Here is a 54,570-nt window from a genome sequence, read left to right on the forward strand (position 1 = left end):
GGGCGATTCACGAAATGCTGTTCGGCTCGGCCATGGACGTGATCGACCGCTACCTGCCCGACAAACACAAGCACGCAGTCATGCGCGGGATGCTGGCATTTCTGGCCGTCAACTCGACCTACCGCGGCCCGTACACACCGGGCAGCGCAACCTGTTTGGCTTTTGCCCTGGCGGTGCCCGACGACAGCACCGCGATGATGACCAAGCTGAAGGGTGGCATCGGCGCGCTCACCGAACACCTGCGTGAGCTCTTCATTGCCCACGGCGGCCAGATCCGGTTCCGCACCAGGGCCGAGGAGATCCTCGTCGACCAAGGCAAAGTGACCGGCGTGCGGCTGCGGGACGGGTCGGCGATCTCGGCGCCGATCGTGGTGTCCAACCTGTCGCCCGACATCACGCTCACCGAACTGATCGCTCCCGAACACATTCCGGCACAGGTGGTCTCGCGCGTCTCCGGCCGCGACCACCGGGCGTCGTTCGTCCAGATCCACTTCGCCCTCGATGGGCTGCCCGAGTTCGCCCCGCCGTACGAGTTCCTCAACGAGGAGGGCATGCAGCAGTCGGTCGGAATCTTCGGGTCACCCGAATCCCAACAGCTGCACTGGGAGAACTGCCGGCGGGGCATCGTTCCGGACAACCCGTCGATGGGAATGCAGATCCCATCGGTGCACGACCCCGCCATGGCGCCGCCCGGCAAGCACGCAGCGAGCGCGTTCGCCTACGCCTTCCCGGTCGAGGTCAGCCGCGACCAGCACGGGCATCTCAAAAACGAGATGGCGCAACGGGTTATCGACAAGGTCACTCGACTGGCGCCGAACTTCAGGGACATCGTCATACGCCACATCACATTCGCGCCCTACCACATGAACACCATGTTCGGAGCGCCCTCGGGCGACTTCTGCCACGGGCTGCTGCACCCCGACCTGATGGGTCCCAACCGGCCCGGCCCAAAAGGCTTCCTCGATATGCCCATCGGGATCGGCGGCCTGTATCTCGCCGGCGCCGGATGCCATGGCGGACCGGGCATCACTTTCACTCCCGGCTACAACGCCGCCTATCAGGTGCTCGACGACGCGTCGTGAGCCGGGCGCATCAGCCGCCGAACATCCCGGTGAGCTGCGCTTGTGCGGTCGCGGCCCCGCCGATCGTCTGCGCCGCCTGAACACCGGCCAGACCGGAGGGCAGCTGATAGTCGTTGGGCAGCTGGTAGAGGGTGAACCGGTAATGGTGTATGCCGGTTCCCGCCGGGGGACAGGGACCCTTGTACGCGGGTTGGCCGGCCGTGTTGGGCAGTGCGGTCGCCCCGGCCGGAGTCTGACCATCGGCGGTGCTGCCGGAACCGGGGGAGATTCCGATGACGACCCAGTGGATGTAGAGGCCGTTGACGGCATCGGGGTCGTCGACAACCAGGGCGCCACCCAAGGGCGCCGACCACGCCAACGGCGGTGCGATGTTGGCGCCTTTGCAGGTGTACTGCACCGGAATCGGCTCACCGTCGGCGAAAGCCAGGCTGCTGATCGTCAACGGTCCGTCCGCGGGCGCTTTCGGCGCCGTGCGGCCAAGCGTGGTGATCTTCGGCGTCGATGGGGTCGTCGGGTGGCTATCACCTTGGCCGCCGCAGCCGGCCAGGCCAGGCGCGATCGCCAGCGCTCCGATGATCGCCGCGATTCGGTGAAGCTTGCCCGCCGGCGTCGATTCCATAACAACAGTTTGACTCGCCCGCCCGCGGTCGGGAAGGACCCGATTTTCACCCGGGCACGTTGAACTTACTTGCCCCGCTTCTCCACTTCGAGCACCCGTTTGCGCAGTCCCTCAGTGGCCGTGTCCATCAGGCTCTTGGCCCCCTTCTTGACCAGGAATCCGGGCACGGGGGCCACCAGGTCGACGGTGAGTTCGAAGCGGACCCGAGTGGAGTCGCCTTCGGGCGTCAGCGTGTACCGACCCTCCTGCGCGCGTTGCTGTTTGGCGCTGACCAGGGTCCAGCCCACGCCGTCGTCGTGGACGGTGTATGCCAGCTCCTGTTCGTCGCTGACGCCGACGAGTTTGACGACCTGTCTGGATCTGGTCGGGTGGTTCTGGTCGTCGCGCTCGAGCACTTCGACCTCCTTGTGCGCCGACGACCACTCGGTCAACGACTCGATGTCGAACAACACATCCAAGATTTCGTCGGGCGTCGCCTCGATGACGACTTCGCGGGAATCGGTGATAGCCATGTCAGGGAGATAGCCGGTGCGGTGCGGCGCGAAACCGGCGCGTCAGGGAGTCGGTCGAGCACCAAGCACAGCGAGCCGGGGGAGGACGACGTCGCGCCATCCCGGCCCCATGCGCTCGAACGCCTGCGCCATGCGGTTGTCGTCGAGGTCAAAGCCGCTGTGTTCCAAGAACACTCGCGTGCCATTCCCTTCGGCTTCCAGCCGCCAGGTCAGTGTCCAGGCGGCGGTGAACGTGTAGGCGAACAGGTGCGGCGGGTCGACCTCGAGCACTGTGCACGGCTGCTTGCCATAGCCCGGCATGGCGAGAGTGAACTGATGGCCCACCACCGCGGCCACCTGGCCCTCGGCCCACCACAGCTTCAGCAGCACGGGTTCGGTCAGGAATCGCCACACCGTAGCCGGTGGCGCCGCCACGAATTGGTCCACCCGGATCGTCGCGAACCGTGACGTTTCGGTCATTTCAGCTCCTCGGCGAGCTTGGCCAGTCGGGCACGCCAGAACTTCTCGAAGGGATGCAGCCAGTCGCCGAGCTCCGCCAACGGTTCCGCGGTCAAGCGGTAGATGCGATGACGTCCGCGCGGCTGGTCGGCAACCAGACCCGCCTCGCGCAGCACCTTGAGGTGCTCGGCGACCGCCGGCCGGCTGAGCTCGAACCGTTCGCTGAGTTCCCCTGCAGAATGCGGTTGGTCGAACAGGATCTGCAGCAGTTCGCGCCGCACGGGGTGGGCCAAGGCGAGAAAGACACGATCGACGTTAGCCACATCCAGCAGCATATGTCGGATATTCCCGACATGTCAACTATTTCCGACATAATGTCCGACCGAATGCGTACTGGGCCGAAGCCGGGGCGGCTACCTTGCTGGTGTGCATCTCGCCTGGGAACGGCTGACCGGCAGCGTGCATCGCTGCCGGCTCCCGTTCTGCGACGTAACCATCGGGCTGGTGCGGGGCCGCACCGGCGCGCTGCTCGTCGACTCCGGGACCACGCTCATCGAGGCCGCCGCGATCGACGCCGACGTCAGGCTGCTCGCCGGGCACCCGGTGAGCCATATCGTCTTGACGCACAAGCACTTCGACCACGTGCTGGGTTCGTCACTGTTCGTCGGGGCGCACGTGCACTGCGCGCCCGAGGTGGCCGAACACCTGTGCTCGGCTACCGATCAACTACGCGAAGACGCGTTACGTCATGGCGCCGACCCTACCGAGGTGGACGCGGCGATCGCCGCCCTGCGGCCCCCGCACAGCGGCGCTTACGACGCCGTCGTCGACCTCGGGGACCGGGCGGTGACCATCGCCTACCCAGGCCGTGGCCATACCGCGTCCGACCTGGTGGTGGTCGCCGCCGGGGCGGACGAGGGCGAGCGGGTCGTGGTGTTCACCGGTGACTTGGTGGAGGAGTCCGCCGATCCCGCGATCGACGGCGACTCCGATGTCGCGGCCTGGCCCGCGACCCTGGACCGGCTGTTAGCGGTCGGCGGCCCCGACGCGATCTACGTCCCCGGCCATGGCAACGTCGTCGATGCGGGGTTCGTCCGTCGCCAGCGGGACTGGCTGGCCCGCCGTGCAGCCGCCCCGTGATCGATACCGTATCGAAAAGTATTGTCCCCCAAGGCGTTGACGCCGCATGACGGCGCCGCCCCCCGGCAGACGAGCATCGTGAGCAACGAACGCTCCGCACCGATCATCGACCCGCCGCCGAAAAGCACTCGCAAGTACCGGGTGCGCCAACAGTTTTGGCTCGACTCCTTCGACCCCTGATTGAACTGCCGTTCCCAGGGATAGACTCACGTTCAGTGGAATCGTGTGCGAAGAGGAGCGTAAGACATGGCGATCATTGACAAGGACACGCAAGTCCGGCCATCGTTTGACGACGAGGTCGCTGCCACGCAGCAATACTTCGACGACCCGCGCTTTTCCCGCATCACGCGCCTCTTCACGGCCCGCCAGGTAGCAGAACAGCGCGGCACCATCCCCACCGACTACGCAGTCGCGCGCAACGCGGCGGCCGCGTTCTACGAGCGGCTGCGCGAGCTTTTCGCCGAGAAGAAGAGCATCACCACGTTCGGCCCGTACTCGCCCGGCCAGGCCGTCGCGATGAAGCGCATGGGTATCGAGGGGATCTACCTGGGAGGTTGGGCGACGTCGGCCAAGGGCTCCACCACCGAGGACCCCGGACCCGACCTCGCCAGCTACCCGCTGAGTCAGGTGCCCGACGACGCCGCGGTGCTGGTGCGCGCGCTGTTGACCGCCGACCGCAACCAGCAGTACCAGCGCTTGAACATGAGCGAGCAACAGCGGGCGACCGCTACGGCGTACGACTACCGGCCGTTCATCATCGCCGACGCAGACACCGGCCACGGTGGCGACCCGCACGTGCGCAACCTGATCCGCCGCTTCGTCGAGGTCGGCGTGCCGGGGTACCACATCGAGGACCAGCGCCCAGGCACCAAGAAGTGTGGCCACCAGGGCGGCAAGGTGCTCGTCCCGTCGGACGAGCAGATCAAACGGCTCAACGCCGCGCGTTTCCAGCTCGACATCATGAAGGTGCCGGGCATCATCGTCGCCCGCACCGACGCCGAGGCGGCCAACCTGCTCGACAGCCGGGCGGATGAGCGCGACCAGCCGTTCCTGCTCGGCGCCACCAACCTCAACATCCCCTCGTACAAGTCGTGTTTCCTGGCGATGGTGCGCCGCTTCTACGAGCTGGGTGCCAAAGACCTCAACGGTCACCTTCTCTATGCGCTGCCCGAAGGGGAGTACGCCGAGGCCGGCGCCTGGCTTGAGCGGCAGGGCATCCAGGGCGTGATCTCCGACGCGGTCAATACCTGGCGCGAGAACGGACAACAGTCGATCGGCGACCTGTTCGACCAGGTCGAGTCGCGGTTCGTCGCGGCCTGGGAGGCCGACGCCGGGTTGATGACCTACGGCGAGGCCGTGGCCGAGGTGCTCGAATTCGACGCAAGCGAGGGCGAGCCGGCCGACATGAACGGCGAGGAGTGGCGCGCCTTCGCGGCCCGTGCGTCCCTGTACTCCGCCAAGGCCAAGGCGAAGGAATTGGGCGTCGACCCGGGTTGGGACTGCGAACTGTCGAAGACCCCGGAGGGCTACTACCAAATCCGCGGCGGCATCCCGTACGCGATCGCCAAATCACTGGCGGCCGCGCCGTTCGCCGACATCCTCTGGATGGAGACCAAGACCGCCGACCTGGCCGACGCCAAGCAGTTCGCCGACGCCATCCACGCCGAGTTCCCCGAGCAGATGCTGGCCTACAACCTGTCGCCGTCGTTCAACTGGGACACCACCGGCATGACCGACGAGCAGATGAAACAGTTCCCCGAGGAACTGGGCAAGATGGGCTTCGTCTTCAACTTCATCACCTATGGCGGACACCAGATCGACGGCGTCGCGGCCGAGGAGTTCGCCACCTCGCTGCAACAGGACGGCATGCTGGCGCTGGCCCGCCTGCAGCGCAAGATGCGCCTGGTCGAATCGCCTTATCGCACACCACAAACCCTGGTCGGCGGACCGCGCAGCGATGCTGCGCTGACCGCCTCCTCCGGTCGCACCGCGACCACCAAGGCGATGGGCGAGGGCTCGACCCAGCACCAGCACCTGGTGCAGACCGAGGTGCCGAAGAAGCTGCTCGAGGAGTGGCTGGCGATGTGGAGCGAGAACTACAACCTCGACGAGAAACTGCGCGTGCAACTGCGACCCCGCCGGGCCGGCTCGGACGTGCTCGAACTCGGCATCTACGGAAACGACGACGAGCAACTGGCGAACGTCGTCGTCGACCCGATCAAGGACCGGCACGGCCGCAGCATCCTTCAGGTGCGCGACCAGAACACCTTCGCCGAGAAGCTACGGCAGAAGCGGCTGATGACGCTGATCCACCTCTGGCTGGTGAACCGCTTCAAAGCCGACGCGGTGATTTATGTGACGCCGACCGAGGACAACCAATATCAGACCGCGAAGATGAAATCGCACGGCATCTTCAGCGAGGTTTATCAAGAGGTCGGCGAGATCATCGTCGCGGAGGTGAACCGGCCCCGCATCGCCGAACTGCTGCAGCCCGACCGTGTCGCGCTGCGCAAGCTGATCACCAAAGAAGATTAGCCAGCGGCTCGGCCGCGGTCGTCCCGCCGAGCTATGCGGCGGCCGCTGATCGGCCCTCTCGATCCGGTGCCGCCATGCGTCGGCACGTCGCCATGCTCCCGGTACGGCCACGCCCTCACGCCGGTATTCGACCCTGCTTCGATTCGCCACCGTACGTGATGCCGAAAATTTGCCGGGCGCACAGTTGCACAAGTGTAGGATTTAGCTTGTAACAAACGTGCGCTTAGATTTAACAAATGCCCCGAAACGAGAGGAGCGCCTGATGAGGACCGCAATCAGGAAAGCGATGGCCGTGTTCGGTGGGGCGGTAGCGGTGGTTTTGACCGTTGAATTCGGTGGCACCGGCGTTAGCCCAATGGGCGGCGCATCGACGCCGGCGACGCATCCGTCACTCGGCGTCGCGACGGCGCAGGCCGGCACACCCGCGCCCGGCGTGCACCTTGCCACGCTCACCGGCTGCATTCCGGGAGCGAATTGTTAGGCCAACCACCGTTCGCAATGGCCCATCGCACCCGCGCGATGGGCCATCTTTGTCTGGCGCATCTCGGCGCCGAAATCTGTTTGCACAATCGCGCCGCGGGGTAAGAAAAAGTGGGCGGCGCGAAGTGGCGCATGTGGAGATTGGGGGATCTGATGAGATCTGGACCGAGGACGACGGTCGCACTGTTCGGCGGTGCGGCGATGCTTGTGCTGTCGGTCGCTTGCGGCGGCGGCAATAAAGGTGGCCCAAGCAGCACCACTACCACTCCGACGACCACCCCGTCGTCCAGCGTCGCGCCCTCCACTGCGCCCGGAGGCGGGGGCGGTGAACCCGGCGGTCCGAACGGCGGTGGCGGACCCAACGGCGGCGGCGGCGGGGTTCCCGGCGGCCCCACCGGCGGCGGTGGCCCCGGTGGTGGCGGGGGCGGGGTTCCCGGCGGCCCCACCGGCGGCGGCGGCCCCGGCGGGGGCGGCGGCACCATTCCCGGCGTCGGCGGCGGCGGCGGTGGACCGGGCGGCGGCGGCGGGTGCGTCGGCAACGTCTGTGGCGGTTACTGATCGCCCAATCGCGTTTTCCCAACGCTACGCAGATACGAAGACTTGTTCCCTAGCCGGTGGGGCCCGGATTACCTGGCCCCACCGGCTGAACCCTCGTCTGGGGCCTAGGGTCGAACCTGTTATCCGAGTTATGGTTCTCCGCAACTCGGATGCAAGGGGACTTCAATGTCGAAGCTCAGATTCGGATACTTCATCGCCCCGTTCCACCGCTCGGGCACCAACCCGACGCTGGCCTTGCAACGGGATCTGCACTTCGTCGAGCACCTCGACGCCCTCGGATTCGACGAAGTCTGGTTGGGCGAACACCACTCGGCCGGCAGCGAAATCATCAGTTCCCCAGAGATTTTCATAGCTGCCGCCGCCGAACGGGCGAAGCGTATCCGGTTCGGCACCGGGGTCATCTCGCTGTCATACCACAACCCGCTCTGGGTCGCCGACCGGCTGATGCTGCTGGATCACCTGACGCACGGCCGGATCATCGGCGGTGTGGGACCAGGCTCGCTGCCCAGCGACTCGTCCATGATCGGACTCACCCCGACCGACACCCGAGAGCTGCTGGAAATCAACCTCGACATCGTCGTGCGGTTGCTGGCGGGCGAGACGGTCAGCGCCAAAACCGCGACGCACCAGCTCTTCGATGCCAAGCTGCAGCTTGCCCCCTACACCGACGGCGGCATCCCGCTGTCCGTCGCCGCCGTCGCGTCACCGACGGGCGCGCGGCTGGCCGGCAAGCACGGCATCGGCCTGCTGTCCATCGGGGCGACCCTGATCGTCGAGGGTTTCGATGCGCTGGCCTACCACTGGGGGATCGTCGAGGAGCGCGCCGCGACCTTCGGCACGCAGGTCGACCGCAAGAACTGGAGCCTGGTCGGTTTGTTCCACCTCGCCGAGACCGAGAAGCAGGCCCGTGAAGAGGTCAAGTTCGGCATCGAGCCCTGGTTCCGGTACTTCCAGAAGGTTGCGGCGTTCCCGCAGATGACGATGCCGGGGGAGCAGCTCGACGAAATGATCGACGTCATCAACGAGAACGGGGCGGGCGTCATCGGCACGCCCGAGCGGGCGCGCGAACAGGTGCAGCGGTTGTGGGACCAGTCCGGCGGTTTCGGCTGCATGCTGCAGATGGGCCACGAGTGGGCCAACCCGGCCGCCACCCGGCGGTCCGCCGAATTGTTCGCCGCCGAAGTCATGCCACATTTCCAGGGGCAGGCGCAGCCCACGCTGGACGCCGCCGCGCGTGCCGGTCAGGCTCGGGAGACTTTGGCGCAGTCACAGTTGGACGCCGTGGCGCACATGACCGAGAAGTATGAAAGCGAGAAACGTCCTGCTGGCGGAGTCTGATCCGTGTTCAACAAGCGCAGCCTGCGAGCGCCGACGGGCGCGGCGAATCGCCTCCCGCAAGCAGTCGGCTGACGCCGATTCGACGGACCCAACCGCCCGAGTCGGCGTCTGAGTAGTTGATCGGGCCGTCGCTGCCTCTCCTCGGGGGGTGGCCCGATTATGCCCACCACCGTGCACCGGGCGCATTGGGGCTGTACCGATTTGATGCCGCCTGCCAACGGCTCATCGAGACAGCGGTGACGCGTTGGACGTGTGTTACAACTCGCCGATTCAGGGAACCCCTAGTCGAAGATGGAGCCCACTCGGGGCGCCGCTACGACAGGAGTTGCAGCAATGATCGGGTCAATAATCCTCGCCATCGTTGTGGGTGCGCTCATCGGCTTGATTGCGCGTCTCCTCATGCCAGGCAAACAGGACATCGGCATGATTATGACCATTGCGCTCGGCGCCCTTGGTGGCTTGATCGGCTCATGGGCAGCTAGTCAGTTCGGGTACCACAATGCAAATGGCGGAATCGCCTGGGTCCCATTTCTCATTGGAATCGGTGCGGCCATCGTCCTCATCGCGATCTGGGAAACCGTGCGGGGTCGCCGTACCCGCCGTGCCGGGTTGCTTCGCCGGTAACTGGCTCACGGCCAAGACAATCGGTGCCTGAGCATCGCTAGTCGGAGGCGGGCAAGCAGCGGAGGTTGCCCGCCGTATACCGAGCCCGATGCAACGCCGTGCTGGACTCCCGACGCCGATCAGTGCTGAGACGGTGAACGCCGCTTGACGCGGCGTTCACCCGGCGAGAATTTACCCCGAGCTGTCCGGTCTTCCTACCACCGCGGCACCGTGCGCATCGGTGTAGACCGATTCGATGCCCTTGTCGGCCGCCCCTGTGGTTCAGTCCGCGTTCTGAATAAAGATCCGGGTGCTCAAAGCGCTTAAAGACCACCCCAGCTGGGTAAACGCGTTGCAGCGGGGCGACCATCGCTCTGGAGGGACCGGCCTCATGTTAAGACAACACGCGATGCGCGACATCGATAAGGATCTGCAATCGGTCGCGGCTATCCGCTTGGCGGCTCTGCGCCGCGCGGCTCGAGCTCAAGAGCGGCAGCGGTGCCATCCGTTGCCATCCACGGACATTGCGGATGCTTCTCGGGCCGAACGGCCGCCGACGCCCCCGATGAGCTCCGGTTGGGAATTCTTACTTCAGGTACCAGCATGAATTGGCATCGCTGCCGTCGATAGACGTGATGGGCTTGGGATCACAAGTCGCCGCCGGAGTTTCACAATTTCCGGACGGAGTAACTGCAGCAGCTCCGGACTGGCCGCCGACGACAGGCGGCGACGCGGCCGTCGTCCGGCTTCATATCAAGGCGACAGCCGCGTCTCAGGGGTAGCTAAGGACGCGGCGCATACCTGGAGGATGACCACGCGCGCCCCGCACCCGACGATCGCCGGCGGATGCCGCCGCGATTTCTGCACCTGGGATCCGGAGCCGTGCGCCTTTCGGACATAGAATCTGCCCCCCAGGCGCCGCCGGGTCTCACCGGCGGCGGCTTCGCGGCCGATGACGATGACGATCAAGCCCCAAGAACAAAACGACGAGGCCGAGCAGCAGTTCAACCAGGACATGCAGCGGCAACAAACCTACGCGAACCAGTTCAACAACCCGTAAGTCGTGGATCGAAGCGCGGCGGCCACTGTGCGCAGCCGTCATGCGCCGTGCGGGAAAGCTACCGCCCGCCGTTGGATTCGCGCTCGGCGGCCTTCACGAGCCGGCCCGCGAAAAACCGGACCGCTCCACCCATGGCGGCGCGCATCAGCGGGCCCGTCCCGCGAACGCCTTCGGTGAACGAGCCCGTCCAGCGGATGTCAGTTCCGCCCGCCGCATTCGGCGTGAGGACCACCTCGCCGGAGTAATCCTTGGCCGGGCTGGGGGGACCCACCAACTTGTACGCGTGGCGACGGTCCTGCTCGTACTCGACCGTTTCCTCCTGCACGTAGACGGGCCACATGCCCACCTTGCGGATGGCCCCGATGCCGCCCGGCGCGGGATCGCCCTGGCGGGCCCAACTCGAGTGCACGACGATCGGCTTGGCCCACCGCGACCAATTGGCTCCGTCGGCCACCAGCCGAAACAGCGTCGCGGCGGGCGCACTGCTGGTGCGGGTGACTTCGAACGAATAGTTCCTGCCCGGCATGACAACTCCTGGTGGTAGCGAACGCACGGCCTGGACGCCGCTCGCCGGTAGGCTACCGCCCGCGCTGGGCGTCGGCCGGATCGGGTTGATCGTCGCCGTCCTGCCGGTGGTCAACCGTCTGCCGGAATCGGCGAATGCGCCCGCCGCTCTTGATGTTTGCCGATTCACCGCACGAGGACTGTCGCATCGGCTTGCCTAGACTGCAGTTATGGATCGCGCTTCCCGGCCGCACGGCACAGGTGGCCTACTTCGGATCGAGGACTGCCTGGACGCGGCGGGCGGTGTCGTGCTGCCGCCCGGGGTCAATCTGATATCTCTCATCGACCGCAACATCGCGAACGTCGGTGACACCGTGGCGTATCGCTATCTCGATTACAGCCGTTCGGCCGACGGGGATGCAGACGAGGTGACGTGGAGCCGGTTCGGTGTCCGGCTGGAAGCCATTGGCGCGCGCATCCAGCGAGCCGCCAGTCGCGGTGAGCGCGTTGCGGTCCTCGCGCCGCAGGGCATCAACTACGTCGCCGGCTTCTACGCGGCGGTCAAGGCTGGGACCATCGCAGTCCCGTTATTCGCACCGGAACTGCCCGGGCACGCCGAACGGCTTGATACCGCGTTGCGCGATTCCGAGCCCACCGTCGTACTCACGACGACGGCCGCACGAGAGGCGGTGGAGAAGTTTCTGGACGACCACCCACACCTGCGCCGGCCGCAAGTGATCGCGATCGATCTGATTCCCGACTCGGCGGGGGAGTCGTTCGTGCCCACCGAGATCGGCATGGACGACATCTCGCACCTGCAGTACACGTCGGGCTCGACCCGGCCGCCGGTCGGTGTCGAAATCACCCACCGCGCGGTGGGCACCAACCTGGTGCAGATGATTCTGTCGATCGACCTGCTGGACCGAAACACCCACGGCGTCAGCTGGTTACCGCTGTACCACGACATGGGTTTGTCGATGATCGGCTTCCCGGCCGTCTACGGCGGCCACTCCACGCTGATGTCGCCGACCGCGTTCGTCCGCCGGCCCCAGCGATGGATCCAGGCCCTGTCCGATGGGTCCCGGCAGGGCAACGTCGTCACCGCCGCGCCGAACTTCGCTTACGAGTGGGCCGCGCAGCGCGGCCTGCCCAGCCGCGGTGAAGACATCGATCTGCGCAACGTGGTGATGATCATCGGCTCCGAACCCGTCAGCATCGACGCGATCAGGACCTTCAACAAGGCGTTTGCACCGTACGGGTTGCCCCGGACCGCGTTCAAACCGTCCTACGGGATCGCCGAGGGAACCTTGTTCGTCGCGACCATCGGCCCTAGTGCCGAGGCGACGGCGGCGTACTTCGACCGGGAACGGCTGGGCGCTGGACACGCGGTGCGCGTCGACGCGGATTCTCCTAACGCCGTCGCACAGGTGTCGTGTGGCCAGGTCGCGCGCAGCGAATGGGCCGTCATTGTCGACCCCGCCAGCGGATCCGAGTTGCCGGACGGCGAGGTGGGCGAAATCTGGTTGCAGGGCAACAACGTCGGACGCGGCTACTGGAGGCTGCCGGACGAAACGCGGCGGGCGTTCGGCGCCGAGCTGCGATCACCGCTCGCCGACGCCAGCCACGCAGAGGGCGCCGATCTGGACCGCGCTTGGCTGCGCACCGGCGACTTGGGCGTGTATCTCGACGGCCAACTGTACGTGACCGGCCGGATCGCGGACGTGGTGACGATCGACAGCCGCACTTACTACCCGCAACACATCGAGTCCACCGTCGCTGAAGCGTCCGAAATCGTGCGGCGCGGATACGTGACGGCGTTTGCCGTGCCGGACGGCGACGCTCCGGATGCCGCCCGGCTCGTCGTCGTCGCCGAACGCGCCGCGGGCACCAGCCGTCAGGATCCACAGCCGGCCATCGAGTCAATCCGCGCAGCGGTCGCGCAGCGGCACGGTCTGAACGTCTTGGACGTGCTCCTCCTGCCGGCCGGCGCTATCCCACGGACCACCAGTGGCAAGCTGGCCCGCACGGCTTGCCGGGCGGACTACCTCGGCGGCACCCTGGGCGCCCGCTAACCGGCGGGCCGATACCCAAAAGACCCAGCGCGCGTGCCAGGCTGGCTAGTCTCCACTCGGAGGCGCGAGATGGTTCTCAAGTTAAGGGTTTCGCCGGATTTGATCGGCGGCGACGTGGAGGCCGGCTACGGCAAGGTGGCCGACGCTTTTCGTGCGACCTTTCGCGACGGCGCCGAAGTCGGTGCGGCCGTCGCCGTCTATCGCGACGGCGTCAAGGTAGTCGACCTGTGGGGCGGCTACCGCAACGGGCTGACCAAGGATCCGTGGCAGGCCGACACGATGGTGAATATGTTCTCCACGACCAAGGGCGTCGCCGCCCTGGTCGTGGCGGCGGCGGTATCGCGCGGGCTCATCTCCTACGACGCCAAGGTCGCCGAGTACTGGCCGGAATTCGCGCAAGCGGGCAAGGGCGAGGTCACCGTCCGCCAACTACTGGCGCATCAGGCCGGAGTCTGCGCGCTCAAACCGAAGCCAACGCTGGCCGACGTGGCCGATCCGCAGCGGCTGTCGCCGATCCTGGCGGCCCAGGTGCCGGCCTGGCGACCGGGCACCCGCCACGGATATCACGCGATCACGCTCGGCTGGTACGAGTCCGAGCTGATCCGCCGGACCGATCCAGCCGGGCGCACGCTGGGCCGGTTCATGGCCGACGAGATCGTCGCGCCGGCAGGACTCGACCTGCACATCGGCCTGCCGGAGTCGGTCGACCGCACCCGGGTCGCCCGTATTCACAATTGGGCGCGCGCGGAAACGATGCTTCATCTGGGCGTCATGCCGCCTGGATTCGTGGGCGCGTCGCTCAACCCGGTCGGCCTGACGGCACGCACCATCGCGCTGCCGCGTGGCGTCAACCCGTTCAACGGAGACTACAACCGCGACGACGTCCGGGCGGTCGAGATCCCGTCGGCCAACGGCATCGGCACCGCCAGGTCGGTCGCGCGCATGTACGGCAGCGCGGCCTGCGGCGGCGTCGAGGTTCCACTGAGCCCCTCCACCCTCGACGCCCTGACCGCACCGGCGACGCCACCGAGCCACGGCGTGCGCGACAAGGTGATGCACATTGACGTGGCATATTCACTCGGATTCTGTAAGCCCGTCCCGCAGTTCGTGTTCGGGTCGTCGGACAAAGCTTTTGGCACCCCGGGTTTCGGGGGATCGTTCGGATGCGCCGACCCGGACACCGGCATCGGGTTCACCTACGTCATGAACCGGCTCGGATTTCACCTCTGGAGCGATCCGCGCGAACTGGCGTTGCGGCAGGCATTGTTTCGCGATGTGCTCAAGGTGCGCCCGCAGAGTTGACCGCGCCCGCCGTTCCTGGTGGCATCCTGGCCATGTGGGTTTGCTATTCCGGTTGGCGGAGCTGTTGATCGTGATCCTGCCGCTGACGGGCGCGATCGTCGCCGCCGTGCGCGCGCTCGGCCGACGGCGCAGCGATGCCCAACCGCAGGACATCAACCGGACACGACTACCCGACCCGCCCGCCCCCGACGGGGCCGGCGTAAATCATGCGGCCCAGTGGCGCTCGATCCGCCGCGTCCTCGACGAGCATGGCCGCACGGATGCGCGCTGGCTCGAGTACGAACTCGACGTCGCCAAGCTGCTGGACTTCCCACTGATGACCGACATGCGCGACGCAAACACGATCGCGTTCCACAAAGCCAAGCTGCGGGCCGACTTCCTGCGCCCCATCAAGGCCGAGGATCTGCTCGACGACCGCGAAGGCGCCGCGCACTACATGGCCGCCGTCGAGGACTACGTCACGGCGTTCAACGCCGCCGAGGCCGAAGCGATCCGCAGACGCCGCAACGATTTCTCCCGGGCGGATCAGCAACGAATTGCGCGGGCGCAGAGCCTGTTACGAGTCGCGGCCGACCCCGCGGCGGCGGCGCATGAACGCCAGCACGCATACGATGTGGCGCGCAACGAGCTCGACGGCCTGCTGGTGCTGCCATCCGCGACACAGGCGAGCCTCGAGCGCGGGATCTCCGGCGAGCTGGAGCGATAGATGACTCAGCGCGTGACCTACGGGCAGGTGTATCCGCCGTCGATCACGACGTCCGAACCGGTCATATAGCTGGAAGCCTCGCTGGCCAGATAGACGTAGAGACCGGTGAGCTCTTCGGGGCGGCCGATGCGACCGAGGGGTATCTTCGGCTCCCATTGGCGGTGATACTCCGTCAACGGCTCGACGAGCTCGGTCAGGATGTAGCCGGGGCTGACGCTGTTGACCCGAATGTTGTGCGGCGCCAATTCGACTGCCATCGCCTTGGTCATGTGTATGACGGCCGCCTTGGAGGCGCAGTAGTGGCTGACCTGCTGTGGGACATTGATGATGCTGCCCGACATCGAGGCGGTGTTGATGATGACGCCGCCGCACCCCTGGGCCACCATCGCCCGCGCCGCGGCCTGCGCGGTCAGGAATACACCGGTCACGTTGGTGTCCTGGATGCGCTGGAATTCTTCGGGCGACATCTCCAGCATCGGGACGACCCCGATGATGCCGGCGTTGCAGACCGCGATGTCGATGCCACCCAGCTCCGCGATCACCCGGTCCACCATGCTGTTCACCTGTTCGGGCCGGGTCACATCGCATTGGATCGGCACCACCTTGCCGCCGCCGTCCGCCGCCAGCTCGCCGGCGACGCTTTCCAGTACCTCGACATTCCGGGCCGCGATGGCCACGTCGGCGCCGGCTTGTGCGTACGCCTGGGCCACTTTCCTGCCGATGCCGCTGGACGCCCCGGTGACCAACGCCCTCTTGCCGCGCAGGCCGAACAAGTCCATCACGTTCATCCGAGATCCCCATTCATCGGAGCGACCCAAAACCGAAACACGTTCTAGTGTGTCCGCTATGGGCAACTTCAGCAGGGCAGAAATCGATAACGCCGTCGATAACTACACCAAAGTCGTCGAAGGATGCAGCGCTTCGGGCGACTGGCGGCCGTTTGCGGACCTGTTCACCGAGGACGTCGTCTACACCGAGCATCACTACGGTGTCTTTCGCGGGCGCGAGGCGGTCCGCGACTGGATCGTTGCGGTGATGGCGCCCTTCCCGCACATGCGTTTTCCCAATGACTGGGTCGCTCATGACGACGACAACGACGCCGTCGTCGTCATGATCAAGAACCTGCTGGACCATCCGACCGATCCGAAAGGTGAACCGTTTTGGTTCCCGAACTGGACCCGGCTGGTCTACGCGGGCGACGGGCTGTTCTCCAGCGAGGAAGACATCTACAACCCCGACCGTGACGCTCCCGGTGTCGTTGCGGCGTGGATGCAGGCCGGCGGCCAGCTGGCCACGACAGAGATTCTGCAACCTGGAGCCTAGTGCCTGGGGATAGTGCTTGCGCGCGAAGCGCAATCACCGACGCTAGCGCTCTCCTGATGCACATAACTCCTGCCGGAAGCCATTCATGCGGTGGCTTCGCGCCCGTTCTGATCACCCAGCGACACGCGCCCGCGTCCGCCGCGATCGGACCTTGCTCAGCGCCTGCTCCCAGGCGAGCAAGGTCGTGGCTTTCACGTTGGCCGGTTTCACGCTGTCGCGGGAGAGCAGCGCCGTCGCGGCGGCCTTCGTGGTCGCCGACGCCTTTGACGTGTGACCCGAGTCGAACGGCGGCTGCGGGTCGTATTCGAGCGCGAGTTGAATCGCCTTCGCGCGGGATTCGCCGCCGATCCGTCCGGCCAGCCACAGCGCGAGGTCGAGCCCGGCGGACACCCCTGCACAGGTGACGATGTCGTCCTGATGCACGATCCGTTCGTCGGCCACGGGAACTGCGCCGAATGCCTTGAGCGCGGGAACGGTCAACCAATGCGACGTCGCGCGCCGGCCGTCGAGCAGGCCGGCGGCCGCCAGAATCACCGACCCCGAGCACACCGACGTCGTCCAGCTCGCGCTCTGGTGGGCCCGGCGCAACCAGTCGAGCAGCGCGTCGTCACGGGCGTGAACCGGCGTCGATGGACCCCCGGGAACGAGAATCACGTCGGGGGAGGGGGTTTCGGCCAGCGAGTGGGTGGCGCCGATGACCAGCACGCCGGAGTCGGCGGTGATCGGCCCGGCTTCGTGCCAGACGAACCGCACCTCGGCGCCCGGTAGGTTACGCAACACCTCATAGGGACCGATCATGTCCAGCGCGGTGAATCCTGGATACGCCACGATGGCGATTTGGGTCATTAGTGTCGTCCTTTCGGTGTCAGGCGAAGGCCTTGCGGTATTGGTCGGGCGAAATACCTACGCGGCGAAGGAAATTGCGTCGCATGGTTTCCGCCGTGCCGAAGCCACACCGGCCGGCGATCGCGACGACGGTGTCGTCGGTCTCCTGTAGCTGCCGGCGCGCGGCTTCGGTGCGGATGCGTTCGACGTATTGGCCGGGCGCCTCACCGATTTCGGCGGTGAACACCCGGGTGAAGTGGCGCGGGCTCATCGCGGCCCGGCGAGCCAGATCATCGATACTGTGCGGGCCGCCCGGCTCGGCCTCGATCGTCTCCTGTACCTCGCGGATCGAGTCCCTTCTGGCCCGCGGCATCCACACCGGCGCCGCGAACTGCGTCTGCCCGCCCGGTCGGCGTAGATACAGCACGAGCCAACGCGCGACCGTCTGCGCGAGCTCGGTGCCGTGGTCGTCCTCGATCAGCGCGAGCGTGAGGTCGATGCCCGCGGTGACGCCCGCGGCGGTCCACACGTTGTCCGAGCTCCGCACGAAGATCGGGTCGGCATCGACGTCGATGGCGGGGAATTCATTGGCCAACCGCTCGGCGAAGGCCCAATGAGTGGTCACCCGTTGCCCATCCAGCAGACCGGCCTCGGCCGCCAGAAACGCGCCGGTGCACACCGTCACGATGCGCCGGGCATGTGCGGCGACGGTCTTGATCCAGGCGACCAGCTCGGCGTCGGAACGGGCGGCTTCGACACCGGCGCCGCCGGGCAGCACGACCGTGTCGATCGGGCCGTCCGGGTCCGGTAACGGGGTTGCCACGAAGGCCAGCCCGGTGGCCGTCTGCACCGGCAACCCGGCGACCGAGGCCATCACGACGTCGTAGCCGCCGCCCATCAACAACGATGCGCCGGTGAACACGTCATACGGGCCCACCACATCGAGCGCCTGCACGCCGGGGAAACCGACGATCACCACCTTGCGAGGCATGGATCAAGTGTCGGACACGCCGGGGTGTGTCGTCTACGCCATGTATCCCACTAATCAGGACATGGGACCTGCCCCGAGGCGGCCGCGGCGGCCTTGGCAGACTGTTGCCCATGGCACAGATAACGTTGCGTGGAAACCCGATCAATACTGTCGGCGAGCTGCCTGCCGTCGGATCCAAAGCCCCGGCCTTCAGTCTCACCGGCGGCGATCTGGCCGCGGTCAGCAGCGAGCAATTCGGCGGTAAGCCCGTGGTGCTCAACATCTTTCCGTCCATCGACACGCCGGTGTGCGCGGCGAGCGTGCGGACCTTCAACGAGCGCGCCGCCGGCGGCGGGGCGACCGTGGTGAACGTTTCGAAGGACCTGCCGTTCGCGCAGGCGCGATTCTGTGGCGCCGAGGGCATCGAGAACGTCAAGAGCGCTTCGGCGTTCCGCGACAGCTTCGGTGAGGACTATGGGGTCACCATCACTGACGGCCCGATGGCCGGATTGCTCGCCCGGGCGATCGTGGTGGTCGGCGCCGACGGCAATGTCGCCTACACCGAACTGGTGCCCGAGATCGCGCAGGAGCCCAACTACGACGCGGCGCTGGCGGCGGCGGGCTGAACTCTGCCCGTCGGGCGGCTTGATGTATGTGTTTGCGGCGCACGAGTTTTGCCGCCCTTGAACTGTGGTTTCGACGCCATGCCGTGTTAGCCTTTTGATCCCCGTCTCGTTGGCCTGTAAGCCTGGCGGACAAAAGGAGCAACGGCGCGATGATGCGTACCACCGACTACGTGACAGTGGGCCTGATGCTCTTGGTAACCATCGCGCCGGCCGCCTGTAGCAGCAAGACGACTGTCAAGGCGGACGGTGCGGCGCAGTCGGTGGTCGACGTCGTCTCCAGGCAGACCGGCTTTCGACCCACCGATGTGCACTGCCCGTCCGGGGTGGAAGCCAAGGTCGGCGGACAGTTCGACTGTCATTTCACCGGCCCCGAAGGCAAGCAGTACACCGCCAACATGCGGATCACCAAGGTCGACGGCGACCGGGTGGACTTCGCCGTCAACACGCATCCGAGCTAGGGCTCGCCCACTCGCGATGACGTGGCCGCCAGCACCTCGCGGCAGCCTCTCCACATCTCCTTGATGATGTCGGCGGCCGGCGGCACGTCGTGAATGCGTCCGGCCACCTGACCGGTGTTGGCGACGCTGGCGTCGAGGTCGCCATCGAAGTAGAGCCGCTGCACGCGTTGTAGCGCCGCGGCGCCCTCTTCGGCAGACGTCGCGGTGTCGAGCCGCTCGGCGGCGGGGGTACGGATGACGCGCATCATTCGGGTGCCGTCCAGGGGGAGCATCACCGTGCCGGTCTCGTCGGCGTCGACGACCGCTTGCTTGAGGTTGCCGTGCACCGGCGAGTCGGCCGACGCGAGCAGCCGGGTGCCCATCTGCACCGCTTCGGCGCCGAGAACAAAAGCGGCCGCCATGGACCGCGCGTCGCAGATCCCTCCGGCGGCCACGATCGGGATGTCGACGTGAGCCGCCACCAACGGCAGCAGCACCATGGTCGATGCGCCGAACCGATTCTTGAATCCGCCTCCTTCGACGCCCTCGACCACCAGCCCGTCCACGCCGGCATCGACGGCCTTCTTGGCCGCGGCCAGGGTGCCGACCACGTGGAACACCGTGATGCCCGCGTCGTGGAGGCGTTCGGTGAACACCGACGGGCTTCCGGCCGAGGTGGTCACGAACCGAATGTCATTGGCGACAAGCAATTTCAGCATTGCCGGGTCACGGTTGAACAGCAACGCGATGTTCGCCCCGACCGCGCCGCCGGTCAGCTCGCGCACCCGCCGCAGGTCGGCTCGGCCCTGGTCCGAGGTGGTCTCGATGATTCCCAGCGCACCGGCATTCGACACCGCTGCGGCCAGCTGGGCGCCGGCGATGTACGTCATCGGCGCCTGGATGATCGGGATGTCGATGTGTGCAAGCGCGCAGACCCGGTTGGGTGCGGCACTCGAATCGTTGGTGGTCATCGGTGCCGCGGATCGATAAGGTCGCGGAAACTTTCCGACCGGTGGACGGATGCACCGAGACTTCGCACTCGCTCGCTCAACGTTCTGTCGGATGTCACGACGCGAATGTCGTGCGGCGCAGCGTCGGTCGCGACACGCCGGACGATCTCGTCGTCGGCCGAATTCGCGGCCGCCCTGGGTGCGTGCGCGACCTCGACCACCGATGATGTGATGGTCGTCGACGGCGGTCGTTCAAAAACCACAGTCACCGTTTCTCCCTGACCCGATGCCCATCGATCCAACCTTTCCACCAAGGTGACCATGGCACCGTTGCGGTCTTTCCACCAGCCGTCCGGACGACTTCCGATCACATTCATGCCGTCGACAATCCACCGCACAACCACACCGTAAACGACGTGGCGCGACGGGTGATTTCCATTCTTAAAGCCATCGGTGGTTGATACGGTCAGCCTCATGACCTCGATCGCCGACACGACAGACCGGGTTGTCGCGCTGGCCCGCGGTATGCGGGACCTGGTGCGCGCCGAAGCCGCCGAATCCGAGCGGATGCGCACCCTCACCCCGGCGATCGTCGATGCGATGTGGGCCGGCGGGCTGATGTCGGCGTTCAACCCGGTCGTGGCCGGCGGTGTCGAGCCGTCGTTCACCGAGATGATTGAAACCTGGATCGAAATGGCTTGGCAGGATGGGTCATTCGGCTGGGTGGGGATTGCAAATCTGCCATCGACCTTCGCCGCGGCAGCGTACTTGCCCGACGAAGGGTTCGCCGAAGTGTTTACCGCGCACGACAACCGGGTCACCATGGGTGGCCAGTTCTTTCCCAACGGACAAGGCGCCGCCGTCGACGGCGGCTACCTGGTGACCGGCGCGTGGAACTTCGGTTCGGGCATCGGTCACGCGGAATACGTCGCGGCCGGTTTTCTGCCGATGGACGACGGCGAGATGCGCTGGATCAGTGAGGGTTTCCCGGAGATGCGGGTCGCCGTGATTCCGCGGGCGGAGATCAGTTTCAACGACGGCTGGTTCGTGCAAGGGCTGAAGGGAACCGGTTCCTATGATTACAGCGCTCAGGAGGTGTTCGTTCCCGAGAGCCGCACGTTCGAACTGTTCGTGCGTCAACCCCACCGTGGGACATCGCCGGCCACCCGGATGGGACTGATGCCCGTGACCGCCGCTGGGCACGCGTCGTGGGCGCTGGGCGTGGCCAAGAGCATGCTCGACGATGTCCAAGAGCTCGCCGCGACGAAATTCCGGATGAGCGACATGGCGTCGCTGGCCAGCCGCCCCACCTTCCAGAAGGGCCTGGCCCATCACCGCGCGGCCTGGCGCGCGGCTCGCCTCTTGGTCCTCGACGCGTTCACCACCGCCGAGGCGGCGGTCGCGTCGGGGGAGGACCTGACACCGGCGCTGCGCGCCGACATGCGGGTGGCCGCCGTGTACGCCACCGACACGGCCCGTAGCTGCGCCGAATGGGCGCATTTGGCCGCCGGGACCAGCTCGATCCGCGAAGGCAGCCGGCTGGAGCGCGCCTTCCGTGACATCTACACCGGAACCCAGCACGCCTTCATCAGCGAGAAGGTCGCCATCGACGTCGCGCAGATCTGGCTCGGCATCATCGAAGACCAGCCTGGGTTGTAAGGCATCGAATCTAGGTACTGCGACAGGTCCTCGCTACCATTGCGCGCATGCGCGGCTCAAAAATCCTGATCACCGGTCCGACCGGTCAAATTGCCACCCCGATCGCCCGGGCGCTTGCCGCCGACAACGAGGTCTGGGGAATCGCCCGTTTCACCGACCCCACCGCGCGAGAAGGCCTCGAGAAGGCCGGGATTCGTTGTGAGAAGGTTAATCTCGCGGCCGGCGACTTCACCGCTCTGCCAACGGATTTCGACTATGTTCTCAACTTGGCGGTGGCCAAGAGCGGAAGTTGGGACAAGGACCTGGCGGCCAACGCGGAGTCTGTCGGCCTGCTGATGGCCCACTGCCGCAACGCGAAGGCCTTCCTGCATTGCTCGTCGGCCGCCGTGTACGACCCGCCGGACGACGACCCCCGCAGCGAGCGGTCCGCCCTCGGCGACAACCACAAGCCACTGTTTCCCACCTATTCCATCTCCAAAATCGCCGGGGAGGTGGTCGCCCGATCGGTGGCGCGCGTCGTCGGCGTGCCCACCACGATCGCCCGGCTCAACGTCCCCTACGGCGACAACGGCGGATGGCCGTTCTATCACATGGAGATGATGCTGGGCCGCATCCCGATTCCCGTCCCGCCCGGCGAACCCGCCCGCTACAACCCGATTCACGAGGACGACATCATCGCGACCATTCCCAAGCTGCTCGAGGTCGCGTCGATCCCGGCGACCACGGTCAACTGGTGCGGCGACCAGACGGTCAGCCTGCAGGAGTGGTGCGACTACCTCGGTTCACTCATCGGCAGGGAGCCGATCTTCGAGGCGAGCGAACAAGCGCTGCGCGGCAATCCCACCACGATCGACCGGATGCACGAACTCATCGGGGGCACCTCGGTCGACTGGCGCGACGGAATTCGCCGCATGGCGGCCAAATTTCACCCGGAGCTGGTCGGCGTCTAGGGGCGGTACCCGAGGTGACCAACACATCCGACTCGGCGGTGCAGCGCCTGCGCACGCTGGCCCTGTTGCGCCGGGTGCGGGACCGCATCGACCGGGACTACACCCAGCCGTTGGACATCGAAGCGCTCGCGCGCGGGGTGCACATGTCCGCCGGCCACCTCAGCCGCGAATTCCGGCGCGCCTACGGCGAATCGCCGTACTCCTATTTGATGACGCGACGCATCGAGCGCGCGATGGCCCTCCTGCGCCGCGGCGACCTGAGCGTCACCGAGGTGTGCTTCGCGGTCGGTTGCTCGTCGCTGGGCACCTTCAGCACCCGATTCACCGAATTGGTCGGTGTGCCGCCCAGCACGTACCGCCGCCGATCGGCTGACGCGCTGGCGGGCATGCCGCCATGCGTGGCCAAACAGGTGACGAGACCGATCAGGAATCGAGAAGCATCTGCCGTCGGACCGCACCTAGCCTGACCGCATGAACATCACCATTCACTCGAGCTTCCTTCCCCATGAGGATCCGGAATCGTCGCTCGCCTTCTATCGCGACGTCCTCGGGTTCGAAGTTCGCCTCGACGTCGGCAAGGGCACGATGCGCTGGATCACGGTCGGTCCGCCGAACCAGCCGGACACGTCCATCGTCTTGAACCCGCCGGCCGCCAACCCGGGCATCACCGACGACGAGCGCCGCACCATCGCCGAGATGATGGCCAAGGGCAGCTACGCCACGCTGCTGCTGGCCACCACGGACCTCGACGGCACCTTCGAACGGCTGCAGGCCAGCGATGTCGACGTCGTCCAAGAGCCCACCGACCAGCCATACGGGCTTCGTGACTGCGCCGTCCGCGATCCCGCGGGAAACCTCATTCGCATCCAAGAGCTGCGCTGAGCCGATCCGCGTGCGGGTGCTTGACCAGTCGTGTGCACAATGCTAAGCAAGTGCTCAGCACTGAGCGCACTAGGCGCCCGGGTGCCACGACTGGCAATACGAAAGGGATCAGATGACGGTGCAGGCGGTATTGGACGACATTCGCAAGCGCCCCGGAACGGGTGACGTCATCTCGGTCATCGATCCCGCGACCGAGGAGACGATCACCGAATTCACCGACTGCGGTCAAGAGGCGGTCAACGAGGCCGTCGCGCGGGCGAAGGAGACGTTCGAGTCGGGTGTCTGGTCAGAGCTTCCGGGCCGTGAGCGGGCCAAGATTTTGTGGCGGATCGGGGAGTTGATCGACGAACATGCCCAGGAGTTCGCCCAGCTCGACTCGCTCAACACCGGCATGCCGTTGCTGCAGGCGCAGTTGCAGATGTCGACCTGTGCGGAGTTCTTCCGCTACTACGCCGGTTGGTGTTCGAAGATCAACGGTGTCGCATACGACGTGAAAACCGACGGCATCGCCACCGACAACTACGTCAACATGCACGCCTACACGCTCAAAGAGCCATACAGCGTTGTGGGCCTGATCTTCCCGTGGAACGGTCCCATCTTCAACGCCAGCGCGAAGCTTGCCCCGGCCCTGGCCGCGGGCGGCAGCCTGCTCGTCAAGCCGGCCGAGGAGACGCCGCTCTCGGCGCTGCTGTTGGACAGGCTCGTCCACGAGGCCGGCGTGCCCGAGGGTGTCGTGAACCTGCTGACCGGTTACGGTCACACCGCGGGCGCCGCGATCACCGCACACCCCGATGTCCAGAAGGTTGCCTTCACCGGCTCGACCGAAGTCGGCAAGGAAATCGTGCGGGCCTCGGCGGACAACCTCAAGAAGGTCACGCTCGAACTCGGCGGCAAGTCGCCGGTGCTGATCTTCGACGACGCGAACCTGGACAGCGCCATCATGATGGCGTCGCTGGGCATCTTCGTGCACTCCGGCCAGGGCTGCGTGTGCGGGTCGCGCATCTTCGCCCAGCGCGGCGTCTACGACCGGGTCGTGGAAGGCATTGCGATGATGGCGAATTCGTTCAAGCTGGGCGCACCCAGCGAGGAGGGCTGCGTCAGCGGCCCGCTGATCAGCCAGAAACAGCTGACCCGGGTCATGGGCTTCATCGACGAGGGCAAGAAGGACGGTGTCGAGGTGGTCACCGGCGGCCACCGCCTGGACCGCAAGGGCTACTTCGTCCACCCGACGGTGCTCACCAACGTCGACACGAGCATGCGGCTCTACCAACAGGAGATCTTCGGTCCGGTGGTCACCATCCTGCCGTTCGACGACGAAGACGAGGCCGTGGCCCTGGCCAACGACACCACCTACGGCCTGGCGGCAACCGCCTGGACGGAGAACCTCGGCCGGGCCCACCGGATCATGAGGCGACTGCAGGCCGGCAGCGTCCAGGTCAACTGCCAGCTGGTCTTCGACCACGATGTGCCGTTCGGCGGGTACAAGCAGTCCGGCTGGGGTCACGAGTTCGGCAAAGAGGGCCTCGAGATCTACCTGAAGACGAAGTCGGTCTGGGCTCAGCTCTAGACCTGTTGTCTCACAACGGAAAGTCCCGGCCCCCACCAGGTCCGGGACTTCTCCGACGGCCGTCAGACGAGTCAAGATCCCTTGTTGTAGCGAGTAAGGAACCCGACGGAGGCCACCGCGGCGGCGGTGCCGATCACGCCCCAGAGCACCAACTGGAAAGCCATCGCGCCGAAAAACCAGCCGAAAGTCATTCCGATATAGAGCATCCAGATCAGCCGGTAAAAGCTCCAGATCGCCAGCAGGCCGGTGCTGATCCCGATGTACCGGCTCCGTTGGCGATCGACACGGTTGATCTGCTCTTGGATGCTGGTCGGCACGATGTTCATTTGCTGTCTTCCTTTCCTGGGGCGCCACCTCGGTGGCGGCGTCGTTGCGGTAAGTACAGACCCGCCCGGCGGCTACCGATCCCAACCGCACGCCGCTAACCGACCTGTCCATTCCGGGCCGCCGGGTCTCACTTGCGCTCTACTCTGCAAAAAGGGGGCCGTGCAGAAGGGCTGGCTCGATGAATGTGGTGCCCCGCATGGCGCTGGTCTGGATCGCCTTGCTGACTGCGCTGATTGCGACCTCGTCGGCCGGGCCCGCGGGCGCCGATCCGCCGTCCACCGAGGTGATTACCGTGATGGCCGTCGGGCCCGGCGGCGAAGCGATCAACGGCTACAAAGTGGCATCCGGGCCGGGCAACGTAGGCCAGGCCAGCGACTGCTCGGAGCCGTCGCCGTCGGCGGTTGCTGACAACGTCTACTACTGTTCGCCGAGCGCGGCCGGAGCCGGCACCTGTTGGCCCTCGACGCCGGGATCCCTTCTGTGCGTGGACAATCCGTGGGACCTGCAGATGCACCGGGTGATGTTCAATGGTCAGCTTCCGCCCGTGCACGCGACCGCCGATCCGGACCCGTTCGCGCTCGCCCTCGACGATGGGACGCACTGCCTGCTACGCAACGGCGGCGCGTGGGGTGGGCGTGCCGACGGGTACGTCGGCGTCTATGGATGCGGCGGCGCCGGGAGCAACCTTGCCGTGTTGTGGCTGCCCAGCCAGGGTGCGGGAACCTGCATCGACCGCTCATCGCCGGTGTGGACTGTCAAAGTCGGGCCTCTCGGCGCACCGGACGTCGTCGTTCCACCGCCTGCAACCCGCACGGTGACCGCCGCATGGCTCGCCGGAGGCAGGGCTGGCCAGTAGGGCGGCGGCGATACTGCTATAACGCAACGTATGTCTGGTCCAGGGCACACGATTACCCATGTTTCCGATACGGCCCGGTGGACGGCGTTACACCGGGCCACCGAATCGGCCCGCCCCGATGCGCTGTTCCGCGACCCGCTCGCCGAGCGCCTCGCCGGTGAACACGGGCGCGCGATCGTCGCCAACGTCCCATGGACGAATCGCAGTGGTTATTGGCTGGTCGCACGCACCAAGATCATCGACGATGCCATTGCCGACGCACTCGCGCACGGCTGCGACCGGGTGCTCAATCTGGCTGCCGGCCTGGATGCCCGGCCCTACCGCTTAGACCTCCCGTCCGAGCTCACCTGGATCGAGGCCGATCTACCCAAGCTGCTCGCGGAGAAGACGCAAGTACTTGCCGATCAAACCCCGCGCTGCCGGCTGACCCGCATAGCGGTTGACCTCGCCGACCCGGGCGCCCGAGAGGCCTTCTTCAACGAAGCGCTGGACGGCGCGACGAAGGCCTTCGTGCTGACCGAGGGCCTGTCTATGTACCTGGAGGCCTCCGACATCGCGGCGCTTTCGGGTGCGATCAAGCGGCCCGAGGTCGCCTGGTGGATGCTCGATTTCGCCTTTCCCGGCCTGAAAAAACGGATCAACAAGAACGTCGCCGGGCTTTACGAAAACGCCCCGTTCAAGTTCGCGCCCGAGAACGGCCTGGCCTTCTTTGAAGAACTCGGTTGGCGAGCGGCCGAAGCGGAATCGCTGCTGGTGGCCGCCAACCGGTTCCACCGCTTACCCGTATGGATGCGCCCGCTTGCCTGGCTGCGATCCGATTTGCGCCGTCCGGGTGGCAAACCCACGTCTGCCGTTGCCCTGCTTACCCAATAGACGCTCGGGCGCTCTCAGACACCTACCAGACCCGTATCCAGTCGATGAGCATGTCGGCGGGGTAACTTCCCGACCCGGGGTCGCCGCCGCCGGAACCGGCCACCGCCAGGTTGAATACCGGGTACACCGTGTAGCCCGGTCCGTTGAACGGCCAATCGGGCAACGAACTCGCCGGCACGTCGAAGTAGGGTGCCGCACCGTCGACATAGTCTTTCCAGAAGCGGATGCCGGCCTCATCCCACTGGCAACGCCAGGTGTGCCAGGCACTGTCCACCGCGATGTTGTGGGTCTTCCACTCGCCGCCGTTGGCTTTGGCGTGCACGGTGGTGGCCGCCGGCCAGCTGCCGTTGCCGTACCACTCCATGACGTCGATCTCGCCCTGATCGTCATTGCCCAGCCAGTAGGCCGGCCACGCGCCAGCGGTGAGGCAGTTCAGCTTGACCCGAGTTTCCCAGGTGTGGCCGACGCCGCCGCGCCACAAGCTCTGCACCTTGCCGCTGAAGTAGGTGGGGCCATCCTTGGCGGCCCGCAGGACGAGGTTGGAATTGCCATCGACGAACACATTGCGGCGATCGTCGCGGTACTGCCCGATGTGCTCGGGCAGTTCCCAATAGGTCGGATCCTTGATCGTCTCGCGGGCTTTTGCCACCGCCCATTTGGAAGCATCGGGGGCCGAGCCGGCCGGACCGTCAAACTCGTCGGAGAAGATGTAGGACCCGGACCGGCCGCCGGGCGCCGCGGGCGGCGGTATCCGCCCGGCAGGAACATCCTGTCGGGGCGGGTAGGCCCAGGCTTTCGGGGCCGGCAGCGCGGCTGCCAGCACGCCGATCCCGGTTGTCACAATCATGCGGCGGCGATCGATCTCCGGCATAAGCATGGGACCTTAGCAGCCCATCATGCATGTGGTTAAAACGGGAATTCTGTCGGTGGCCCTCGCTATGGTTCTGAGCGCGGTCGGGCCAGCACGGACGACAGCACGGCAGTGGCAACGGATTACGCCCGCAAATTCACGGCCAATTCTCATCTTGGCAGGTGGTTTGGTCTCAGGATTCGGCGGGCATTCTGGAATCACGATCCGATAACCACTGTTGTAGCTTTTGCGGGTGGCCTGAGAGGAGTTAACGATCGTGGCGAATAAATCAGAAGGCACGGTTATTTTCCTTCAGTCCCATCCGCTGTGGGCCGCAGCTCGGCGGCGTGACCGCGAACGCAATGAAGCAATCCGTCGCCACCCCTCTTTCCGCGCCCGCCAGCGCGCAGCCGCCTCAGGCAGCCCGGTCAGCCCGATGATCCGCGACTTCAAGCTGTACTCGGGCACCAACACTCCGGCCTGAATTGCCGGCCGAAATTCGTGTGATCCCAATCACATTTGGCGCCGCTTACAATGCACGCGCGAGCAATTAACTAATCGGCCGAATAAGCGCTCAAGTCGTTACATGTCTGCCCGGTGCTACCCACCTTGCGCTTAGCCGTTAGTTGGGAGACGCCGATGTCCAAGGACGTCCCGTCAGCTGCCCGAGCGGCAATCGTCGTCGGATTCGGCAGCGCAATGTTATTTGCCCGGGTCCGCGCGGTTATTTGTCCGGGTCTGCGCGCGCGGCGCGGACGGGCCATCGATGGGACAGCTCAACGCCGTCACGGAAGCGCTTAACGCACTAACGTCGGGTGAGTTCGGGCAGGTGGGTGGACAGGCGCGGCGACGCGATCTTACGGCGGTCTGTCAGCTCCGAGCGGCGGTGCGTTCGCTCATGTCAGTCACGCCCGGATGTTGCGGCGCCGATGTCGAGGACGCCGCCGCCGTCTGGGTCGTCAACCTCGACGACCGGATCGTCGACGTCGTCGAATTCCAGCCGCAATGCCCGCGACATGATCGCGTGCATCACATACATGGTGGTGGTGTAAGTGAATTCGAGGAGCTCGGTATCGGTGAAGACTTCCCGTAACTGAGTGAACAACCGCTCAGGTACCCGACCATGTTGGCCCGCAAGGCAATCCGCGTAGGCCAGCAACAGCCGCTCGGTGTGATCGAAACAGTCGGCAGTCTCCCAGGACGGTATTGCCGCGATTTTCTCCTCCGACAATCCCGCCGATCGGCATGCCTTGCAGTGTTGCGAGAAGACGAACTGGCTGCCGACCACCCAGCCCGCCCGGATCTGGCCCAACTCACGCTGATCGGCCCGGATGGAGACCTCTTCGCGGTAGAGGCGGAAGCCACGCACGGCATGGCGCAGGGCGGCGGGGGACTGCGCCATAACCGTCCACCAGTTGCCGGGAGTGCCACCGACAGTGCCCGGCTCGGCTACCGGGTCACGCTCGCCGAACATGAAGTCGTACATCTTCAGCGTGAATCCGTCGCTGACTTCACCCCGCGGGATCGGCTTCAGACGCGGCATTGCGTCTCCTCTCGGCTGACGGCACGGATCTGGCAATACTGCAGATTGATTTCGATCGTAGGTTCTGCCGCTGCGGCACCGTACCGGCCTGACCGCCTACCGCGCTGCCGACCATCGACTGGCGCGGCGAATCCACTAGCGCATGCGCTAGCCGTTGCAGCCCTACCTTTTGGCCGGAGGGAAGCGCCGCTTGCGCTGGCCCGGCAGCCAAGCAGCGTCGCCGTCGCCGACGTCGCTCAGAGCTTGCCGGCGACGAAGTCCGCGGCCTGGTTGGCCATGCCCGCGTCGATGTAGGCGCCCGCGAGATGTTGCGGCCAGTTTTCCTTCCAGGTGTTCGGGTCGGCCGGATTGCAGATGGGATCGGCGCCGTGGCACAAATCGATGGTCCGGTCGTTGTAGGTCGGGTTGAAGTTCGTGATCGGACCCGCCCATTGGCTTCCGTTGCCGAACAATGCGACGGCGGCGATGTGCTGATCAACGCCCGGCGGCAGCGGGCTGTCGAAACCGAACGCGCCGATGGGTGCAGCCAGCACGACGTCGGTGACCGCCGCTCCCAGCGAGTAGCCGCCCAGGACCAGCCGGGTGTCGGGGCAGTTGTTGGCCATGTCCTGGATGTGGTGGCTCATGTCGTTGGCACCCTGGGCGACCTCGGTGTCGGCCGGGTATTGCACGGCGTACGCGCCGACGGTCCTGTTCACCTTGTTTCGCACGTCGCTGATGAACGCATTTCCCAGCACACCCGGTCCGGGTGATTCGTTACGGCCGCGTGCGAACACGATCTGTACCGGCGGGCAGTTCGCGGCCGCCGCCGGCGGCGCGGTCCCCGGCGTCCCGGGCGGAAGCACCACGGCGGGCAGCATCAGGGCGGCCGCGGCCATGACCGGGGCAAGGCCAACATCAGCAAATTTTCGGATAAGCAGGGCGCGCACACCGATGATGGTAGAGCCAACCCGTTCCGAGCGCTGGGTAGCCGGTATACAGATCGCGATTGATCGCTCAGCGCGAACAACGACCACGGTGTCGGCGGTGCCGAGCGAGACGATAGGTTCAGCTGATGAGCCACGTCGACGCGAACGCGCCCGAGCGCTTGTTCGCGCTGGCCGAACAGGTACCAGGTTTCATGCCGGCCGATGAGGGGCGTGCGCTCTATGACGCCGCGCTGCGGTATCTCGGCGGTGGAATCGGCGTCGAGATCGGCACGTACTGCGGCAAATCCACCCTGTTGCTGGGCGCGGCCGCGCAACAAACCGGCAGCGTGCTCTACACGATCGACCACCATCACGGTTCCGAGGAGCACCAGGCCGGGTGGGAATATCACGACGCGTCGATGGTGGATGACGTCACGGGTTTGTTCGACACGCTGCCGACGTTTCGTCGTGCGCTCGATACCGCGCAATTGGACGACCACGTCGTCGCCATTGTCGGCAAGTCACCGTTGGTGGCGCGGGCGTGGCGCGCACCGCTGCAGTTCTTGTTCATCGATGGCGGTCACAGCGAAGCGGCCGCGAACCAGGACTTCGACGGCTGGGCCAGGTGGGTCGACACCGGCGGGGCGCTGGTCATCCACGACGTGTTTCCCGACCCGAAGGACGGCGGGCGGCCACCGTATTACATCTACTGTCGCGCACTCGATTCCGGACAGTTCCGGGAGGTATCAGCGACCGGATCGCTGAGGCTGCTCGAACGCGTCAGCGGCCAGCCGGGGGGACGGATCTAGCGCAAAAGCAGGTCACCGGCCCGGGCCGGTGGCGACGCATTCGCAATCGAAGTCGGTCTGCAGGCCCACGGGCAGCTCGTCGCCGCGGAAGATTCCTGCGCCAGCAGTGGTGTCCGACAGGGCGTCCGCCGCCAGGATCATCGCCGCGCCCGTCCAGGTGGTGCGCTCCTCGGGCCAGCGCTTGCCGTCGGCGAAAACCAGTCCCGTCCAATACGATCCGTCGTCTTCGCGGAGATGCTGCATCGCGGCGAATTGCCGGTGAGCATCTGATTGCTGCCCAATGGCATCCAGCGCCATCACCAGCTCGCAGGTTTCGGCGCCGGTCACCCACGGACGGTCGCCGACGCATCGGATGCCCAGACCGTCGACCACGAACGCATCCCAGCGCTGCCTGATGCGCGCGGCCGCAGCCGGACCGCGCAGGGCGCTACCGAGGATGGGGTAGTACCAGTCCATCGAGTAGCGGTCCTTTTCGGTGAACGCCTCGGGATGCGCGGAGATGGCGTGACCCAGGCGGCCCAGCGCCAATTCCCACTCCGGCTGTGGATCTCCGACCAGAGCGGCCAGGGCGAGCGCGCACCGGATGCTGTGAAGAATGCTCGAGCACCCGGTCAGCAACGCTTCCGGCAACACACCGGTTTCGCTTCGCGCCCAACCGATCTCGCCATAGCCGACCTGCATGTCGATGACGAAGTCGATCGCTTTGTGCACCACCGGCCACATCTCGGTCGCGAACGACTCATCACCGGTAACCAGCACGTGGTGCCACACGCCGGCGCCGATGTACGCACAGAAGTTGCTGTCGCTGTTGGCGTCTTCGATGACGCCCGCGCGAAACTGGATGGGCCAGGAGCCATCGGGGCGCTGCGTGTGGCGGCTCCACTCGAACGCCGCCCGCGCCGGCTCCAGCAGCCCCGCGGTGGTGAGGGCCATCGCGCACTCGATGTGGTCCCAGGGGTCGGTGTGCCCGCCCTCGAACCAGGGGATGGCACCCGATTGTTCCTGTGCGGCGGCGATGGAGAGCGCGGTCTGTCGGCATTGCTCGGGAGTCAGAACCCCCGGTACCGCGGGCGCGTTAGACCGATGCAACTGAATGCCCTTCAGTCGCTTGGCTTTTCGCCTCCTGGGTTTTGACGAAGTACATGGCTACGCTTTTACCCACCAGCGGATTGAGCAGCGACTCCGCCAGCTGGGTGATCTTTGGCCGCTGCATCAGGTCCCACACCAGCAGCTTGTGGTAGGTGGTCACGGCACGGTGGTCGGTGTTCTGCACGCCTACAGCGCATTTGAGCCACCAGAAGGGGGAGTGCAGGGCGTGGGCGTGATGGGTGTAGGTCAATTCCATTCCGTCGCTCAGGATCTTGCCGCGCAATTCACTGGCCCGGTAGATGCGTACGTGGCCGCCCTCGTTGCTGTGGTATTCGTCGGACAGTAACCAGCACACCTGCTCGGGCAGCCACCGCGGCACGCTGACGGCCAGCGTGCCACCTACTTTGAGCACTCTGGTGAGCTCGGCGATCGCCGCGTCGTCCTGGGGAATGTGCTCCAGGATCTCCGATGCGATGACGCAGTCGAATGTCTGGTCGGCGTAGGGCAAATTCAGCGCGTCACCGACGACCACTTTCGCCGACGCCTCAGCTGGCGCCTCGCCGGTTTCACCCATCGCGCGCAGGATGGTATCCACCGAACGCAATTCGGCCTCGTCGTGGTCGAAGGCGACGACGTCGGCGCCACGCCGATACGCTTCGAACGCATGCCGGCCGGCTCCGCATCCGACGTCGATGACCTTGGTCGACGGTCCGATCCCGAGCCGGTCGAAATCGACTGTCAGCATGGCACTCCGCTCTGCGCGTTGCGTGCGATCGCCCGCTCGTAGACCCGCACGGTCTGTGCGGCCACGGCTTCCCAGCTGAAGACGTTGACGGCACGGGTGCGGCCCGCCTTACCGAGGCTGCGGCGCTTTTCCGGGGAGTCCAGGAGTTCACCGAGCGAGCTGGTCAGCGCATCCACGTCGGCGGGCGGCACCAGCTCGGCGCAAGCACCGTCCGTCCCAAGGACTTCCGGCAGCGCGCCGACCCGGCTGGCGACGATTGGGGTGCCGCTGGCCATGGCTTCCACCGCGGGCAACGAAAACCCTTCGTAGAGCGAGGGAATGCAGGCGACCTCCGCGGACGCGAACAAGGCGGCCAGCTCGGCGTCGGACAGCCCGCTGGTGATGTGCACGATGTCGGAGATCCCGAGTTCGGCGATGAGTTTGTGGGTCGGGCCATTCGGCTCAACCTTGGCGACCAACCGCAACTCGAGGTCCCGGACGGCGCGCAGTCGGGCGACCGCTTGCAGCAGGGTACGGACGCCCTTCAGCGGGGTATCGGCGCTCGCGATCGCAATGATGCGGCCGGGCTTGCGGGCCCCGGATCCTGGTTTGAAAAGGTCGGTGTTGACCCCTAGCGGCACGACATGAAGTTGCTCCGGTGCAACCCCGAAGTCGGCGATGATGTCCGACGCTGACGACGACGAGACCGTCAACAGGTCGGGGATGTGGCGGGCGACCTCTTGCTGCATGTCCAAGAACCCATACCAGCGGCGCACCAACGGCTTTCGCCACCAGCGCGCCGCGGCCAGGTCCAGCACCCGATCGCGGGTGATCGGGTGGTGCACGGTGGCCACGACGGGAAGTCCCGCCTCGACGATGCTGAGCAGTCCGGTACCCAGGCTCTGGTTGTCATGAACGACGTCGAAATCCGTTGTCCGCTGGGTGAGTAACCGCGCCGCCCGCATCGTGAACGTCCGCGGTTCGGGAAAGCCCGCGGTCCACGTGGTGAGTAATTCCAAGAGGTCAAGGGAGTTTCGAATCTCGCTCGGCCGCGGTACCCGGAAAGGGTCCGGTTCCCGATAGAGGTCAAGGCTGGGCACCTCGGTGAGCCGGACCCGCGGATCGAGCAGGTCGGGATACGGCTGTCCGGAAAACACCTCAACGTCGTGACCGAGTTCCACCAGGCCGTGGCTGAGATGGCGTACGTAGACACCCTGTCCGCCGCAATGGGTCTTACTACGGTAGGACAGCAGGGCAATTCGCATACTCAACTCTTCTTTGCTGGAAAATGACCGCGGAATGGGGCCGAATCCATCGCGGTCAACGGACTCCCGAACTCCGTGACAGCAAATTGGACATGTGTCCAGACTATAGTTCGGTCACCTAATCGAACGCAACGAGCCGGAAATTCGCCGTCCGGCGCGCAGGCGCCCCCTGGGATGTCCGACACGCAAAGATCATGCCACTGGTCAGCCGCTATCTTCCCGACCGGTCGATTCCGAACCCGCGGCGCCCGGGTTGATCGGTGCTGACCGGCGCAGATCGGCCGAAAGTAGCCGCAGGCTTTTGTTACCATCGCGCGGTGCGGGAGTCGGCGGGACGGGGTGGACGCAGCGATCAGCGATCGCCTTCGCGGCGCGACATCCTCAAATGCGCCGGCACCTACGCCTTTGCGTCGGCCCTGCTGAGCCTGGGCGCGCTGGCCCCGGGTCCCGGCGCCCCTAAGGCGTCAGCCGCCGGCATGAAGTTGATCGATTTCGCCGAGCGCAGGATCGCCCCCGACGAGATCAAGTCGGCAGGCTATGACGGCGTGGTGAATTACGTATCGCTGTCGCGGCCGGGCGCCAACTTCGAGGCCAAACCGCTGACAAAGGACTACGCCGACGCGCTGCGCGCGGCGGGGCTGCATATCGTCAGCAACTTCCAGTACGGCAAGCCCGGCTGGCCGGATCCGTCGGATCTCACGCGCGGGTATGACGGCGGCGCGGCCGATGCTCATACCGCCATGCAGTTGCACTCCGCGGCGGGAGGCCCGAACTCGGCCCCCATCTTTTTCAGCGTCGACGACGACATCGACGCCAACACTTGGAATAGCCTTGCGGTGCAATGGTTTCGAGGGATCAACTCGGTGCTGGGCGTGGGCCGCACCGGCATCTACGGGCATGCTCAGGCGTGCGGGTGGGCGATCAGAGACGGCGTCATCGGGCCGTCCACCAGTGCCGGACACCAATGGGCATGGCAGACGAGGTCCTGGTCACACGGTGATCGCCAACCCGCGGCAGTGCTCTACCAAACGGTCGTCAACAGCCCGGGAAATCCGGGCCCGCTGCTGGGCGGCATCAATGTCGATGTCGACGATGTCCTCGCCGCCGATTTCGGCCAGTGGGATCTCGATCGCTGACCTGGACCTAAAGAACGGCACCCCGCGAGCGAATGGCTCGCGGGGTGCCGCTTCTAATCGATGACCCGACCTTACCTGAGGTCGAACCGGTCGTTGGTCATGACCTTGACCCACGCCGCGACGAAGTCCTCCACGAACTTGCCGTGCGCGTCGTCCTGGGCGTAGACCTCGGCCAATCCGCGCAGCACCGAGTTCGAGCCAAAGACAAGGTCATTCGGGGTCGCGGTCCACTTGAGCGCGCCGGAGGCCCGGTCGTGTCCTTCGTAGACATTCTCTGAGGTCTCCGACGCCTTCCACTCGGTGCCCATGTCGAGCAGGTTGACGAAGAAGTCATTCGTCAACGCGCCCGGCCGGTCGGTGAACACGCCGTGCTTGCTACCGCCGTGATTCGCGCCCAGCGCACGCAGACCACCGATGAGCACGGTGAGCTCCGGACCATAGACGCCCAGCAGAGCGGCCCGGTCCAGCAAGAGCTGCTCAAGCGGTGCCTTCTCGCCGGGCCGCGCATAGTTGCGGAACCCATCGGCCCGCGGTTCGAGCACCGCGGCGGCCTCCACGTCGGTGGCCTCCTGAGACGCGTCGGTACGCCCGGGGGCGAAGTGCACCGAGATCTCGTAACCGGCGTCCTTGGCCGCCTTCTCGACCGCCGCGGAACCGGCCAGCACGATCAGGTCCGCAATCGAGATCTTCTTGCCGTCGGAGGCCGAGGCGTTGAAGTCCTGCTGGAGCTGCTCCAGGACGGGCAGCACCTTGTCCAGTTCGGAAGGCTCGTTGACCTCCCAGCTCCTTTGCGGCTCGAGGCGCAGCCGGCCGCCGTTGGGACCTCCGCGCTTGTCGGTGTTGCGGTAGCTGATCGCGGCCGACCAGGCGGTCTTGACCAGCTGGGGGGTGGAGAGACCGGACGCAAGCACCTTGCTCTTGAGGGCCTCAACGTCCTTATCGTCGACCAGCTTGTGGTCGACGGCCGGAACCGGGTCCTGCCACAGCTGCGGCTCGGGGATCCAGGGCCCCAGGAAACGGGTAACCGGTCCCATGTCGCGGTGCAGCAGCTTGTACCACGCCTTGGCGAAGGCGTCGGCCAGCTCCTCGGGGTGGTCGAGCCAGCGCCGCGTGATGTCGCGATAGATCGGGCTTTCCCGCAACGAGATGTCGGTGACCAGCATCGTCGGGGCACGCCCCGGCCCACCGAACGGATCGGGAATGGTTCCCGCGCCGGCGCCATCCTTGGCGGTGAACTGCCAGGCCCCGGCGGGGCTCTTGGTCAGCTCCCACTCGTAGCCGTACAGCGTCTCCAGGAAGGAGTTGTCCCACTTGGTAGGCGTAGGCGTCCAGACGACCTCCAGGCCGCTGGTGATGGCGTCCTTGCCCGAGCCGCTCCCGAAGGAGCTCTTCCAGCCCAGCCCCTGCTGTTCGATCGGGGCGGCCTCCGGCTCGGGACCGACCAGATCGGCGTCACCGGCACCGTGGGTTTTGCCGAAGCTGTGGCCGCCGACAATCAGCGCGGCCGTCTCCTCGTCGTTCATCGCCATCCGGCCGAACGTCTCACGGATGTCGATTGCGGCCTCGACAGGGTCTGGCTTGCCTTCGGGGCCTTCGGGATTCACATAGATCAGGCCCATGGTGGTGGCGCCGTAGGGCTCCGCTAGATCGCGTTTGCCCGAGTAGCGCTTGTCGGTTCCCAACCATTCCTCTTCTTCACCGAACAGGATTTCCTCGGGCTCCCAGACGTCTTCGCGGCCGAAGGCGAAGCCAAACGTCTTGAATCCCATCGACTCCAAAGCCGTGTTTCCGGCGAAGAGCAGCAAGTCCGCCCAGGACACCTTGTTGCCGTACTTCTTCTTCAGCGGCCACAGCAGCCTGCGCGCCTTATCCAGGCTCGCGTTGTCCGGCCAGCTGTTGAGCGGGGCAAAGCGCTGCATGCCCTGACCGCCACCACCGCGGCCGTCATGGATGCGGTAGGTGCCGGCGGCGTGCCAGCTCATCCGGATGAACAGGCCTCCGTAGTGGCCGTAGTCGGCGGGCCACCAGTCCTGCGAGGTCGTCAGCAACGTGACCATGTCTGCCTTGAGCGCGTCGACATCGAGCTTGGCGAACTCTTCGGCGTAGTCGAAGTTGTCACCGAGCGGGTCGGACTGCGGGTGGTGCGGGTGCAGCTTCGATACGTCGATCTGGTTGGGCCACCAGTCCTGATTGGTTCGTGGAGCGCCGTTCTTCGGCGTGGGCGAATCAATCGCCGGATTTTCGCTCTCGCTGCCGCTGCTAGCCGACCCGGAGTCAGGTTGGGGTGGGCGGCTGGCGGATGTATCAGATGACACAGCATTCCTTTCGAGGGTGGGTGAATCGGGCTGCGATCACAGGCTGTGATCTAGGAACCTGTCGTCGAGCAATCGGCGCACAGGCCCCAGTAGATGACTTCGGCCTCGTCGAGAACAAAGCCATCAAGAACGTTGTCGTCGTCCGAGGGCGTCAGGCAGGGAGCGTCACCGACGGCGCAGTCGATGTCGGCGATGATCCCGCAGGAGCGGCAGACGACATGGTGGTGGTTGTCGCCGACGCGCGATTCATAGCGCGCGACCATGCCCAAGGGCTGGATGCGCCGGACCAGACCCACGGTGGTCAGCGCGTTGAGCACGTCGTATACGGCTTGTCGGGACACATCGGGCAAGCCCACCCGTACCGCAGAGAAGATGGTATCGGTGTCGGCATGCGGATTGGCGTCCACGACTTCGAGCACGGCAACCCGGGGCCGGGTCACCCGCAGGTCGGCCATCCGCAACCTGTCCGCGTAATCGGCCGTCGATGACACGCCACCAATATGACGCCTTTATCTGGAACGAGTCAAGACTTTAGTGTGAAGTGGGGCACAACTGTGGGTGACGAACGAGCTGAATCACGCAGACTTCAGGTGGGCTTCAGTGCGCTGCCTTTGCGCCACTCGTCCCAGCTGAGCGTCCAGTCGCCATTCTGCGCCAACGCCAGCGGCGGTCCGCCGCTGTTGCGGACCTCGACCACGTCGCCCGGTATCGAGAAATCGAAGAACCATTTCGCGTTGTCGGCATTGAGGTTCAAGCAGCCATGCGACGTATCGCGGCGACCCTGCGCCCATACCGTCGCGTCGAGTTCATGCAGGTATATGCCGTCGCTGCTGATCTTGGTAGCCCAATTGATGGTCTCGCGATATCCCAGCCGGGAGTTCTTGGGCAGCCCGAAGGTCGAGGAGTCCATGATGACGGGATTGCCCTTATCGAGGACGGTGTAGACCCCGGAGGGGGTCCATAGCGAGATGGTTTTCCCGCCGACGTCTTCGGTGCCGCCCATTCCCATGGACGTGGGCATCGTGCGTTGCAGGTTCCCGTTGCTGAAGACGCTGACCTGGTGAGTGGCGTCATCGGCGATCGATACGTGTGCATCGCCGAGACGGAAGGAAACCTTGGTGTCGTCTTGTCCGAAAAGGCCGTCGCCCAGGGCTATTCCGTAGATCTTCGCCTCGGCGGTGACGGTCGTGCCCGGCACGTAGTAGCGCTCGGGCCGCCAATGCGCGTTCTGATCATCGACCCAATACCAGGATCCTTCGACTTTCGGGTTGGTGGTCACCGACAGCTGCCGCTCGGCGGTGGCACGATCGGCGATCTTCTCGTCGAAGTGCGCCACGATCACCGTCCCGACACCGTAGGTGCCGCCGTCGCGCAACGCGGCTTCGGACGTGGTGGTGAACGACACCTTGGTCTGATTGGACGGTTTCAGCGTGGAGAACGACGAAACCTGCTTGGCCGCAACGCCACTGACGCCGCTGCTGGTGACCGTCAGCGTGTAGGTGCGCCCGTAGCCCAGCGGAACCGTGGGCTTCCACACGGCGTTGTCCGGGGTCATGACGCCCTCGACCGGTTTGCCGCTCTCGTTGACCATGTCGACGCCCGTCAGCGTCCCGTTCTCGGCTTTGACCGTGACGGGGGCGACGGGGTCGACGTCATGGGTGTCGGGACCGGGGGTGATCGTTATTTGGGCCGGCCCAGCGGATTTCGCGGGTGCACCAGGTTGACTACAGCCGCGGCCTGGGCAGTGCGAAATCGACGCAACGTATATCACGCCTACCACGGCCCCGATCACGCACACCGCGAGCAAGAGTCGGCGGGGGCGGCTAATCCGGCGGATCCGGCCGACGAGCTGATCGCTGTTCTTGGACATCATCAAGCTGCCGAATCCCTGCTTTCTGTTGCTCGCGGGCTACGAAGTTCTGCCCGGCGAAGTCGATGCTGTAGATGAGGTATCCCGCGACGTGCGGTTTTTAAACCGATGGGCGGTTCGGCTTCGCCACTCCAAGCCACCACCGGTGTCCGCGAGAGATCATGGCTACATGGCCGATGAGGAACTCGACAGCCTCTATGAGGTGCCGCCGAAGGAGTTCACCGCGGAACGCGCCAGATTGGCCGCCGCGGCCGAGCAGCGCGGCGATGACGCAGCCGCCAAACGGATTTCCGCCACCCACAAACCGACGACGGCGGCATGGATCATCAACCGGCTGGCACTCCGGCATGCCGACGCCCGGCCGCGGCTGGCAGACCTCGGTAAGCGATTGCGCGCCGCGCACGCGGCGATGGATGGCGGGCGCATCCGGGACCTGTCGGCCGAGCAACACAAACTCATCGACGAGCTCACCCGTAAGGCGCTACAGGCGGCCGAGCTGAGGCAACCGTCGGCGACCGTGCGCGAAGACATCACCAGCACGCTGCAAGCCGCCATCGCCGACCCACAGATCGGGGAACGCCTGGGCCGGTTGACCCGGCCCGAGCAGTGGTCGGGTTTCGGCGCCTTCGGCGATGCGCCGCCGGAATCGGTGGATGCTTCAAGCGAACCGGCGCAGCGGCAGAGCACCCGCGCGCGGAAACGGCCCGCGACGCAGTCGACGTACGACAAGGCGCAGATCCGACGGCGCGAAAAACTGAGCGCGGCCGTCGACACCGCGGAACGCGCCAAAGCCGAGGCCGACGATGTGTTGGCGCAGCGGCAAGCCCAGCGAGATACCGCCCTACAGCGCCGTGACGATACGGCACGGGCACTGCGGGTGGCCGAACGAGAACTCAGCGACGTCGAGAAGGCCTACGAGGAGGCACGGCAACTGAGCCGAGCCGCCGCGGAATCGGTGAAGGACGCAAAAGCCCGGTTGAAACGGGCGTGAGCTTGCGGGCGCGTTTCCTCGGGGCGTGCCGGGGTATCAGCAAAGCCGTGACTTCTTTATGGATGACGGAACGAACCGAACAGCCCTGGACTGCCAGTCAGCTCGACCAAGGCTCCTCGTCCTCCGATGTCATCGTCGTAGGTGCCGGGATCACCGGCCTGATGACGGCGGTCCTGCTGGCCCGCGCGGGCAAGGATGTGCTGGTGCTGGAGGCGCGCACGGTGGGGGCATGCGCGACCGGAAACACCACCGCCAAAATCAGCCTGCTGCAAGGCAGCCAGCTCTCCAAGGTGGTGCCGCGACACGGCAGGGATATGGCGCGCGCGTACGTCGACGGCAATCGTGAAGGTCAGGAGTGGGTGCTCGACCACTGCGAGGCGCACGGCGTGGCGGTGCAGCGCGAGGATGCCTACACGTACGCCCAGTCCGTGCGGGGCGTCCCGTCCGCGCGGGCCGAACTCGCGGCGTGTCAGGCGGTCGGCCTGCCGGCGGTCTGGGACGACGATGCCGACGTGCCGTTCGCCTATCACGGCGGTGTGCGGCTCGCCGACCAGGCGCAGTTCGACCCGATGTCATTCCTCGACTCATTGGTCGTCGAGCTGCTGGGTCGTGGTGGGCGGCTGGTCGAGCACACGCGGGTGCGGCGGGTCTCCTCGCGTGGCAAGAAGGTGCGCGTGCATGTCAACGACGCCGCCCAGCAGGACGTCCAGCTTCAGGCCGGCCAGCTGGTGCTCGCGACGGGCATCCCGATCCTGGATCGCGGCGGCTATTTTGCGCGGGTGAAGCCGAGCCGGTCCTATTGCTTGGCCTTCAAGGTTCCGGGCAACATCACCCGGCCGATGATGATCTCCACCGACTCGCCGACGCGTTCGGTGCGCTACGCGCCGGTCGCGGATGGGGAGCGGCTGATCGTGGGCGGGGCCGGCCACACCGTGGGCCGTGAGAAGAGTCCGTCCGAGGCGCTGGACGAGCTGTCGACGTGGACGCGCAAGCACTACCCGGGTGCCGTGCAGACCCACTTCTGGTCGGCGCAGGACTACACGCCCATCGACCATCTGCCCTACGTCGGTCCCATCCTGCCAAACACCGAGACTATTTTTGTCGCAACGGGTTTCAACAAGTGGGGGATGACCAACGGTCCCGCCGCGGCGTTGGCGCTGTCGAGCCGCATCCTGGGTGGGCGGATGGATTGGGCCCGCGCGTTCGCCAGCTGGAGTCCGCACGAGCTGACGGGCCTGGCGACAGCCCTGCAGGCCAACCTCGAGGTCGGCTTCAACCTGACGAAGGGCTGGATCACCCCGGCGATACGCACTCACCGCCGCAGCCCCGTCGATGGCGAAGGCGGGGTGGTGAGTGGGCCGCCGTGGCATCTGCAGGCCCGCTGCCGCGTCGACGGGACCGAGCACCACGTCTCACCGGTGTGCCCGCACCTGGGCGGGATTGTGAACTGGAACGACGCCGACAACGCGTGGGAGTGTCCGCTGCACGGGTCGCGGTTCGCGCCCGATGGCTCCTTGCTGGAAGGGCCGGCCACTCGCGATCTGACCGCCTAGACCCGCGAGTTAGCCCGCCTTCTGAAATACGAGCCAGCGCAACTCTATTGGGGATTCCTCACGCTCGACGTCGAACACATCGAGGCCGCCGGCCCAACCTTCGAACCAGCCTGTCGGCGGCCATGCGTCCGACGGTAACCGCGCCTTCTCGTACTCGTAGGCGGCATCGTCGGCGATCGGCTCGAGAGGCAGGCGGGCCGCCGCGGCAGTCACCTCGTCGCGGGTGAAAATCATGCTGTTGCACTGCTGACTCAGTTGCACCGCGACGTCGTCGGGAACGTAGCCGTCGCGGGCCAGGAAGGTGTTGAAAACCAAACGCCCACCGGGCGCCAGGCAATCGGCGGCGAGTTCGAACATGCCGCGCAACTCGTGTGTCGTCCGGAAGTCGGACACCACCTCCGAGAGCACCATTAGCTGGTACTCCTCGCGTACGCCCTCCATCGCGGTGAAGACGTCGCTTTGAATGACGTTCACGCGCAACGATTCACCGGCGGCGTCGGAAACAATCACCTCGGCGAACGTCGCGGTCATCTCGACCGCATCGACCGGATGTCCGCGCCGGGCCAGGGCCAGGGCGTTACGCCCGGTTCCCGCGCCGACATCCAGCACCCGATAGGTCGACGGATCTTCTGCCTCGGCGGCCAGTGCCAATACGCGTGCGTCGGGCTCGGTGCCGAAGAGCGGCGGCGGGCGGATGGCCACCCACTGTTGGTAGTCGGCCTCCACGGTGCGCCAGTCGGCCTGGACGCGGAAATTCACGCCCTCCCCGAAGGGCGCCTGGTAGGAGATGAGGACATCCGAACGAGGGGAGGCCTTGAAGGCCTTCGCCAATTCGACTTCCAGCGCGGCCCGCAGGTGTGCGGACTGTTCGGGGGTGTACCAGACACCCAGGGTCGCGCAGACGTTGCCGCACAGCAGGACGTACTCGTCGATCAGGCCCGGCACCGCCGGCACCCTGATCTGGCCCTCGGCTGACAATCGGCGATACAGCCGCCTGATCATCGCTTCGCGCAGCATCAACGGGTCGAACGACCCCTTCGGCGGATCCTGCACCAGAACCTTCTACACGACCAGCGGACTTTGCACCACCGCTGCGACGGGCGGGCGGTTCCCCCGGCCGATCAAACCGAGCGTGCCATGCGGGCAGCCTCTTCGAGCAGATCGGCGGCGCGGGCAACGCTTTCGGCGGGTTTGCTCATCTGGGCGGCCACCTCGCGGGCGCGAGCTGCGCATTGCGGAGTGAGAACCGTACGTAGGTCGGCGACCAGCGAGTCTAAGGTGCTGTCGGAAAAGGCACGTCCGGAGCCGACTTTCATTTGTTCGACGGCAGCTGCCCACATCGGCTGGTCCCATACCGCCCAGAGGATGAGCGTGGGGACTCCGGCGCGCAGGCCCGCGGCCGTGGTGCCCGAGCCACCGTGGTGGACAACGGCCCGGCAGGCGGGGAAGGCGGCCGCATAATTCATCGTCCTTACCACCTTGACGTGGTCGAACAGTGGGACGTCGGTGAAGTCATTCGCACCGCTGCAGATCAACGCCCGCTCGCCCAACTGCCCGCAGGCCGCGCTGATCACTGCGACCGTCTCGGCGGGAGAGCTGACGGGCGTGCTGCCAAATCCGAAGTAGACGGGTGGCGTCCCGTCGGCTATCCAGGACAGCACCTCGTCGTCACCGTCCGTAGGCAACTCCAGGGTCAACGAACCGACGAAAGGACGCTGGCCGCCCGGTTCCAGCCATTCGGCGGCCGGCCCAGGCAGGCAAAGCTCGTCGTACGTCTGGATTTCCAATAGCTCACTCGCTGGTCCCGTCGCCGATTCGGTTGCCTCTCGCAAGCCAAGCGCACGACGTTGGACGACTTCGGCATCCTTCGTCATGCCCGAATACAGCGCGCTCGACGGCATGATCCGCGCCGGGAAAACGTGCAACGCGGCGAGCGGAATGCCGTGATGTTCGGCGACATTGGTGGCCAGCGCCTGATCGTTCATGTGCGCCACCAGCAGATCGGCACCCGCTGCCAACGACGTCAGCGTCGCGCTTTTGTCCATCCAGATCCGCGTAACGCGCTCGACAACGTGCGACAGCCCGCTGACCCCATAGTGGAGCGAGCCGAGCAATTCCTGAGCCGCATTCATCCCACGTTGCGTATCGGGCCCGTACCCGACGGCAGCAAGTCCCGTCGACTCGACGAAGGCGGTCATGTTGGGCGGGACCGCCAGGCGCACCTCGTGGCCTCGGTGCATCAGCGCGCGACCGACGGCAGCGCACGGTTCGATGTCGCCGCGCCCGCCGTAGGCGACCAGCACAATTTTCATCAAGAGACCTCACTCGCAGGGATGCCACAAATCCAAGCAGAACCGGTCCCGCTAGATCCGCTGGGCGCCGGTCCACCTCGCTGAGCTGGGCTTTTGTCGGCGCCAGGGGGAGTGAACATCGGACGGGAAGGTGAGTAACACGTTGTAAGTCCGGTTGAGAGCGGGCTGAGAGCGATTTGCGCAATACGCGCCGAACCCTTGTGAGGTTCCGCCGTCATGTGCAGGTAACCTATCGTTAACCCACGACAACAATTTCGCTGTATTGGTTGACGTGGGAGCATCTGCAAACGTGTGAGACCGCTCCGCTAGCAGTGGGGACGGCCTCATTCGACCGTCCTCGTTCGCGCACTGGCAGCACCGGAGGGAATGCGATTTGTTTGCTGCTCGGTTGGCTATCCCCGTACGACGCGCATCGGGGCCGTCGGTGCCCTCGCGGCCCTGACAGCGATCGGAGGAGAACGACATGGACTTCGCGGTACTACCGCCGGAGGTTAACTCCGCGCGGATGTACGCCGGTCCGGGGTCGGGACCGATGCTGGCCGCAGCGATGGCCTGGGACGAATTGGCCGCCGCCTTGCAATCGACGGCGAACTCGTATCAGGCCGAACTCACGGCATTGACCTCCGGTCCGTGGGTTGGCCCGTCGTCCGCGTCCATGATCGCAGCGGTCACCCCTTACCTGGCCTGGATGAGGACCACCGGCGCCCAGGCTGAAGAAACCGCCAACCAGGCCAGAGCTGCGGCCTTCGCCTACGAGGCGGCGTTCGCCGAGACAGTGCCGCCCCCGGTGGTCACGGCCAACCGCACCCTGCTGGCGGCGCTCGTCGCGACGAACATCCTCGGGCAGAACACGCCGGCGATAGCCACCACCGAGACCGAGTATGCCGAGATGTGGGCGCGAGACAGCGCGGCCATGTTCGGCTACGCCGGTTCGACGGCCTCGGCGACGCGGTTGACGCCGTTCGCCCAGCCCGACCAGACCACCACCTCCGACGCCGGTCAGTCCGAGTCGGTGGCCCAGGCCACCGCTACCGCCGCCGGGAGCACGCGCAACGCTGTGGCCCAGCAATCGTTCTCGGCGGTACCCAACTTGCTGACCAACGCTGCGGTAAACCCGGCTGCGGCCGCCGACCCGACGTCGGTGACGGACCTGCTGGGCCTGGAGAGCGACCTCATCGCGATCTTCCTCGACGCGCCCGCCAGCGTCGCCGGCCTCGGTGTCGACTCGCCGTCGGCTGCGATCGCTCTTCCCTTCGACGTCGCCGGCGCGCTGACCGGTTTCCACACAGACGACATCGTCAGCGGTTGGGCCGGGGTGCAGTCCTTTCCGGGGACGGGACCTGTGCCGCCGTCGCCTTTTCCGGTGATCACGAACCCGGCGGGCGGATTCGGATCGTTGGCGTCGGCGGGGCTGGGTCAGGCGAACACGGTGGGCGGCCTGTCGGTGCCACCGGGCTGGACGGCGGCCGCCCCGGCGATCCGCCCGGCCGCCTTGGTGCTGCCGGCCACCAGCGCTGCGGCCGGCGCCGAAGCCGCCGCCGCGGCCGCGGCCGCGCCCAGTGGCGCAGGGAGTTTGTTCGGCCAGATGGCCGTGGCGAGCATGGCCGGGCGTGCGATGGCCGGTACGGGTGGCGCCCTGGGACGCGAGCGGGCCCGGGCTGGCGAGGCCGAGAAGGCGACGCGGGAGGCACCGAAGGGGCCCACGAAAGACCCGGCGACACCGCCGCAGGTTGCCGCGGGTGGACCGATCACGAGTATCGCCGCCGAGCTGCGTGAGCTGGCATCGCTGCGCGACGCGGGGATTCTGACGCAGCAGGAATTCGAAGAGCAGAAAAAGCGCCTGCTGCCAAGCTGATCCGGTGCCCGGGCACTGTGTATTCGTCAGTTGGGCACAGTATGTAGGAATACTTCAGTGAAGGCGCCTGATGGACAACCCGATCACCCATACTTCTGACGCCGCGCCGATGCGGGTGCAGGCGTTGTTTCGCTATCCGGTGAAGTCAATGCTCGGCGAAACCCTCGATCGCCTGCTGGTTGACGAGCACGGCGCCGAGGGCGACCGGCGACTTGCGCTAGTCGACGGTGAAACGGGGCACGTGGCCAGCGCCAAGAATCCGCGGCTATGGCGCGATCTCTTGACGTGTACCGCGCACGCTGATTCCCAGGGTGTGCGCATCAGCATGCCCGACGGATCCGACGTGGCCGCCGATGATCCCGGCGTCGACGAGCTGATCTCGCGGCTGACCGGCCGGCGGGTCCGGCTGGTCGCTCAACGCCCCGAGGGCGCAACACTGGTGCGTCCCGATCCGGAGAAGCTGCTGGAACTCGGTCTCGACGCCGAGGTGGGCGGTCGCATTCTGCGGATCGCTGCGGCCACCCCGGGCGAGTCGTTCACCGACGAAGCTCCATTGCATGCGATCACGACGGCCACCCTGGGGCACATCGGCGTGGAGGCGCTGCGGTATAGGCCGAATCTGGTGATCACAACACCGCCGGACTACCCGCCATATGCCGAAAACGACTGGGTGGGAGGCGAACTCGTCATCGGAAAGACCCGACTGCGCGTCCTCACGGCGACGTCGCGCTGCGTGGTTCCCACCCTCGAGCACGGTCCGTTGCCGCGAGCTCCGCAGGCTCTTCGAATACCGGCGGCCGAAAACCGTTTGAACACAGGCGGTCACGGTGCCCAGCCGTGCGCAGGCGCCTACCTTGCAGCGGTGACCAGGGGCATCATCTGTGTCGGGGACCAAGTCGCTATCGGGCCGTAACCGCGTCTGCAGCAACGCGTTGCAGTAGCGTCACCCACCCAAGTTGCGCACCGCCGTGTCGAGTCCTTCGGCTTGCTCGGTCAACTCGCGGTCGGATAACTCCGCGTGTCCGATCCGCTGCACCAATTCCGGGCGCGTCGCAACCTGCAGGGCCCCTCGATATTCGGTCGAATTCAGATCAGCCGGCGAGACGACCGCGGCTCGGCCGTCCATCACCACCAGCGCCGCGTTCGCGTCTGATGTGGCTATGCCCACTACTAAGCCAACATAATCAGGGAAGTGTCGTAGATCGTTTCGGCACGCTAGCCACCCACCCCGACAATCTTCATCACCAGAAACACCGCCGCCGCGATGAACGCAACGGCGAAAATGCAGACCGCAGCGACAGTAAGCGCGGAGCTGGGAGCGAAGCGCCGGGTGTTCGGCGGTTGCGGCTCGGACACACCGGCGGTTTGGGGCGCGGCCGGCGGAGTGGTGCCCGGTGCGGCACCTCCTGCTGGCTCCAGCCCAGGTATTCGCGTCGGGTCAGGATCGGGAGGTTGCGCGGTCATGGATATCACCGGCCTTTCGTCGCTCGCGACAGCGGAAGCATTCGGTCACGTCTCGCCGCGATCCCTCCGTCGGAGCATGGCGGTACCCGCCCACACGCCACCCAAACGGCAGGGGCGGCAGCAGATTAACGATGCCATCCGCGGTGTCAGCGCCGAGTGTTCCAGGATGTATTTGAGGCGACCTGCGCCCAAATCGTCGAAAGGACTGTCTGACCAACAGATTCCAGTTGGGGCGCCTATTGGCGGTGCCGTTAGTTCTCCGAGTTCGGCGTGGGACTCTGCGCAGATTCCCACTTCGCCTCGAGCGACCGTTTCACCCGGGTTCCGGCCGCCAGGTCGAGCTGAAAGGTTTCACCGCCGTCGGTTTCGAACGTGATGAGATACCCCGCGTCGGTGGCGTCCTTGAAGACGACTTTGTAGGGCTGTTCACCCGAGCCGCGGTCCACGGCGATGATGTCGCCAGGGGTGACGTCGTCGATCAGGTCGTTGCCGGAGACTTTGGACATACGGTCGACGTTAGCCGAAGACGCGGCGACCGTCCGCCGGCGCGGTGACCGACCCCACCTAGGGCTGCAGGAAGGCTTTGATGGCGCGCCGCTCATCCATGGCCCGGTAGGCCTCGGCGACCTGCTCGAGGGGCGGGCGCAGGTCAAACACCTTCAACGCCATTTGATGCCGCACCCGATGGACGGGCGCTGTTCGGGATCTACCGGTTGCCCGGCCAGTACCGCGTCGACGGCGGAGCGCACGTCCGCGGCCGTGACCGGTCGGCCGTTTTTGGGCCGCGAATCGTCGAGCTGGCCGCGGTATACCAGTCGACGTTCTCCGTTGAAAACGAATGTGTCCGGGGTGCAAGCTGCCGAGTACGCGCGGGCAACGTCTTGGCTTTCGTCGTAGAGGTACGGGAACGTCCAGCGATGGCTGCGGGCTTCCGCGACCATCTGATCGGGCCCGTCCTGCGGGTAGGTAATCACGTCATTGCTCGAAATGCCCACCATCGCAACGCCTTGGTCGGCGAGGTCACGGCCAAGCGCGGCAAGCCCGTCGGCAACGTGCTTCACGTACGGGCAGTGATTGCAGATGAAGGTGACAACCAGCGCCGGACCCGTCAGATCGTCGCTACTGAGCGTGCGGCCGGTGGCCGGCTCGGGCAGGGCAAACGCGGGAGCAACAGTGCCGAGGGCGAGCATGCTGGACTCGATGGCCATGCCGGCCAGAGTATCGGCATATCGCGCGTTCGCGCACTATACGGGACTGCGCGTGCGAAACATATTGAGCTGCATGCAAAATCAATGCGGCTACCGGATCGGTGGCGGTCGGCGATCAGTGACCTGACACACTCCGTGTTTGATCGGCCCAGTTCGTGGAATCACACACCAGACACGAACGAACATTCTTGGCCAACGCCTCAAGGAGAATGATGAGTGAGCACAATAAGGCCGACGAAGCGCGCCGAGGCCTGATCGACTCGGTTAAAGGCAAAGCCAAAGAGGTCGTCGGCGCTGTTACGGGCAACGAATCGCTGACCGCCGAGGGACAACTCGAGCAGACCCAGGCGCATGAACGCAAAGAAGCAAATGCGACCGAGGCCGTTGCCGAAGCCCAGGTCAAGCAGGCGCAAGAGGAAGCGGCCGAAGCCAGGGTCGAAGGCGCCCAACAACGCCTGGCGGCGAACGTCCAGGCCGTGGCCGCCGAGGATTCGATCGAGGCCCGAGAGGCCGCGCAGAAGCGTGCGGCCGACCGAGCGGCACATCAGCAGGCGAACGCCGCAAAGACCCAGGCCGAGCTGGACGCCCAGCGCGATACACAACGGGCGGAGGCCGAAGAGCGCGCAGAAATTCGCGAGGCGTCCGAGGAGGTCATCGACGCCGTCGCCGAACACCAGACCTCGGTTCAGGTGGCCCGCAACGACGAGTCGGAGGCCGACCGCCTGCGACGCCATGCCCAGAACGTGACCGACGAAGCCGACCTGCCCTGACGGCGGGTCTCACACAGGAGAAGTTGATGAAAATTTCCGAAGTCCCGTTGGCAGTCCTGCGGTTCCACTACCAACTCGCCAGATTTCCGCTGCAGTTGATCGAGGATCGGGTCGTCAACCGCATCCCCACGGAAGCGCCCGCGCGACTGCTGTACGAGCGCTCGCTTGGCATGCTCGACACCACGATCGGCAATGCGCTCGGCGACACGACGATCGTCGAAAGGGGGGCCGCCCTCGTCGAACGCAGCGATGCACTGGGCCGTGCGGCTCAACTGGACGCAAAAGCCGCGGCCAGAAGGCAACAGGCCGACACGAAGCTCAAGGGCGCCCGCGACGAGGCGATCCAGGAGCGACAGGAAGCGCAGGCGGCCGCCCAACAGGAAGCCAAAGAGGCGCGCATCACCGCCGAGCAGCGCAAACGAGAAGCGGCGCAGTCGGCGCAGCAGCAGAGTGCGGCGGCCAAGCAGCGCGCCGACGAGGCGGCCGCCAAGCAGAAACAGACCGTCGAGTCAGTCAAGCGCCAGGTGGAAAACCGGACGCAAGCGGCCGAGAAGGCCGCGGCGAAGGCTGCGGCGGCCAAGGTCGATGAGGCCGAGGACAAGCTCGGGGAGGCTACCGCCAAGCGCGCCGAAGCGGATCGTGTCGCGGAGCTGGCGGCCGCCGAGAAGCGGCAACGGCAAGAGGAGAGGGCGAACGACTGACGCGTCTCAGGTTTGTGGCGAACCCTGGTTGACCTTGTTAACCGCAAACGTCGCAGCCTGGGCGGTCATCCCGGCGTCGATGTAGGAAACGTGCGCAATGATGTTGCCGCCGCCAGAGCAGATCGGGTCGTCGGGCGCGCACAAGCTGGTGACCTTGGCGCCATAGGCCGGATTGATCGTTGGTAGCGGTTGGCCGCCCCACAGCATGCTGGAGAACTGACTGGTGGGCTCGCCGAAGAGGGCGACGGCGGCGACGTGGTTCGCCACCGATGCCGGCATCGCGTTGGTGGCCAGGTCGATCACCGTCGAGCCCTGGGAGTATCCGCCGAGCACGATCCGGGAATTCGGGCAACTGGCCACGACGTCCTGGATGTGAGCGCTCGCGTCGGCGGAACCGGCGTTGGCGCTGTTGTGGTAGTCGTCGTTGGCGGGGTAGTTGACCGGGTAGACATCGACAGACTTACCACCGAGCTGCGACGTCAGCGAGTCGACGAAGGCCTGTCCGATGTTGCCGAGACCGGGCTCCTGATGCGTGCCCCGGGCGAAAACCACGGAGACGTCCGAGCAGGGATCCGCGGCCGCGGTGGGGCTCCCGAGGGGTGCACTCAGCAGTGTCCATGTCATCACAACCGAGATACCGACCAAGCGAGCAAGTGTGCGTGCACTCATGCCGGAATCCTGTCATATCGCCGGTCACCGCTGTCCCGGCGGTTGGCGCTCGGGCAATCAGACACGTTCGAGCGGAACGAATGACGTTGCAGCCCAACGCCGATGTCTATGATTCGGTGGTTCGGATGCGAATGGCACCTGACCACTCGCTGTCGGGGTCGACGACATTGCCACGTTGGCTGATCTCCACGGCAGCCGATCTGGCGAGCCGCCGTGCGGCCTCCCGCGCGTCGTCCATCAACTCGCGCCAACTGTCGCCGCCCACCGCACGGGCGGCGTCCGACGGGCAGATGCTGCTCCTGGGGCCACGATGGGAGGCCAATGCGCGGATCGACGACTCGAGCCGCTGTATCATCGGCCCGTCACCGAGGGCGACATCGGCATGGTCGGCGCCTCGGCCACCGCCGCCCGACACACGTTCTAATTCGGCACGCAATCGCTCGCCCACCCCACCAGTCAAGGCCACGGCGCCGCCCGTTCGCCACTTCTGTTGGAACCGCGCCCGACGCGCAGGCATTGAACGAGCATGCCGCCCACTCTCGGGAAAAGACACGCCTCCGCACCGAGTGCGGGCTGACCTCGCAGATCGGCTCCTTGACGTCAATCGGATCTACCACGAGCGGGATATCGACCGGTTTCCCCGCGCGCGTCAGGTGCTGGGCGATTCCCCGACGCCGACCGCGTCGCGGCCATCGATATTTCGTCGAGGCCGGCTACGAAGTCCATCTGAATCTCAGCCCGCCGGTCATCGTCTACGAGGGCTGGTTGGACGACTGGGCCGAGCTGTTGCAGCAGGTGGCCGACAACACAGCGAGCGCAGCAAGCAGCAACTCGCGGCCGAAGTCATATTCCTGACGCACAACCAAGGCCCGCACGACGTGAACCTCGGCTGGCACCCGAAAGGGGGAGGAGTTGCTCTGGCGGCCGGATCTGCAACAACTCAAGCGCAGCCAGAGCGGGCAGTGGAACGTTCGCTACAAGAGCCCGGGGAGGGGCCGCTGGGTGCAGGATTTGACCGACCTACTCGCGGTCACGCTGCCGGCTGCGCTACGCGTTCTGACGCCGAGCGGCACCGACCGTCACCGGCCGCGCCACTGCGGTTTGCGCTTCTCGGCCCAGGCCCGCAGTCCCTCGGCGACGTCCTCGGTCGCGCCGGCCACCTTCCGCATGGTCTCGCCGAAGCGCACGGATTCGATCCAGCCCATGTCGGCGGTTCGCCACGCCACTTCTTTGGTCGCCCGCTGGGCCAGCGGTGCGGCCTCGGTGAGGATGCGTGCCCACGCTCGGGCTTCGGCCTGCAGTTGGTCGGGCTCGACCAGCTTCCAGACCAGACCGATTTCCTTGGCCCGTTCGGCGCTCATGGGTTTTCCGGTCAGCAGCAACTCCATCGCGTTGGCCCAGCCCACCCGATGCGGGAGCCGAATGGCTCCGACGATGGTGGGCACCCCGATCGACACCTCGGGGAAGCAGAACGTGGCCTCGGTGCTGGCGATGACGAAGTCGCAGAACAGCACCCCGGTCACGCCGTAGCCGATGCACGGACCGTGCACGGCGGCGATGGTCGGTTTGAATAATTCCATGCCGGATTCGAACGAGTTGATGGTCGGCTTCTCCCAGAAGGTGCCCCCGAAGGTGCCGACCGAGCCTTCGCCATCCTTGAGGTCGCCGCCGGCGCAGAAGACGCTGCCGTTGGCCGTCAGGATCCCGACCCACGCGTCCAGGTCGTCGCGGAAGCGATCCCAGGCGCCGTTGAGGTCTTGGCGAAGCGTGCCGTTGATGGCGTTGCGCGCCTCAGGGCGGTTCAGGGTGATGGTGGCGACGTGGTCTTGCAGCTCATAGGTGACCAGACTCATGACTGCAGACTATTGCGCCGGGCCCACGCCATCGTCATAAGCCGGTAACAAACCTATTTTCACGGTGTGCGCGGGCGGCGAAAATCATCGAAAATCCCAGAGCGCCCAACGGTTTTCGTGGGCGAGGCTTCGACGTCGTCGAAATGCACATGTACCCGCTCGAAGGGTTTAACCCGTTCGGCTTTGACCTTCTTGGTGTAGGTCCGCCGATCCGCCATCGTCAGATCCGCGTCGTCGCTGAACGCGCCCAGCAGGGCGCGCGGGTAGAGCCGCTCCACCAAGACGACATTGACCTCGGCGCACATCACCAGCGCCACCGACGCGAGGAACAGAAACGCCAATACGCCCAAAACCAGTGCGAACACGCTGTTGGTGGCGCTGGCCCTTTTCACGGTGTGCGCCACATAGCCGGCCCCGAACCACTGCAACATCTGCCAAATAAACGCTGCGGCAACCGCTCCCGGCAGTACTTGCCGGTATGTCAGTCCGCGCGCGGTCGTCACGCGAAAGGCCACCAGGCAGATCAGTGCGTTGATCGCCACCGCGGCCAGTGCGAGGCCGATCTTGCTGAAGATGCCGAGCGCTCCGGTGGCATGGCCCGCCGCAGCCAATACGGTGGTCGCGATGGCGGCCGATCCGAGTACCAACAGCAACAGGAGGCTGCGCAAACGGGATCGAATCGGGTTGGGGCGCTTGTGCTTCGGCACCGCCCACACCGTGTCCATCGCGTTCTGCAGCGCCTGTCCCACGCCCAGACCGCCGTAGAGCGCGCCGAGCAGTCCCACGACAACGCCCACGGCTCCGCCGCTGAGCCCCTGGGGGTGGTGCAGCTGGTCGCCGAGTACCGGGAACTGGCTCAAGGTGCTGTGCAGCACCTGTGCCTGCAGGTCGGGCCGGCCGGCCAGCACCACGCCCAGGCCGGTGGTCAGCAGCAGCAGCAGCGGAAACAGCGATACCAGTCCGTAGTAGGTGATCAGGGCGGCGAGGTACCCGCCCTGATCGTCGTTGTACTTGTAGACGACACCGACGATCACGCCGACGACTCGATTCCGTCGCTGCAGCCTGTCCAGCCAACCGACCATGGCCGATCACTTCCCCCGCAAGCCGGCATCCAATTCAACGCACTCGCCACGTGATACCCGGATTCGGCTGCCATCAACCCGCCGCTAGATCGACGCGTTGAGGTTACGGCCGCGCGGGTGCCTATTCTGTGCGGAGTGGCCGAACCGTCTGCAGCGCAGTTGCGCAAACAGCTCGACGCAGTGACGCTGCGCGATGCCGCCCGGATCGGCCGGCGCCTGAAGAACCTGCGAGGAACCTCGCCCGAGAAGTTGCGGCAGCTGGCCGACGAGGTCGCGGCGGCGCAGGCGGTGATCGCCACCCGTCACGCCGCCGTGCCGACGATCACCTATCCCGACCTGCCGGTCAGCGAACGGCGGCAGGAAATTGCCGAGGCGATACGGGCGCATCAGGTGGTGGTGATCGCCGTGC

Annotated in this window: 61 protein-coding genes (1 of these 61 only partly in view); 30 read left to right on the forward strand and 31 right to left on the reverse strand. The window is 65.9% G+C overall.

Going from position 1 to position 54,570, the window contains the following annotated elements; genetic code table 11:
- The coding region (locus tag VFW69_RS09775) for a phytoene desaturase family protein (protein ID WP_526500595.1) at positions 1 to 1,082 on the forward strand (1,082 nt) is incomplete at its 5' end.
- A 10-nt stretch (positions 1,083 to 1,092) separates the two neighbouring features.
- Here the strand turns inward: VFW69_RS09775 and VFW69_RS09780 are convergent.
- The 4 genes from VFW69_RS09780 to VFW69_RS09795 all read right to left on the reverse strand — a co-directional run bounded on the left by VFW69_RS09780 (position 1,093) and on the right by VFW69_RS09795 (position 2,986).
- Entirely contained in the window at positions 1,093 to 1,701 is a 609-nt protein-coding gene (locus tag VFW69_RS09780; protein WP_526500597.1) for a YbhB/YbcL family Raf kinase inhibitor-like protein, read from the reverse strand.
- A 65-nt stretch (positions 1,702 to 1,766) separates the two neighbouring features.
- Positions 1,767 to 2,213, reverse strand: a complete 447-nt coding sequence (locus tag VFW69_RS09785) for an SRPBCC family protein (protein WP_526500599.1) — start codon at positions 2,211 to 2,213, stop codon at positions 1,767 to 1,769.
- 42 nt (positions 2,214 to 2,255) lie between these two features.
- Positions 2,256 to 2,672 (reverse strand): SRPBCC family protein, encoded by a 417-nt coding sequence (locus VFW69_RS09790; protein ID WP_526500601.1) that lies wholly within the window; start codon positions 2,670 to 2,672, stop codon positions 2,256 to 2,258.
- On the reverse strand, positions 2,669 to 2,986 hold the full coding sequence (locus VFW69_RS09795) for an ArsR/SmtB family transcription factor (protein WP_526500603.1): 318 nt from the start codon (positions 2,984 to 2,986) through the stop codon (positions 2,669 to 2,671). Before VFW69_RS09795 ends, VFW69_RS09790 begins: the two co-directional genes overlap by 4 nt.
- Positions 2,987 to 3,077: 91 nt before the next feature.
- Between VFW69_RS09795 and VFW69_RS09800 the strand changes: the two genes are divergently transcribed.
- The 6 genes from VFW69_RS09800 to VFW69_RS09825 all read left to right on the forward strand — a co-directional run bounded on the left by VFW69_RS09800 (position 3,078) and on the right by VFW69_RS09825 (position 9,326).
- On the forward strand, positions 3,078 to 3,791 hold the full coding sequence (locus VFW69_RS09800; protein ID WP_526500605.1) for an MBL fold metallo-hydrolase: 714 nt from the start codon (positions 3,078 to 3,080) through the stop codon (positions 3,789 to 3,791).
- Between the two features lie 246 nt (positions 3,792 to 4,037).
- Positions 4,038 to 6,326: an isocitrate lyase ICL2 gene (gene aceA, locus VFW69_RS09805; protein ID WP_526500607.1), complete on the forward strand. Its 2,289-nt coding sequence runs from the start codon at positions 4,038 to 4,040 to the stop codon at positions 6,324 to 6,326.
- A 262-nt stretch (positions 6,327 to 6,588) separates the two neighbouring features.
- Positions 6,589 to 6,807, forward strand: coding sequence for a hypothetical protein (locus VFW69_RS09810; RefSeq protein ID WP_526500609.1), 219 nt, complete (start codon positions 6,589 to 6,591; stop codon positions 6,805 to 6,807).
- A 152-nt stretch (positions 6,808 to 6,959) separates the two neighbouring features.
- Complete coding sequence (locus tag VFW69_RS09815; protein WP_526500611.1) at positions 6,960 to 7,364, forward strand: hypothetical protein; 405 nt, start codon at positions 6,960 to 6,962, stop codon at positions 7,362 to 7,364.
- Between the two features lie 165 nt (positions 7,365 to 7,529).
- A complete protein-coding gene (locus VFW69_RS09820) occupies positions 7,530 to 8,702 on the forward strand; it encodes an LLM class flavin-dependent oxidoreductase (protein WP_526500613.1) in 1,173 nt (390 codons plus the stop codon).
- Between the two features lie 333 nt (positions 8,703 to 9,035).
- Positions 9,036 to 9,326, forward strand: coding sequence for a GlsB/YeaQ/YmgE family stress response membrane protein (locus VFW69_RS09825; protein ID WP_067132006.1), 291 nt, complete (start codon positions 9,036 to 9,038; stop codon positions 9,324 to 9,326).
- Positions 9,327 to 10,423: 1,097 nt separating this feature from the next.
- Here the strand turns inward: VFW69_RS09825 and VFW69_RS09830 are convergent.
- Positions 10,424 to 10,891, reverse strand: coding sequence for an SRPBCC family protein (locus VFW69_RS09830; protein ID WP_526500615.1), 468 nt, complete (start codon positions 10,889 to 10,891; stop codon positions 10,424 to 10,426).
- Between VFW69_RS09830 and VFW69_RS09835 the strand changes: the two genes are divergently transcribed.
- The 4 genes from VFW69_RS09835 to VFW69_RS09850 all read left to right on the forward strand — a co-directional run bounded on the left by VFW69_RS09835 (position 10,890) and on the right by VFW69_RS09850 (position 14,949).
- Positions 10,890 to 11,090 (forward strand): hypothetical protein, encoded by a 201-nt coding sequence (locus tag VFW69_RS09835; protein WP_526500617.1) that lies wholly within the window; start codon positions 10,890 to 10,892, stop codon positions 11,088 to 11,090. The two genes, VFW69_RS09830 and VFW69_RS09835, sit on opposite strands and share 2 nt — an antisense overlap.
- A 9-nt stretch (positions 11,091 to 11,099) precedes the next feature.
- Positions 11,100 to 12,941, forward strand: coding sequence for a fatty acyl-AMP ligase (locus tag VFW69_RS09840; RefSeq protein WP_526500619.1), 1,842 nt, complete (start codon positions 11,100 to 11,102; stop codon positions 12,939 to 12,941).
- 69 nt (positions 12,942 to 13,010) lie between these two features.
- Complete coding sequence (locus tag VFW69_RS09845; RefSeq protein ID WP_526500621.1) at positions 13,011 to 14,243, forward strand: serine hydrolase domain-containing protein; 1,233 nt, start codon at positions 13,011 to 13,013, stop codon at positions 14,241 to 14,243.
- A gap of 34 nt (positions 14,244 to 14,277) precedes the next feature.
- Positions 14,278 to 14,949 (forward strand): hypothetical protein, encoded by a 672-nt coding sequence (locus VFW69_RS09850; protein WP_526500623.1) that lies wholly within the window; start codon positions 14,278 to 14,280, stop codon positions 14,947 to 14,949.
- A 17-nt stretch (positions 14,950 to 14,966) separates the two neighbouring features.
- Here VFW69_RS09850 and VFW69_RS09855 read toward each other — a convergent pair whose 3' ends face one another.
- Complete coding sequence (locus VFW69_RS09855; RefSeq protein ID WP_526500625.1) at positions 14,967 to 15,737, reverse strand: SDR family oxidoreductase; 771 nt, start codon at positions 15,735 to 15,737, stop codon at positions 14,967 to 14,969.
- A 58-nt stretch (positions 15,738 to 15,795) separates the two neighbouring features.
- Between VFW69_RS09855 and VFW69_RS09860 the strand changes: the two genes are divergently transcribed.
- Positions 15,796 to 16,272, forward strand: a complete 477-nt coding sequence (locus tag VFW69_RS09860; protein WP_526500627.1) for a nuclear transport factor 2 family protein — start codon at positions 15,796 to 15,798, stop codon at positions 16,270 to 16,272.
- Between the two features lie 111 nt (positions 16,273 to 16,383).
- Here VFW69_RS09860 and VFW69_RS09865 read toward each other — a convergent pair whose 3' ends face one another.
- Together VFW69_RS09865 and VFW69_RS09870 are read right to left on the reverse strand one after the other, a co-directional pair.
- A complete protein-coding gene (locus tag VFW69_RS09865) occupies positions 16,384 to 17,118 on the reverse strand; it encodes a DJ-1/PfpI family protein (protein WP_526500629.1) in 735 nt (244 codons plus the stop codon).
- A gap of 19 nt (positions 17,119 to 17,137) precedes the next feature.
- Positions 17,138 to 18,088, reverse strand: a complete 951-nt coding sequence (locus VFW69_RS09870) for a GlxA family transcriptional regulator (RefSeq protein WP_526500631.1) — start codon at positions 18,086 to 18,088, stop codon at positions 17,138 to 17,140.
- Between the two features lie 110 nt (positions 18,089 to 18,198).
- Between VFW69_RS09870 and tpx the strand changes: the two genes are divergently transcribed.
- Both tpx and VFW69_RS09880 read left to right on the forward strand, forming a co-directional pair.
- Positions 18,199 to 18,693 carry a thiol peroxidase gene (gene tpx, locus VFW69_RS09875; RefSeq protein ID WP_526500633.1) on the forward strand — a complete coding sequence of 165 codons (495 nt, stop codon included), beginning with the start codon at positions 18,199 to 18,201 and terminating at the stop codon, positions 18,691 to 18,693.
- Positions 18,694 to 18,842: 149 nt separating this feature from the next.
- On the forward strand, positions 18,843 to 19,151 hold the full coding sequence (locus tag VFW69_RS09880; RefSeq protein WP_526500635.1) for a DUF4333 domain-containing protein: 309 nt from the start codon (positions 18,843 to 18,845) through the stop codon (positions 19,149 to 19,151).
- On the opposite strand, the gene VFW69_RS09885 is transcribed toward VFW69_RS09880, so the two are convergent.
- Both VFW69_RS09885 and VFW69_RS09890 read right to left on the reverse strand, forming a co-directional pair.
- A complete protein-coding gene (locus tag VFW69_RS09885) occupies positions 19,148 to 20,101 on the reverse strand; it encodes an NAD(P)H-dependent flavin oxidoreductase (protein WP_526500637.1) in 954 nt (317 codons plus the stop codon). The genes VFW69_RS09880 and VFW69_RS09885 overlap by 4 nt on opposite strands.
- Positions 20,098 to 20,478, reverse strand: a complete 381-nt coding sequence (locus VFW69_RS09890; RefSeq protein WP_526500760.1) for an NYN domain-containing protein — start codon at positions 20,476 to 20,478, stop codon at positions 20,098 to 20,100. Before VFW69_RS09890 ends, VFW69_RS09885 begins: the two co-directional genes overlap by 4 nt.
- A 76-nt stretch (positions 20,479 to 20,554) precedes the next feature.
- On the opposite strand from VFW69_RS09890, the gene VFW69_RS09895 reads away from it, so the two are divergent.
- The 5 genes from VFW69_RS09895 (at position 20,555) to VFW69_RS09915 (ending at position 25,138) form a co-directional block, all read left to right on the forward strand.
- Entirely contained in the window at positions 20,555 to 21,739 is a 1,185-nt protein-coding gene (locus tag VFW69_RS09895; protein WP_526500639.1) for an acyl-CoA dehydrogenase family protein, read from the forward strand.
- A gap of 47 nt (positions 21,740 to 21,786) precedes the next feature.
- The gene (locus VFW69_RS09900) at positions 21,787 to 22,689 is read left to right on the forward strand and encodes an NAD-dependent epimerase/dehydratase family protein (RefSeq protein WP_526500641.1); all 903 of its coding nucleotides are present in this window, start codon (positions 21,787 to 21,789) and stop codon (positions 22,687 to 22,689) included.
- A 14-nt stretch (positions 22,690 to 22,703) separates the two neighbouring features.
- On the forward strand, positions 22,704 to 23,156 hold the full coding sequence (locus VFW69_RS09905; protein ID WP_526500643.1) for a helix-turn-helix transcriptional regulator: 453 nt from the start codon (positions 22,704 to 22,706) through the stop codon (positions 23,154 to 23,156).
- A gap of 4 nt (positions 23,157 to 23,160) precedes the next feature.
- Positions 23,161 to 23,571, forward strand: a complete 411-nt coding sequence (locus tag VFW69_RS09910; RefSeq protein ID WP_526500645.1) for a VOC family protein — start codon at positions 23,161 to 23,163, stop codon at positions 23,569 to 23,571.
- A gap of 112 nt (positions 23,572 to 23,683) precedes the next feature.
- Positions 23,684 to 25,138 carry an aldehyde dehydrogenase family protein gene (locus VFW69_RS09915; RefSeq protein WP_526500647.1) on the forward strand — a complete coding sequence of 485 codons (1,455 nt, stop codon included), beginning with the start codon at positions 23,684 to 23,686 and terminating at the stop codon, positions 25,136 to 25,138.
- A 71-nt stretch (positions 25,139 to 25,209) separates the two neighbouring features.
- On the opposite strand, the gene VFW69_RS09920 is transcribed toward VFW69_RS09915, so the two are convergent.
- Entirely contained in the window at positions 25,210 to 25,464 is a 255-nt protein-coding gene (locus VFW69_RS09920) for a hypothetical protein (protein ID WP_526500649.1), read from the reverse strand.
- 179 nt (positions 25,465 to 25,643) lie between these two features.
- Here VFW69_RS09920 and VFW69_RS09925 point away from each other — a divergent pair, with 179 nt between their 5' ends.
- Both VFW69_RS09925 and VFW69_RS09930 read left to right on the forward strand, forming a co-directional pair.
- Complete coding sequence (locus VFW69_RS09925) at positions 25,644 to 26,321, forward strand: hypothetical protein (RefSeq protein ID WP_526500651.1); 678 nt, start codon at positions 25,644 to 25,646, stop codon at positions 26,319 to 26,321.
- Between the two features lie 30 nt (positions 26,322 to 26,351).
- Positions 26,352 to 27,194: a class I SAM-dependent methyltransferase gene (locus VFW69_RS09930; protein WP_526500653.1), complete on the forward strand. Its 843-nt coding sequence runs from the start codon at positions 26,352 to 26,354 to the stop codon at positions 27,192 to 27,194.
- A 22-nt stretch (positions 27,195 to 27,216) separates the two neighbouring features.
- On the opposite strand, the gene VFW69_RS09935 is transcribed toward VFW69_RS09930, so the two are convergent.
- The 3 genes from VFW69_RS09935 to VFW69_RS09945 form a co-directional block, all read right to left on the reverse strand.
- Positions 27,217 to 28,065, reverse strand: a complete 849-nt coding sequence (locus VFW69_RS09935; RefSeq protein WP_526500655.1) for a glycoside hydrolase family 16 protein — start codon at positions 28,063 to 28,065, stop codon at positions 27,217 to 27,219.
- Between the two features lie 880 nt (positions 28,066 to 28,945).
- On the reverse strand, positions 28,946 to 29,587 hold the full coding sequence (locus tag VFW69_RS09940) for a carboxymuconolactone decarboxylase family protein (RefSeq protein ID WP_526500657.1): 642 nt from the start codon (positions 29,585 to 29,587) through the stop codon (positions 28,946 to 28,948).
- A gap of 236 nt (positions 29,588 to 29,823) precedes the next feature.
- Positions 29,824 to 30,516: a cutinase family protein gene (locus tag VFW69_RS09945; RefSeq protein WP_526500659.1), complete on the reverse strand. Its 693-nt coding sequence runs from the start codon at positions 30,514 to 30,516 to the stop codon at positions 29,824 to 29,826.
- A gap of 125 nt (positions 30,517 to 30,641) precedes the next feature.
- Between VFW69_RS09945 and VFW69_RS09950 the strand changes: the two genes are divergently transcribed.
- Complete coding sequence (locus VFW69_RS09950) at positions 30,642 to 31,304, forward strand: class I SAM-dependent methyltransferase (RefSeq protein WP_526500661.1); 663 nt, start codon at positions 30,642 to 30,644, stop codon at positions 31,302 to 31,304.
- A 12-nt stretch (positions 31,305 to 31,316) separates the two neighbouring features.
- On the opposite strand, the gene mmpH is transcribed toward VFW69_RS09950, so the two are convergent.
- Genes mmpH through manT form a run of 3 tightly spaced genes read right to left on the reverse strand, consistent with a single transcriptional unit; the run spans position 31,317 to position 34,382 of the window.
- Positions 31,317 to 32,393 (reverse strand): MMP endo-(1,4)-3-O-methyl-alpha-D-mannosidase, encoded by a 1,077-nt coding sequence (mmpH, locus tag VFW69_RS09955; protein ID WP_526500663.1) that lies wholly within the window; start codon positions 32,391 to 32,393, stop codon positions 31,317 to 31,319.
- Complete coding sequence (locus VFW69_RS09960) at positions 32,380 to 33,138, reverse strand: class I SAM-dependent methyltransferase (protein WP_526500665.1); 759 nt, start codon at positions 33,136 to 33,138, stop codon at positions 32,380 to 32,382. The genes mmpH and VFW69_RS09960 overlap by 14 nt, the downstream gene beginning before the upstream one ends.
- Positions 33,132 to 34,382, reverse strand: a complete 1,251-nt coding sequence (gene manT / locus VFW69_RS09965; protein ID WP_526500667.1) for an MMP alpha-(1->4)-mannosyltransferase — start codon at positions 34,380 to 34,382, stop codon at positions 33,132 to 33,134. Before manT ends, VFW69_RS09960 begins: the two co-directional genes overlap by 7 nt.
- A 317-nt stretch (positions 34,383 to 34,699) precedes the next feature.
- Between manT and VFW69_RS09970 the strand changes: the two genes are divergently transcribed.
- On the forward strand, positions 34,700 to 35,518 hold the full coding sequence (locus tag VFW69_RS09970; RefSeq protein WP_526500669.1) for a glycoside hydrolase domain-containing protein: 819 nt from the start codon (positions 34,700 to 34,702) through the stop codon (positions 35,516 to 35,518).
- Between the two features lie 71 nt (positions 35,519 to 35,589).
- On the opposite strand, the gene katG is transcribed toward VFW69_RS09970, so the two are convergent.
- From katG to VFW69_RS09985, 3 genes are all read right to left on the reverse strand, one after another.
- Positions 35,590 to 37,833, reverse strand: a complete 2,244-nt coding sequence (gene katG, locus VFW69_RS09975) for a catalase/peroxidase HPI (RefSeq protein ID WP_526500671.1) — start codon at positions 37,831 to 37,833, stop codon at positions 35,590 to 35,592.
- Positions 37,834 to 37,883: 50 nt separating this feature from the next.
- Entirely contained in the window at positions 37,884 to 38,324 is a 441-nt protein-coding gene (locus VFW69_RS09980; RefSeq protein WP_526500673.1) for a Fur family transcriptional regulator, read from the reverse strand.
- 95 nt (positions 38,325 to 38,419) lie between these two features.
- Positions 38,420 to 39,706 (reverse strand): Ig-like domain-containing protein, encoded by a 1,287-nt coding sequence (locus VFW69_RS09985; RefSeq protein WP_526500676.1) that lies wholly within the window; start codon positions 39,704 to 39,706, stop codon positions 38,420 to 38,422.
- Positions 39,707 to 39,872: 166 nt separating this feature from the next.
- On the opposite strand from VFW69_RS09985, the gene VFW69_RS09990 reads away from it, so the two are divergent.
- On the forward strand, positions 39,873 to 40,694 hold the full coding sequence (locus VFW69_RS09990) for a hypothetical protein (RefSeq protein ID WP_526500678.1): 822 nt from the start codon (positions 39,873 to 39,875) through the stop codon (positions 40,692 to 40,694).
- Positions 40,695 to 40,756: 62 nt separating this feature from the next.
- Positions 40,757 to 42,247 carry an FAD-dependent oxidoreductase gene (locus VFW69_RS09995; protein WP_526500680.1) on the forward strand — a complete coding sequence of 497 codons (1,491 nt, stop codon included), beginning with the start codon at positions 40,757 to 40,759 and terminating at the stop codon, positions 42,245 to 42,247.
- Positions 42,248 to 42,256: 9 nt separating this feature from the next.
- Here VFW69_RS09995 and VFW69_RS10000 read toward each other — a convergent pair whose 3' ends face one another.
- Entirely contained in the window at positions 42,257 to 43,300 is a 1,044-nt protein-coding gene (locus VFW69_RS10000) for a class I SAM-dependent methyltransferase (protein ID WP_526500682.1), read from the reverse strand.
- 68 nt (positions 43,301 to 43,368) lie between these two features.
- Positions 43,369 to 44,559 (reverse strand): glycosyltransferase, encoded by a 1,191-nt coding sequence (locus tag VFW69_RS10005; RefSeq protein WP_526500684.1) that lies wholly within the window; start codon positions 44,557 to 44,559, stop codon positions 43,369 to 43,371.
- Positions 44,560 to 45,022: 463 nt separating this feature from the next.
- On the opposite strand from VFW69_RS10005, the gene VFW69_RS10010 reads away from it, so the two are divergent.
- On the forward strand, positions 45,023 to 46,414 hold the full coding sequence (locus VFW69_RS10010) for a PPE family protein (RefSeq protein WP_526500686.1): 1,392 nt from the start codon (positions 45,023 to 45,025) through the stop codon (positions 46,412 to 46,414).
- Between the two features lie 70 nt (positions 46,415 to 46,484).
- Complete coding sequence (locus VFW69_RS10015) at positions 46,485 to 47,327, forward strand: MOSC domain-containing protein (protein ID WP_526500688.1); 843 nt, start codon at positions 46,485 to 46,487, stop codon at positions 47,325 to 47,327.
- Between the two features lie 30 nt (positions 47,328 to 47,357).
- Here VFW69_RS10015 and VFW69_RS10020 read toward each other — a convergent pair whose 3' ends face one another.
- The 4 genes from VFW69_RS10020 to VFW69_RS10035 form a co-directional block, all read right to left on the reverse strand.
- The gene (locus tag VFW69_RS10020) at positions 47,358 to 47,540 is read right to left on the reverse strand and encodes a hypothetical protein (RefSeq protein WP_526500762.1); all 183 of its coding nucleotides are present in this window, start codon (positions 47,538 to 47,540) and stop codon (positions 47,358 to 47,360) included.
- A gap of 89 nt (positions 47,541 to 47,629) precedes the next feature.
- Positions 47,630 to 47,878, reverse strand: coding sequence for a DUF6480 family protein (locus VFW69_RS10025; RefSeq protein ID WP_526500690.1), 249 nt, complete (start codon positions 47,876 to 47,878; stop codon positions 47,630 to 47,632).
- Positions 47,879 to 48,129: 251 nt separating this feature from the next.
- Positions 48,130 to 48,384: a hypothetical protein gene (locus VFW69_RS10030; RefSeq protein WP_526500692.1), complete on the reverse strand. Its 255-nt coding sequence runs from the start codon at positions 48,382 to 48,384 to the stop codon at positions 48,130 to 48,132.
- 153 nt (positions 48,385 to 48,537) lie between these two features.
- Positions 48,538 to 49,086 carry a thioredoxin family protein gene (locus tag VFW69_RS10035; RefSeq protein WP_526500694.1) on the reverse strand — a complete coding sequence of 183 codons (549 nt, stop codon included), beginning with the start codon at positions 49,084 to 49,086 and terminating at the stop codon, positions 48,538 to 48,540.
- 212 nt (positions 49,087 to 49,298) lie between these two features.
- Here VFW69_RS10035 and VFW69_RS10040 point away from each other — a divergent pair, with 212 nt between their 5' ends.
- A complete protein-coding gene (locus VFW69_RS10040) occupies positions 49,299 to 49,856 on the forward strand; it encodes a CsbD family protein (RefSeq protein ID WP_526500696.1) in 558 nt (185 codons plus the stop codon).
- A gap of 26 nt (positions 49,857 to 49,882) precedes the next feature.
- Positions 49,883 to 50,557 (forward strand): IF2 family translation initiation factor, encoded by a 675-nt coding sequence (locus VFW69_RS10045; RefSeq protein ID WP_526500698.1) that lies wholly within the window; start codon positions 49,883 to 49,885, stop codon positions 50,555 to 50,557.
- 6 nt (positions 50,558 to 50,563) lie between these two features.
- On the opposite strand, the gene VFW69_RS10050 is transcribed toward VFW69_RS10045, so the two are convergent.
- The 5 genes from VFW69_RS10050 to VFW69_RS10070 all read right to left on the reverse strand — a co-directional run bounded on the left by VFW69_RS10050 (position 50,564) and on the right by VFW69_RS10070 (position 54,161).
- The gene (locus VFW69_RS10050) at positions 50,564 to 51,226 is read right to left on the reverse strand and encodes a cutinase family protein (protein ID WP_526500700.1); all 663 of its coding nucleotides are present in this window, start codon (positions 51,224 to 51,226) and stop codon (positions 50,564 to 50,566) included.
- Positions 51,227 to 51,332: 106 nt separating this feature from the next.
- Positions 51,333 to 51,743: a DUF3253 domain-containing protein gene (locus VFW69_RS10055; RefSeq protein WP_526500702.1), complete on the reverse strand. Its 411-nt coding sequence runs from the start codon at positions 51,741 to 51,743 to the stop codon at positions 51,333 to 51,335.
- A gap of 235 nt (positions 51,744 to 51,978) precedes the next feature.
- A complete protein-coding gene (locus VFW69_RS10060; protein WP_526500704.1) occupies positions 51,979 to 52,101 on the reverse strand; it encodes a hypothetical protein in 123 nt (40 codons plus the stop codon).
- Positions 52,102 to 52,305: 204 nt separating this feature from the next.
- Positions 52,306 to 53,079 (reverse strand): enoyl-CoA hydratase/isomerase family protein, encoded by a 774-nt coding sequence (locus tag VFW69_RS10065; RefSeq protein ID WP_526500706.1) that lies wholly within the window; start codon positions 53,077 to 53,079, stop codon positions 52,306 to 52,308.
- Positions 53,080 to 53,138: 59 nt separating this feature from the next.
- On the reverse strand, positions 53,139 to 54,161 hold the full coding sequence (locus VFW69_RS10070) for a YhjD/YihY/BrkB family envelope integrity protein (RefSeq protein WP_526500708.1): 1,023 nt from the start codon (positions 54,159 to 54,161) through the stop codon (positions 53,139 to 53,141).
- 135 nt (positions 54,162 to 54,296) lie between these two features.
- Here VFW69_RS10070 and VFW69_RS10075 point away from each other — a divergent pair, with 135 nt between their 5' ends.
- Positions 54,297 to 54,570, forward strand: the 5' portion of a protein-coding gene (locus tag VFW69_RS10075) for a DUF3418 domain-containing protein (RefSeq protein ID WP_526500710.1). It continues 398 nt past the right edge of the window; 274 of the gene's 672 nt are visible here — the first part of the coding sequence; its start codon is at positions 54,297 to 54,299; the stop codon falls past the right edge of the window.

The organism is Mycobacterium sp. (genome assembly GCF_036273375.1).
In the GTDB taxonomy this organism is placed as follows: domain Bacteria; phylum Actinomycetota; class Actinomycetes; order Mycobacteriales; family Mycobacteriaceae; genus Mycobacterium.

Coding starts and splice junctions, on each gene's coding strand:
- aceA (WP_526500607.1), top strand. CDS start 4,038: ATGGCGATCATTGACAAGGACACGCAAGTCCGGCCATCGTTTGACGAC.
- VFW69_RS10045 (WP_526500698.1), top strand. CDS start 49,883: ATGAAAATTTCCGAAGTCCCGTTGGCAGTCCTGCGGTTCCACTACCAA.
- VFW69_RS10065 (WP_526500706.1), bottom strand. CDS start 53,079: ATGAGTCTGGTCACCTATGAGCTGCAAGACCACGTCGCCACCATCACC.
- VFW69_RS09815 (WP_526500611.1), top strand. CDS start 6,960: ATGAGATCTGGACCGAGGACGACGGTCGCACTGTTCGGCGGTGCGGCG.
- VFW69_RS09950 (WP_526500661.1), top strand. CDS start 30,642: ATGAGCCACGTCGACGCGAACGCGCCCGAGCGCTTGTTCGCGCTGGCC.
- VFW69_RS09985 (WP_526500676.1), bottom strand. CDS start 39,706: ATGATGTCCAAGAACAGCGATCAGCTCGTCGGCCGGATCCGCCGGATT.
- VFW69_RS09830 (WP_526500615.1), bottom strand. CDS start 10,891: ATGCCGGGCAGGAACTATTCGTTCGAAGTCACCCGCACCAGCAGTGCG.
- VFW69_RS10040 (WP_526500696.1), top strand. CDS start 49,299: ATGAGTGAGCACAATAAGGCCGACGAAGCGCGCCGAGGCCTGATCGAC.
- VFW69_RS09995 (WP_526500680.1), top strand. CDS start 40,757: ATGACGGAACGAACCGAACAGCCCTGGACTGCCAGTCAGCTCGACCAA.
- VFW69_RS10010 (WP_526500686.1), top strand. CDS start 45,023: ATGGACTTCGCGGTACTACCGCCGGAGGTTAACTCCGCGCGGATGTAC.
- VFW69_RS09925 (WP_526500651.1), top strand. CDS start 25,644: ATGAATGTGGTGCCCCGCATGGCGCTGGTCTGGATCGCCTTGCTGACT.
- VFW69_RS10050 (WP_526500700.1), bottom strand. CDS start 51,226: ATGAGTGCACGCACACTTGCTCGCTTGGTCGGTATCTCGGTTGTGATG.
- VFW69_RS09795 (WP_526500603.1), bottom strand. CDS start 2,986: ATGCTGCTGGATGTGGCTAACGTCGATCGTGTCTTTCTCGCCTTGGCC.
- VFW69_RS10020 (WP_526500762.1), bottom strand. CDS start 47,540: ATGGACGGCCGAGCCGCGGTCGTCTCGCCGGCTGATCTGAATTCGACC.
- VFW69_RS09910 (WP_526500645.1), top strand. CDS start 23,161: ATGAACATCACCATTCACTCGAGCTTCCTTCCCCATGAGGATCCGGAA.
- VFW69_RS09855 (WP_526500625.1), bottom strand. CDS start 15,737: ATGAACGTGATGGACTTGTTCGGCCTGCGCGGCAAGAGGGCGTTGGTC.
- VFW69_RS09810 (WP_526500609.1), top strand. CDS start 6,589: ATGAGGACCGCAATCAGGAAAGCGATGGCCGTGTTCGGTGGGGCGGTA.
- VFW69_RS10025 (WP_526500690.1), bottom strand. CDS start 47,878: ATGACCGCGCAACCTCCCGATCCTGACCCGACGCGAATACCTGGGCTG.
- VFW69_RS09835 (WP_526500617.1), top strand. CDS start 10,890: ATGACAACTCCTGGTGGTAGCGAACGCACGGCCTGGACGCCGCTCGCC.
- VFW69_RS09820 (WP_526500613.1), top strand. CDS start 7,530: ATGTCGAAGCTCAGATTCGGATACTTCATCGCCCCGTTCCACCGCTCG.
- VFW69_RS09840 (WP_526500619.1), top strand. CDS start 11,100: ATGGATCGCGCTTCCCGGCCGCACGGCACAGGTGGCCTACTTCGGATC.
- VFW69_RS10030 (WP_526500692.1), bottom strand. CDS start 48,384: ATGTCCAAAGTCTCCGGCAACGACCTGATCGACGACGTCACCCCTGGC.
- VFW69_RS09845 (WP_526500621.1), top strand. CDS start 13,011: ATGGTTCTCAAGTTAAGGGTTTCGCCGGATTTGATCGGCGGCGACGTG.
- VFW69_RS10070 (WP_526500708.1), bottom strand. CDS start 54,161: ATGGTCGGTTGGCTGGACAGGCTGCAGCGACGGAATCGAGTCGTCGGC.
- VFW69_RS09920 (WP_526500649.1), bottom strand. CDS start 25,464: ATGAACATCGTGCCGACCAGCATCCAAGAGCAGATCAACCGTGTCGAT.
- VFW69_RS09990 (WP_526500678.1), top strand. CDS start 39,873: ATGGCCGATGAGGAACTCGACAGCCTCTATGAGGTGCCGCCGAAGGAG.
- tpx (WP_526500633.1), top strand. CDS start 18,199: ATGGCACAGATAACGTTGCGTGGAAACCCGATCAATACTGTCGGCGAG.
- VFW69_RS09900 (WP_526500641.1), top strand. CDS start 21,787: ATGCGCGGCTCAAAAATCCTGATCACCGGTCCGACCGGTCAAATTGCC.
- VFW69_RS10055 (WP_526500702.1), bottom strand. CDS start 51,743: ATGCCTGCGCGTCGGGCGCGGTTCCAACAGAAGTGGCGAACGGGCGGC.
- VFW69_RS09780 (WP_526500597.1), bottom strand. CDS start 1,701: ATGGAATCGACGCCGGCGGGCAAGCTTCACCGAATCGCGGCGATCATC.
- VFW69_RS09930 (WP_526500653.1), top strand. CDS start 26,352: ATGTCTGGTCCAGGGCACACGATTACCCATGTTTCCGATACGGCCCGG.
- VFW69_RS09960 (WP_526500665.1), bottom strand. CDS start 33,138: ATGCTGACAGTCGATTTCGACCGGCTCGGGATCGGACCGTCGACCAAG.
- VFW69_RS09865 (WP_526500629.1), bottom strand. CDS start 17,118: ATGACCCAAATCGCCATCGTGGCGTATCCAGGATTCACCGCGCTGGAC.
- VFW69_RS09860 (WP_526500627.1), top strand. CDS start 15,796: ATGGGCAACTTCAGCAGGGCAGAAATCGATAACGCCGTCGATAACTAC.
- VFW69_RS09825 (WP_067132006.1), top strand. CDS start 9,036: ATGATCGGGTCAATAATCCTCGCCATCGTTGTGGGTGCGCTCATCGGC.
- VFW69_RS09785 (WP_526500599.1), bottom strand. CDS start 2,213: ATGGCTATCACCGATTCCCGCGAAGTCGTCATCGAGGCGACGCCCGAC.
- VFW69_RS09895 (WP_526500639.1), top strand. CDS start 20,555: ATGACCTCGATCGCCGACACGACAGACCGGGTTGTCGCGCTGGCCCGC.
- VFW69_RS09880 (WP_526500635.1), top strand. CDS start 18,843: ATGATGCGTACCACCGACTACGTGACAGTGGGCCTGATGCTCTTGGTA.
- VFW69_RS10035 (WP_526500694.1), bottom strand. CDS start 49,086: ATGGCCATCGAGTCCAGCATGCTCGCCCTCGGCACTGTTGCTCCCGCG.
- VFW69_RS10015 (WP_526500688.1), top strand. CDS start 46,485: ATGGACAACCCGATCACCCATACTTCTGACGCCGCGCCGATGCGGGTG.
- VFW69_RS09885 (WP_526500637.1), bottom strand. CDS start 20,101: ATGACCACCAACGATTCGAGTGCCGCACCCAACCGGGTCTGCGCGCTT.
- VFW69_RS09935 (WP_526500655.1), bottom strand. CDS start 28,065: ATGCCGGAGATCGATCGCCGCCGCATGATTGTGACAACCGGGATCGGC.
- VFW69_RS09870 (WP_526500631.1), bottom strand. CDS start 18,088: ATGCCTCGCAAGGTGGTGATCGTCGGTTTCCCCGGCGTGCAGGCGCTC.
- VFW69_RS09915 (WP_526500647.1), top strand. CDS start 23,684: ATGACGGTGCAGGCGGTATTGGACGACATTCGCAAGCGCCCCGGAACG.
- VFW69_RS10005 (WP_526500684.1), bottom strand. CDS start 44,559: ATGAAAATTGTGCTGGTCGCCTACGGCGGGCGCGGCGACATCGAACCG.
- manT (WP_526500667.1), bottom strand. CDS start 34,382: ATGCGAATTGCCCTGCTGTCCTACCGTAGTAAGACCCATTGCGGCGGA.
- VFW69_RS09790 (WP_526500601.1), bottom strand. CDS start 2,672: ATGACCGAAACGTCACGGTTCGCGACGATCCGGGTGGACCAATTCGTG.
- VFW69_RS09940 (WP_526500657.1), bottom strand. CDS start 29,587: ATGCCGCGTCTGAAGCCGATCCCGCGGGGTGAAGTCAGCGACGGATTC.